The organism is Dyadobacter diqingensis (assembly GCF_024220585.1).
Lineage (GTDB): Bacteria > Bacteroidota > Bacteroidia > Cytophagales > Spirosomataceae > Dyadobacter > Dyadobacter diqingensis.
Map to the genome: position 1 here is coordinate 115,343 of NZ_JAMXKF010000009.1, position 55,087 is coordinate 170,429.

Annotated in this window: 65 protein-coding genes and 1 tRNA gene (2 of these 66 cut by a window edge); 14 read left to right on the forward strand and 52 right to left on the reverse strand. The window is 43.1% G+C overall.

Translation table 11 applies throughout. The annotated features are described in order from the left end of the window. From M1L62_RS21985 to M1L62_RS22060, 16 genes are all read right to left on the reverse strand, one after another. Positions 1-844, reverse strand: partial view of a terminase large subunit domain-containing protein gene (locus M1L62_RS21985; RefSeq protein WP_254561779.1) — the 5' portion only. Its footprint begins 650 nt before the window's first position; the window shows 844 of its 1,494 coding nt (coding positions 1-844); the start codon lies at positions 842-844; the stop codon falls past the left edge of the window. Continuing rightward, positions 828-1,406: a hypothetical protein gene (locus M1L62_RS21990; protein WP_254561780.1), complete on the reverse strand. Its 579-nt coding sequence runs from the start codon at positions 1,404-1,406 to the stop codon at positions 828-830. The genes M1L62_RS21985 and M1L62_RS21990 overlap by 17 nt, the downstream gene beginning before the upstream one ends. Next, the gene (locus M1L62_RS21995; RefSeq protein WP_254561781.1) at positions 1,393-1,782 is read right to left on the reverse strand and encodes a hypothetical protein; all 390 of its coding nucleotides are present in this window, start codon (positions 1,780-1,782) and stop codon (positions 1,393-1,395) included. The genes M1L62_RS21990 and M1L62_RS21995 overlap by 14 nt, the downstream gene beginning before the upstream one ends. A gap of 59 nt (positions 1,783-1,841) precedes the next feature. Next, positions 1,842-2,261, reverse strand: a complete 420-nt coding sequence (locus M1L62_RS22000) for a hypothetical protein (protein WP_254561782.1) — start codon at positions 2,259-2,261, stop codon at positions 1,842-1,844. Between the two features lie 26 nt (positions 2,262-2,287). After that, the gene (locus tag M1L62_RS22005; protein WP_254561783.1) at positions 2,288-2,521 is read right to left on the reverse strand and encodes a hypothetical protein; all 234 of its coding nucleotides are present in this window, start codon (positions 2,519-2,521) and stop codon (positions 2,288-2,290) included. 58 nt (positions 2,522-2,579) lie between these two features. Beyond that, positions 2,580-3,287, reverse strand: coding sequence for a hypothetical protein (locus tag M1L62_RS22010; protein ID WP_254561784.1), 708 nt, complete (start codon positions 3,285-3,287; stop codon positions 2,580-2,582). A 70-nt stretch (positions 3,288-3,357) separates the two neighbouring features. After that, positions 3,358-4,323, reverse strand: a complete 966-nt coding sequence (locus tag M1L62_RS22015; RefSeq protein WP_254561785.1) for a hypothetical protein — start codon at positions 4,321-4,323, stop codon at positions 3,358-3,360. A 33-nt stretch (positions 4,324-4,356) separates the two neighbouring features. Next, positions 4,357-4,770, reverse strand: a complete 414-nt coding sequence (locus M1L62_RS22020) for a hypothetical protein (protein ID WP_254561786.1) — start codon at positions 4,768-4,770, stop codon at positions 4,357-4,359. Positions 4,771-4,805: 35 nt separating this feature from the next. Next, positions 4,806-5,597, reverse strand: coding sequence for a S49 family peptidase (locus tag M1L62_RS22025; RefSeq protein WP_254561787.1), 792 nt, complete (start codon positions 5,595-5,597; stop codon positions 4,806-4,808). 163 nt (positions 5,598-5,760) lie between these two features. Continuing rightward, on the reverse strand, positions 5,761-6,153 hold the full coding sequence (locus tag M1L62_RS22030) for a DUF1353 domain-containing protein (protein ID WP_254561788.1): 393 nt from the start codon (positions 6,151-6,153) through the stop codon (positions 5,761-5,763). 3 nt (positions 6,154-6,156) lie between these two features. Further along, entirely contained in the window at positions 6,157-6,543 is a 387-nt protein-coding gene (locus M1L62_RS22035) for a hypothetical protein (RefSeq protein WP_254561789.1), read from the reverse strand. A 6-nt stretch (positions 6,544-6,549) separates the two neighbouring features. Beyond that, entirely contained in the window at positions 6,550-7,512 is a 963-nt protein-coding gene (locus M1L62_RS22040; RefSeq protein WP_254561790.1) for a hypothetical protein, read from the reverse strand. A gap of 11 nt (positions 7,513-7,523) precedes the next feature. Next, entirely contained in the window at positions 7,524-8,072 is a 549-nt protein-coding gene (locus M1L62_RS22045; protein WP_254561791.1) for a hypothetical protein, read from the reverse strand. 190 nt (positions 8,073-8,262) lie between these two features. Further along, the gene (locus tag M1L62_RS22050) at positions 8,263-8,754 is read right to left on the reverse strand and encodes a hypothetical protein (RefSeq protein WP_254561792.1); all 492 of its coding nucleotides are present in this window, start codon (positions 8,752-8,754) and stop codon (positions 8,263-8,265) included. Between the two features lie 72 nt (positions 8,755-8,826). Further along, complete coding sequence (locus tag M1L62_RS22055) at positions 8,827-12,975, reverse strand: tape measure protein (protein WP_254561793.1); 4,149 nt, start codon at positions 12,973-12,975, stop codon at positions 8,827-8,829. After that, entirely contained in the window at positions 12,972-13,607 is a 636-nt protein-coding gene (locus M1L62_RS22060) for a hypothetical protein (protein ID WP_254561794.1), read from the reverse strand. Before M1L62_RS22060 ends, M1L62_RS22055 begins: the two co-directional genes overlap by 4 nt. 408 nt (positions 13,608-14,015) lie before the next feature. Between M1L62_RS22060 and M1L62_RS22065 the strand changes: the two genes are divergently transcribed. Further along, positions 14,016-15,857 (forward strand): ATP-binding protein, encoded by a 1,842-nt coding sequence (locus tag M1L62_RS22065; protein ID WP_254561795.1) that lies wholly within the window; start codon positions 14,016-14,018, stop codon positions 15,855-15,857. A gap of 1 nt (position 15,858) precedes the next feature. On the opposite strand, the gene M1L62_RS22070 is transcribed toward M1L62_RS22065, so the two are convergent. The 13 genes from M1L62_RS22070 to M1L62_RS22125 form a co-directional block, all read right to left on the reverse strand. After that, positions 15,859-17,256 (reverse strand): hypothetical protein, encoded by a 1,398-nt coding sequence (locus M1L62_RS22070; protein ID WP_254561796.1) that lies wholly within the window; start codon positions 17,254-17,256, stop codon positions 15,859-15,861. Beyond that, a complete protein-coding gene (locus tag M1L62_RS22075; protein ID WP_254561797.1) occupies positions 17,253-19,280 on the reverse strand; it encodes a DUF5977 domain-containing protein in 2,028 nt (675 codons plus the stop codon). Before M1L62_RS22075 ends, M1L62_RS22070 begins: the two co-directional genes overlap by 4 nt. A gap of 36 nt (positions 19,281-19,316) precedes the next feature. Next, entirely contained in the window at positions 19,317-20,426 is a 1,110-nt protein-coding gene (locus M1L62_RS22080) for a hypothetical protein (RefSeq protein WP_254561798.1), read from the reverse strand. A 358-nt stretch (positions 20,427-20,784) separates the two neighbouring features. Then, positions 20,785-21,255 (reverse strand): hypothetical protein, encoded by a 471-nt coding sequence (locus M1L62_RS22085; RefSeq protein ID WP_254561799.1) that lies wholly within the window; start codon positions 21,253-21,255, stop codon positions 20,785-20,787. A 2-nt stretch (positions 21,256-21,257) separates the two neighbouring features. Further along, positions 21,258-22,118 (reverse strand): hypothetical protein, encoded by an 861-nt coding sequence (locus tag M1L62_RS22090; protein ID WP_254561800.1) that lies wholly within the window; start codon positions 22,116-22,118, stop codon positions 21,258-21,260. Positions 22,119-22,137: 19 nt separating this feature from the next. After that, on the reverse strand, positions 22,138-22,593 hold the full coding sequence (locus M1L62_RS22095; protein WP_254561801.1) for a DUF5675 family protein: 456 nt from the start codon (positions 22,591-22,593) through the stop codon (positions 22,138-22,140). Then, complete coding sequence (locus M1L62_RS22100; protein ID WP_254561802.1) at positions 22,583-23,116, reverse strand: phage holin family protein; 534 nt, start codon at positions 23,114-23,116, stop codon at positions 22,583-22,585. Before M1L62_RS22100 ends, M1L62_RS22095 begins: the two co-directional genes overlap by 11 nt. A 1-nt stretch (position 23,117) precedes the next feature. Further along, entirely contained in the window at positions 23,118-23,252 is a 135-nt protein-coding gene (locus tag M1L62_RS29445; RefSeq protein WP_256527754.1) for a hypothetical protein, read from the reverse strand. Positions 23,253-23,298: 46 nt separating this feature from the next. Further along, positions 23,299-23,685, reverse strand: coding sequence for a hypothetical protein (locus M1L62_RS22105; RefSeq protein ID WP_254561803.1), 387 nt, complete (start codon positions 23,683-23,685; stop codon positions 23,299-23,301). 105 nt (positions 23,686-23,790) lie between these two features. Further along, positions 23,791-26,364: a hypothetical protein gene (locus M1L62_RS22110; RefSeq protein ID WP_254561804.1), complete on the reverse strand. Its 2,574-nt coding sequence runs from the start codon at positions 26,362-26,364 to the stop codon at positions 23,791-23,793. Positions 26,365-26,379: 15 nt separating this feature from the next. Further along, positions 26,380-27,363 carry a DUF6712 family protein gene (locus M1L62_RS22115; protein ID WP_254561805.1) on the reverse strand — a complete coding sequence of 328 codons (984 nt, stop codon included), beginning with the start codon at positions 27,361-27,363 and terminating at the stop codon, positions 26,380-26,382. Further along, complete coding sequence (locus tag M1L62_RS22120; protein ID WP_254561806.1) at positions 27,363-28,634, reverse strand: hypothetical protein; 1,272 nt, start codon at positions 28,632-28,634, stop codon at positions 27,363-27,365. The genes M1L62_RS22115 and M1L62_RS22120 overlap by 1 nt, the downstream gene beginning before the upstream one ends. Further along, a complete protein-coding gene (locus tag M1L62_RS22125) occupies positions 28,634-28,954 on the reverse strand; it encodes a hypothetical protein (protein WP_254561807.1) in 321 nt (106 codons plus the stop codon). The genes M1L62_RS22120 and M1L62_RS22125 overlap by 1 nt, the downstream gene beginning before the upstream one ends. A gap of 212 nt (positions 28,955-29,166) precedes the next feature. Here M1L62_RS22125 and M1L62_RS22130 point away from each other — a divergent pair, with 212 nt between their 5' ends. Beyond that, a complete protein-coding gene (locus M1L62_RS22130; RefSeq protein WP_254561808.1) occupies positions 29,167-30,033 on the forward strand; it encodes a hypothetical protein in 867 nt (288 codons plus the stop codon). Between the two features lie 92 nt (positions 30,034-30,125). Here the strand turns inward: M1L62_RS22130 and M1L62_RS22135 are convergent, their stop codons facing one another. The 14 genes from M1L62_RS22135 to M1L62_RS22200 form a co-directional block, all read right to left on the reverse strand. Next, the gene (locus tag M1L62_RS22135) at positions 30,126-30,383 is read right to left on the reverse strand and encodes a hypothetical protein (protein ID WP_254561809.1); all 258 of its coding nucleotides are present in this window, start codon (positions 30,381-30,383) and stop codon (positions 30,126-30,128) included. Between the two features lie 21 nt (positions 30,384-30,404). Next, positions 30,405-30,770: a hypothetical protein gene (locus tag M1L62_RS22140; protein WP_254561810.1), complete on the reverse strand. Its 366-nt coding sequence runs from the start codon at positions 30,768-30,770 to the stop codon at positions 30,405-30,407. 116 nt (positions 30,771-30,886) lie between these two features. Further along, on the reverse strand, positions 30,887-31,147 hold the full coding sequence (locus tag M1L62_RS22145) for a hypothetical protein (RefSeq protein ID WP_254561811.1): 261 nt from the start codon (positions 31,145-31,147) through the stop codon (positions 30,887-30,889). Between the two features lie 49 nt (positions 31,148-31,196). Continuing rightward, the gene (locus M1L62_RS22150) at positions 31,197-31,781 is read right to left on the reverse strand and encodes a hypothetical protein (protein WP_254561812.1); all 585 of its coding nucleotides are present in this window, start codon (positions 31,779-31,781) and stop codon (positions 31,197-31,199) included. 52 nt (positions 31,782-31,833) lie between these two features. Further along, entirely contained in the window at positions 31,834-33,231 is a 1,398-nt protein-coding gene (locus M1L62_RS22155; protein WP_254561813.1) for a hypothetical protein, read from the reverse strand. A 300-nt stretch (positions 33,232-33,531) separates the two neighbouring features. Continuing rightward, positions 33,532-34,485: a DNA adenine methylase gene (locus M1L62_RS22160; RefSeq protein WP_254561814.1), complete on the reverse strand. Its 954-nt coding sequence runs from the start codon at positions 34,483-34,485 to the stop codon at positions 33,532-33,534. 220 nt (positions 34,486-34,705) lie between these two features. Further along, positions 34,706-35,050 carry a hypothetical protein gene (locus M1L62_RS22165; protein ID WP_254561815.1) on the reverse strand — a complete coding sequence of 115 codons (345 nt, stop codon included), beginning with the start codon at positions 35,048-35,050 and terminating at the stop codon, positions 34,706-34,708. 26 nt (positions 35,051-35,076) lie between these two features. Continuing rightward, positions 35,077-35,415, reverse strand: coding sequence for a hypothetical protein (locus M1L62_RS22170; RefSeq protein WP_254561816.1), 339 nt, complete (start codon positions 35,413-35,415; stop codon positions 35,077-35,079). 4 nt (positions 35,416-35,419) lie between these two features. After that, positions 35,420-36,412, reverse strand: a complete 993-nt coding sequence (locus M1L62_RS22175; protein WP_374760317.1) for a DNA cytosine methyltransferase — start codon at positions 36,410-36,412, stop codon at positions 35,420-35,422. Continuing rightward, entirely contained in the window at positions 36,384-37,913 is a 1,530-nt protein-coding gene (locus M1L62_RS22180; protein WP_254561818.1) for a hypothetical protein, read from the reverse strand. The genes M1L62_RS22175 and M1L62_RS22180 overlap by 29 nt, the downstream gene beginning before the upstream one ends. A gap of 119 nt (positions 37,914-38,032) precedes the next feature. Next, positions 38,033-38,103 (reverse strand) — tRNA-Trp (locus M1L62_RS22185). A 52-nt stretch (positions 38,104-38,155) separates the two neighbouring features. After that, positions 38,156-38,488: a hypothetical protein gene (locus M1L62_RS22190; RefSeq protein WP_254561819.1), complete on the reverse strand. Its 333-nt coding sequence runs from the start codon at positions 38,486-38,488 to the stop codon at positions 38,156-38,158. 185 nt (positions 38,489-38,673) lie between these two features. Next, positions 38,674-38,991, reverse strand: a complete 318-nt coding sequence (locus tag M1L62_RS22195; RefSeq protein WP_254561820.1) for a helix-turn-helix domain-containing protein — start codon at positions 38,989-38,991, stop codon at positions 38,674-38,676. Beyond that, positions 38,988-39,263 (reverse strand): hypothetical protein, encoded by a 276-nt coding sequence (locus M1L62_RS22200; protein ID WP_254561821.1) that lies wholly within the window; start codon positions 39,261-39,263, stop codon positions 38,988-38,990. Before M1L62_RS22200 ends, M1L62_RS22195 begins: the two co-directional genes overlap by 4 nt. Before the next feature lie 94 nt (positions 39,264-39,357). On the opposite strand from M1L62_RS22200, the gene M1L62_RS22205 reads away from it, so the two are divergent. Beyond that, a complete protein-coding gene (locus M1L62_RS22205) occupies positions 39,358-39,699 on the forward strand; it encodes a helix-turn-helix domain-containing protein (protein ID WP_254561822.1) in 342 nt (113 codons plus the stop codon). 169 nt (positions 39,700-39,868) lie between these two features. Beyond that, a complete protein-coding gene (locus M1L62_RS22210; RefSeq protein ID WP_254561823.1) occupies positions 39,869-40,480 on the forward strand; it encodes a hypothetical protein in 612 nt (203 codons plus the stop codon). 744 nt (positions 40,481-41,224) lie between these two features. Here M1L62_RS22210 and M1L62_RS22215 read toward each other — a convergent pair. Next, the gene (locus tag M1L62_RS22215; protein ID WP_254561824.1) at positions 41,225-41,860 is read right to left on the reverse strand and encodes a hypothetical protein; all 636 of its coding nucleotides are present in this window, start codon (positions 41,858-41,860) and stop codon (positions 41,225-41,227) included. 173 nt (positions 41,861-42,033) lie between these two features. Here M1L62_RS22215 and M1L62_RS22220 point away from each other — a divergent pair, with 173 nt between their 5' ends. From M1L62_RS22220 to M1L62_RS22235, 4 genes are all read left to right on the forward strand, one after another. After that, positions 42,034-42,468 carry a MarR family winged helix-turn-helix transcriptional regulator gene (locus tag M1L62_RS22220; RefSeq protein WP_254561825.1) on the forward strand — a complete coding sequence of 145 codons (435 nt, stop codon included), beginning with the start codon at positions 42,034-42,036 and terminating at the stop codon, positions 42,466-42,468. 43 nt (positions 42,469-42,511) lie between these two features. Then, the gene (locus M1L62_RS22225; RefSeq protein ID WP_254561826.1) at positions 42,512-42,997 is read left to right on the forward strand and encodes a GNAT family N-acetyltransferase; all 486 of its coding nucleotides are present in this window, start codon (positions 42,512-42,514) and stop codon (positions 42,995-42,997) included. A gap of 457 nt (positions 42,998-43,454) precedes the next feature. Continuing rightward, positions 43,455-43,892: a VOC family protein gene (locus M1L62_RS22230; RefSeq protein ID WP_254561827.1), complete on the forward strand. Its 438-nt coding sequence runs from the start codon at positions 43,455-43,457 to the stop codon at positions 43,890-43,892. Between the two features lie 117 nt (positions 43,893-44,009). After that, a complete protein-coding gene (locus M1L62_RS22235; RefSeq protein ID WP_254562016.1) occupies positions 44,010-44,426 on the forward strand; it encodes a glycosyl-4,4'-diaponeurosporenoate acyltransferase CrtO family protein in 417 nt (138 codons plus the stop codon). Positions 44,427-44,629: 203 nt separating this feature from the next. Here the strand turns inward: M1L62_RS22235 and M1L62_RS22240 are convergent, their stop codons facing one another. The 5 genes from M1L62_RS22240 to M1L62_RS22260 form a co-directional block, all read right to left on the reverse strand. Continuing rightward, positions 44,630-45,019 carry a RidA family protein gene (locus tag M1L62_RS22240; RefSeq protein ID WP_254561828.1) on the reverse strand — a complete coding sequence of 130 codons (390 nt, stop codon included), beginning with the start codon at positions 45,017-45,019 and terminating at the stop codon, positions 44,630-44,632. Between the two features lie 129 nt (positions 45,020-45,148). Next, on the reverse strand, positions 45,149-45,712 hold the full coding sequence (locus M1L62_RS22245; RefSeq protein ID WP_254561829.1) for a Crp/Fnr family transcriptional regulator: 564 nt from the start codon (positions 45,710-45,712) through the stop codon (positions 45,149-45,151). Positions 45,713-45,746: 34 nt separating this feature from the next. Continuing rightward, the gene (locus M1L62_RS22250; RefSeq protein WP_254561830.1) at positions 45,747-46,163 is read right to left on the reverse strand and encodes a hypothetical protein; all 417 of its coding nucleotides are present in this window, start codon (positions 46,161-46,163) and stop codon (positions 45,747-45,749) included. A 189-nt stretch (positions 46,164-46,352) separates the two neighbouring features. Beyond that, complete coding sequence (locus M1L62_RS22255) at positions 46,353-46,685, reverse strand: YegP family protein (protein WP_254561831.1); 333 nt, start codon at positions 46,683-46,685, stop codon at positions 46,353-46,355. Positions 46,686-46,952: 267 nt separating this feature from the next. Continuing rightward, positions 46,953-47,300, reverse strand: coding sequence for a hypothetical protein (locus tag M1L62_RS22260; RefSeq protein ID WP_254561832.1), 348 nt, complete (start codon positions 47,298-47,300; stop codon positions 46,953-46,955). A gap of 303 nt (positions 47,301-47,603) precedes the next feature. On the opposite strand from M1L62_RS22260, the gene M1L62_RS22265 reads away from it, so the two are divergent. Then, on the forward strand, positions 47,604-48,344 hold the full coding sequence (locus M1L62_RS22265) for an SDR family oxidoreductase (RefSeq protein ID WP_254561833.1): 741 nt from the start codon (positions 47,604-47,606) through the stop codon (positions 48,342-48,344). Between the two features lie 76 nt (positions 48,345-48,420). Further along, complete coding sequence (locus tag M1L62_RS22270) at positions 48,421-49,173, forward strand: SDR family NAD(P)-dependent oxidoreductase (protein ID WP_254561834.1); 753 nt, start codon at positions 48,421-48,423, stop codon at positions 49,171-49,173. Between the two features lie 133 nt (positions 49,174-49,306). Here M1L62_RS22270 and M1L62_RS22275 read toward each other — a convergent pair whose 3' ends face one another. Beyond that, positions 49,307-49,777, reverse strand: coding sequence for a GNAT family N-acetyltransferase (locus tag M1L62_RS22275; RefSeq protein ID WP_254561835.1), 471 nt, complete (start codon positions 49,775-49,777; stop codon positions 49,307-49,309). 125 nt (positions 49,778-49,902) lie between these two features. Further along, on the reverse strand, positions 49,903-50,838 hold the full coding sequence (locus M1L62_RS22280) for an EamA family transporter (protein WP_254561836.1): 936 nt from the start codon (positions 50,836-50,838) through the stop codon (positions 49,903-49,905). Between the two features lie 310 nt (positions 50,839-51,148). On the opposite strand from M1L62_RS22280, the gene M1L62_RS22285 reads away from it, so the two are divergent. Next, positions 51,149-52,324, forward strand: coding sequence for a L,D-transpeptidase family protein (locus M1L62_RS22285; RefSeq protein WP_254561837.1), 1,176 nt, complete (start codon positions 51,149-51,151; stop codon positions 52,322-52,324). Here M1L62_RS22285 and M1L62_RS22290 read toward each other — a convergent pair. Beyond that, on the reverse strand, positions 52,282-53,070 hold the full coding sequence (locus M1L62_RS22290; RefSeq protein ID WP_254561838.1) for a murein L,D-transpeptidase catalytic domain family protein: 789 nt from the start codon (positions 53,068-53,070) through the stop codon (positions 52,282-52,284). The genes M1L62_RS22285 and M1L62_RS22290 overlap by 43 nt on opposite strands. A gap of 407 nt (positions 53,071-53,477) precedes the next feature. On the opposite strand from M1L62_RS22290, the gene M1L62_RS22295 reads away from it, so the two are divergent. The 3 genes from M1L62_RS22295 to M1L62_RS22305 all read left to right on the forward strand — a co-directional run. Then, positions 53,478-54,155, forward strand: a complete 678-nt coding sequence (locus M1L62_RS22295) for a LuxR C-terminal-related transcriptional regulator (protein WP_254561839.1) — start codon at positions 53,478-53,480, stop codon at positions 54,153-54,155. 109 nt (positions 54,156-54,264) lie between these two features. After that, positions 54,265-54,780, forward strand: coding sequence for a hypothetical protein (locus tag M1L62_RS22300; protein WP_254561840.1), 516 nt, complete (start codon positions 54,265-54,267; stop codon positions 54,778-54,780). A gap of 129 nt (positions 54,781-54,909) precedes the next feature. Further along, positions 54,910-55,087: the beginning of a 5'-nucleotidase C-terminal domain-containing protein gene (locus M1L62_RS22305; protein ID WP_254561841.1), read on the forward strand. The gene runs 587 nt beyond the window's last position; the window shows 178 of its 765 coding nt (coding positions 1-178); the start codon lies at positions 54,910-54,912; the stop codon falls past the right edge of the window.

Here is a 55,087-nt window from a genome sequence, read left to right on the forward strand (position 1 = left end):
CATCAACCTCCGTGTGCCGATCATCCAGACTTGAATAGAATGATTTGGGCATCTTGCTCAGCCGCTTACCATCCACTTCCACACCGTACTCCAATTTGCTGAGCTTCTTTTTTAAGTTAGCTACATAATTGCCCGGTAAAAACATAAGGTTGTCTTTGGTGGTAATCTGCATAAATAGATAGCGATCGGGTTCCTCGCGCATTAGCTCTTCCGTATCGAACATCCAATCCCCTCCGGAGCCGTAGGGTGGTGAAGAGAAAATGGAAACAAGCCAGTGCATAGGTGAATCGAATTTACCTTTGTTGGCACGGATACGACCTTCCAGAATTTTCAGCCATTCGCGTTTGAAGATCAAAGCTTCGTCCATAAAAGCAAAGTCATCATTCCGTCCGCGATGTAGATCAGACAGCATTTTATATCCGCAGACTTCAATAACCCAGCCGTTGGGAAAAGCGATGCAATTTTCCCAGTTGTCAGGTTCCTGCCATGGTTTTTCCCAATCGTCAGGAGGTTTTCGCCAAAGCGCATAATCACCTTGACCGGTTTTAAAATTGTATTGTTTGATCCCGAAGTTTTCAGACCAAACTGATTTGATCCCCGGGAAAATCGCTCTTTGAAATTGGGTTTTCGTCGCGCAGGCAAATTGGCCTTTTCCTCTTGGAAGCTCTTCTTTCGAAACCAGCATCAAAAGAGCCATTGCAAAAGACTTTCCAGATCCAATACCGCCAATCATGGTGGCGGTTTTGGTTCCTTCGGCTGTCAGGCCGTAGAAAATACCCTCTATAAAATCGGCCTGTTTATCGTTGACCTCAATTTCCTGAATTAAATCAATTGCTGATCTCATAGTTCGCTTCCTCGGTTAATTCGTCTTTTTCTACTTTTCCGTTATTGATGACCGTTTTGCGCTTGATGACAATTTTGGTCGGTTTTTTCTTTTGCTCATCCGGGATTTTGCTCGTATCGAAGGCTCCGTCGATGACAGCAGCTTCTTTTATCATACTTCTATATTCCCGAAGCAAAGCCGCTGCGGCTTTTGGATCCGCTCCTGAATCCCTGAGCCTTTCATAGTCGATAAGAACTTTATCGGCCACGCTCCGGAACAATTCCGAGTACATGTACTTAATCCCTTCCCGGTTGCGTAGCTGGCGGAGTTCAGCAAAGATTTCGTAGGTCATTGCAAGCAGCTCCCTGGCTCTTCGGTCTTGAAGTCGGATACGCTCATCGGTTTTGGCCAGTTTAATGGTGTCCACGTCAGAAAGACCAGCCAGAAGCCATCCGCGCATGATTTCCAATTTTTGAAGTGTATCTTCCTGTTTTAAGGTCAGCTCTTTTCCGTCAAAGATGTGCTGACGGTAGACGTCCATTTCTTCATAGACCTTTTCGAGGTATTTGTTATTTTGACGCATAATTAAGGTTTATGATGTCTTTTCTAAGTTCATTTTTCATGGCTTCCATTTTAGCCAGGTCCTCCCGCCATTGCTCGGCTTTCTTGTGCTCCGGAGTTGTTTCGAGTTTTTTGGTGTATTTGGAAATATTCACGCTGAGCCGGTTGATTTCCAATTGAAGTTCTGCGACACCTTCCTTTTTCTCGATCGATGCCATGATGGACTGATCAGGCTGTTGTTTGGGAAGTGTTCCGGTTTTATCGAAATAGTCGATTGTTTTTAATACCTGGCTCCACTCCCGGCGTTTGGCATCAATCTGTGCGATCACGGGGCGAACGCCTTCGATGTCATCGTCGCGGAATTCATGCAGGGTGTTAGATAAAAGAGCAGCTTCCATGTGCAGCCGATTGGCACGCGCAAGAAGCTGCTCTTTTATATGTTTGTCCGATTCTTCGCTTACGGGATCACTTCCGTTTTTTTTTCTTCAACTGCAGGCTCGCCGGAATTGGTGGTGTCTTCCGGAATATCCTGCTGTTCTCCGGACGCATCGCCATTTGTTTCGGTGCCGGCCAGCTCGTCAGAATTTTCGTTTTCCCCAGAAAGCGGTTCAATTTTTGGACTCGCCGTTTTAGGAGAAATCCGAACGTTAGCCGACCCGATTGATTTAATAGCCTCCAACTGCTTTTTGGTTTGCTTTTGAATTTCGTCGACCGCATTGGCAGCATCAGATTTTACCGGTTCCGCTTTAACCGGTTTCAAAGCCGCCTCGTATTCTTTTTTGGCTTGCTTTAATATCGCCGTGTTCGCCTCAGACTTGTCAGAGTTGTAGCGCAACTCGGCAAGCTGATAATTCGCTTTTAATTGTTTTATTTCCATTGCTGTGAAATTAAAGGATGGGTGGATCAGGCTGGTAAAGTTGCGGGTGCGGGTCTGGAAGGCTTTTTTTCTTCCGGGATCGCAACGGTGCTGGATTCTTCCTTTTCAATAATTCGCGGATCGCCGTTATCGAAAAGTACTTTCAAATCTTTCTGATTCATTTCAGCCAGGTGTTTGGTATTTCCGTTCACGAATTCAAAGCCTTTGGCATTTTCGGCAACGGAATATATTTTCGGGGTTGTTTGAGTCTCTTGTTTCATGGGAGTTATTTGAGAAAAAGATAAAAACAATGGGGGCTCCGGATGAAGCCCCCGTTTATTATACTACCGGAGCAACAAGTGGCTCAACGGCGAAAGTAGTGGCTGATGCAAGTGGGAATACCGGCACCTGCATACCGTCTTGTTTGGCTGTGAAGGTTGCTTCCTTACGGCCAGTTCCTTTTTCTGGCATTGTGCCTTTCATTTCCAACATCATCGGGATGTATTTTTGACCGATGTAGTAGAGCTTGTCATCATTCCCCTGAACGATCAGGTTAACCGGTGTATCGCAAAGCAGTGAAGCAAACCTTACGATATCTTTGCCGTAGCCCAGGATTTTAAACTCAATGCTCTGAGTGAAACCAGCACCCAGTTTCATTTCAGTGTCGAACTTGGTTGTATCATACCATGCTTCCACTTCGATGAACTTTTTAGTTGCCACCAAAGGAATTGCGCCTGTATATTCACCGGCAGTTTTTGCGAGGTCATACGTCAGAAATTCCGATGCCAGATCTTCTGCCAAAACAATGTAGAGACGTTTGGCACCACCAATGGTCAAAGTCTGGCACTGTCTTTTAAGACCGATCAACGCGTTACAGCTGGCAACGCCGGATTCGTCGTTAAAAGAAAAGCCGCCAAGCTGCTGGCCTGCAAAGCCAACAAGACCAGCGGAAGCCATACCCATTAGTGGGTTTCCGGTAATCAGGGTTACGACAGCTGCGGAGCCGATCGAGGTGGCAGCCGTAGCAAGTCTAAATTGATTTTTCATGTATAGAAAAGAGGTTTGCGATTAGAAGATAGCCCTCCCTGTCAAGGGAGGGTAGTTTTTAGAGGGAGGGTTAAATATTGTCGTTCAAGAACAACTCGTCTGGCGTTGCAAAGTCAAAGCCAAGGGAACAGCGGATACTTACCTTGTAGGATTTCACATCTTTCACGATCGAAAGGCGGTATTCGCCCGGATTCGAGTTACATACAAACAAGAGGTTTTTAGGTGGCGTGATCACGATTGTGTCTTTGCCAGCCAGACCAGGATCAACCTTAAATTTCATGTTCGAGTAATCGTCCAGATTTTCAGGACGGTCAGCCGGTCCAACATGCTCTTTAAATCTGAGACGTCGGTCTTTACGGTATTTGTCGTACGCCTGTTGGCTACATTTAACGTCCAGCTCTTTCAAGAGCATTTTAGGACGTACATTGTTAACCATATCGGCAACTGCATTAAACTGGTCATACGCATTGGATGTAGTCAAAACCGCGCCATCGTAAACGTGACTGGCTTCAATATCGCCACCTACGGCACGGCCAGCCGTGAAAATCGTGAGAAAACCATCTACCAATGAACCTGCTCCGGAGCCAGCTGCATTGTAAACACCATTCCATGCCGTGTTCAAACGAAGCATTTCGAAATGCGAGCTTAGGATGTGTTGCAGGAAGAAAATTTCGAATGGATTATCCTGGATCTCGATCATTGTACGACCCGCAGTCTTAATCCACCCAAGATAAGATTTGTAAATTTCGTTGATCTGGGAAAGTGTGATTTCAAGATCAATATCAGCTTCCTTGAATGTCGCGAAACGGCTTCTAACAGAAAGCGCTTGTTTTCCGTCGAAGTTATCGGATGCGGGTTTCCATGCATCTTTTACATCTAACTGAACAAGAGGAGCCTTATCACGAGTAACAAGCACAGTGAAATCGTTAGCCAGGGACTGGGCACCGTAGACAACGGAGTCCAGGATGATCTGACCATCGCCATCGATAGTGCTCATTAGCGCGGTGTCGAATTTGTCAAAATTGATTGGTTTCATACTGAAAAGAAAAAATGAGGTTAAGGGTTTAGATTAAGAGCGGTTGGCTTTTTTCCAGACATCCATGGCATTCTGGTTGTACCCGGCCATCGAAGTTGCCTGTCTGCTGTTTGCGTCTTCGTCCGGGTTTTGATCGCCGGTGGACGAAGCCTTTGTATGGTGCGCTTTGTATTTATCACGCTCGGCCGTTACCGCCAAAAGTGACGCGTTAGCCGTGGCAAGTTTGGCCTCCAAAGTGGTGATGGATGCCGTAGCCGTTGCCAGCTCGCTTGTTCTTGTTACCAAGTCAGCGGAAAGCGTTGCATTAGCCAGCGTGGTGGCTTCCAGTTGCTCGTTCAAAGTGTTTACTTCTGCGGCAAAAGTAGCATGATCAGCTACGCTCAGGCTTTGGGAAATGGCCTGCTCGGAGCCAGGGAAAAATTTTGCAAAAATTGTGGATAGATTCATGGGTTTGCTCATTGGATTTATATTGAAAGCGTTGATTACATTTTACGTGCGATGGATATCGCATCGGCAAGAGTACCGGTAAGGTCCACCAGACCGTATTTGATAGCATCCTTATAATTGTACATCTTACCGGAGAAGACATCTTCGGAGTTAAGTTTTCCGATGCGGCCACGTTTTACATAGCCTTTGAAAAGTGTCATCGCGTCATCCAGATCCTGCTGTATTTCTGCTTCCAGTTCGGGAGTAAGCGGCTCGATGCCGTTGATTGTAGCTTTGTCGATCGATTCGCCAGCCCGGAAGATCCTTACGTTAAGCCCTGCTTTTTCAAGAGCCTGGCTTTGATCCACGTGCACCATCAGTACACCAATGCTTCCATATTCGGCGGCACTGGATTTTTCCATTACGATGTAATCAGTTTGGGACATGCTAAAAACACCTGCACTGGCGACGCTTCCGCTGACATAGCCTACGATCGGTTTTGGAAACCACTTGATAGCGTCTGCAAGAATTTCGATGGAATCAACTGTGCCACCAGGTGTGTTTCCGTCAACCACGACAGCTTTGACTTCCTTTTCGGCAGCGGCTTCGGCCAGAACGTCGATCAAGAATTCATTGCCCATACCGCAGAATCCGTTTCTTGACATTGTTCCTTTCATCGGGATCACCGCAACATCACCACCGCCTTTTTTGACGTATTCGCGTAAATAGACACGGGTCATGCTGACTTCGCCATCTTTGTCGCGTGGAGAAATCAGGGCACTTGATTTGAAGTGGGAGGGGATCGGGTCAAACCCTGCCGCCAACCGTGGAAGGATAATTCCTTCCATTCGGTGGGCGAAGAATTTGTTCATGTACCATAATCCAGAGAAGGTTTCTGCGTTCACAAAATCGTATCGAGTTAAATGGAGGGTAATAAGACGATACGAAGTAGAAGTCTTTTTTATAGGATATAAAGGACGAAAAGAGCCGCCGCAGGGCAGAAAGAAGTGGTTAGTTTGTCCACCAGCTTTTTCCGAACAATCGGATAAAGGTTAACATGATCAAGACCTGAATTTTGGGCACGCCACTTTCGCGGCAGTTTAAGCCAAATTCTATATCGGCGATCATCCTGGCTCCGTCCATGCCATACTTCTGCTGTCCGATTTTATTGTCATAGCAAAAGTCATGAACAACAGCGGCGTTGGCCATGCGTCCATGAGGTGGGAAAATTGGCCAGAGCCATCGGGGCACGCTGGCGAAATCAGTAATGTATCCCTTGGGGATCACTAGTTTTTCGTCAGAAAGACAGGTTTCAAACTGGCAGTCTGTTGCGACTTCAAACCAATCAACTTTTGCCGACCGCTGCTCGTATTTTCTGAATTGGATGTCCGGGTATTGCGTCATGGCTCAGGTGAAACGTAGGTATGAATCCGCCTCTAAAACTGCACCCTGTGCAATTGAGAAAGGATTTACACCGCTCTCTACTGCTGCATGCAGCCATGTATATTGTCCCGTTGCACCGATCGGATAGTTTCCGTTTTCGTCAGGAAAGACTAGCGCGCCGGTTAGGGGATCAACCTTACTGGTATCATCTGCAACGAGCAGGAACGGATCACGTTCAATGGCCGCAAAGGCATTGAGCCTGTTGTTATGCTGGTCGTAATGCTCGATACGGCAAATGAGGGTAACCGTCTTAGCGAGGTAATCCTCGTTCCGACCGGCAATAATAATTTTTCTTACCACGTCCGGGTATCCCGGGGAAGGTGAAATTTCCACGCGTTGAATATTTTCCATGTTACCTTAAAAATTGACCCACGCTATTTTTTTGATTACACCGCCATTTTTTCGGAACAACCAGCTGTTGTCTGAGACGGTCTCACCTTCCAGCACATTGGCATCGGTCGAGTTTACCGGCGTGTAGTTTCGGATGTATAGCTTGTTTCCGTTAAAACCGTTATCATACGCAGCTCCGGCAGCAGGAACGTCAGAATACATCTGATCGTAAAAAATGCAAGAAGTGCGGTTATAGGCCACAGGATTGATGCCATCTTCATATGCTGCAAAAACAGTCGTGTTCGCGCCAGCAACAAGTTTCATGACATTCAGGCCGACCATCTGCATTTTGAAGCTGGTACGCCATTCCTTCCATTGCATTTTTAGCAGACGGATACCGCCTTGCAATAAGTTGTAATCGAAGGCGGGTAAGGATGTGACATTACCCCCATGTCCTTCCGTTTCAACAATTCCCAATCCACCGCCGAATGTCATAAACTGAACATTCAAGGCACCAATCCAAAGACAATAATTTCCGTTATTGGCTGGCAGCTTGCGAATGTAAATCTTCCCGTCAGGGTAGAAGCCAAACCAGATATTAGTCGCGATAAGCGCCATGTTTGCCGGAATTTCCACAGTGCCCGAGATATATACGGTGAGGTTTACCGCCTTATCGCTGTAAAGCTGGATTGCTTTGGCCATGGTCTTTACAGCCAGGGCCAAAGTAGACCCATTTTTGGTATCATCGCCACTCGTAGCGTTGATATAGCAAACTGCATTCAACGTCAGGCTACGTGTAATGAAATTGTTTTGGATCGCATCCATGCTGGTAACAGCCGTCTGAACTTGCGTGCGAATGACAGTCCACATGCCTTTCAGTGCATTGCGTACCACTGCAGCAGTGTTGATCATGGCTGGATTTGGCGGCGAGTCTTTAATGGATGAATCAATTTGTCCATTCACCGCGTCGTTATCTGGATTCCAGGGCATAAGTGTTTGAGTTAAGAAAAGGATAAGTCGAAGCTGTAATCGAATTCTTTGAAAGGAAATAATTTTTCGGGGTCAACGGTGCTGATCCAAAGCACACCGTGCCAGTGCTGTGAGGTCAGCTGCATTTGCTGCGCCAACGTGTTTTGTATTGAGCGGGTCCAGCCAAGTTGCATGCCATTGTTTTTGGTGCCTGCCAGATAACAGTTGCCGTCCGTATCCCGAAAGATGGCAACAAAACGCTTTCGCGCATTCCGGTGCACCCAGGCGATTATATTTTTGGCATGGGTTGGCAGTGGAACCGTAATCTGTGAAGAATAGCTTTCGCCGTTCTGACTTTGCTGAAGGCTTTCAGAAAAGGTTGCGGTTTTCGCGCGGAGCTTGATTTCGGTAACGACCTTTTTTCTGTCGACTGCAAGCCATAGGGCATTCTCGGCACTGAGCAGGGTATCAGGATAAACATCAAAGGCGACGTCCTTACAATCTATCAAATATAGATGCGTAAGCCATCCAATTGCGGGTCCACCGCAGGTGACACCAATACTTTCCAAAGTTCCGAACATGCCGGAAAATTACATTGAAAAAGAGGCGGTTAAAAGGACGGGAAAACGCGGTTTTTTACACTGGAAATAATTAAAAAACCGTCTATACGGATAGTATAGGCGGTTTTTGTCGTAAAAACGGGTGGACTTTTTACGCATTTGCGTTACGGTTTACGCGTTTTCGTTACTTTTTGCGCATTTTCGTTACTTTTTACGCGTAACTTTTTTCAAATAATTTACTGGTTCGCCTGTTAATTTTCGAGATGTGATCGCGGTAAACTTTCCGGCATGTCTGATAATCGACATCGACATCACGCTCGATTCCGCGACGTTTCAGGGATGAAGTTACCAGCGGGCCATAATCGCAGCCGACCAGCTCGTGACCGCCCCGGACTTCGGCCACCATTGTCCTGCGGAAAATCTCTTCCATAAAAAGAGCCAGATCGGGTAGCTTGTCGACTGGCACTTCCATACTTTGGACATGGGAGTAATAACGGATGGTCAATGCTCCTGAGCCTTTTGCAATAACAGTTTTTTGCGTGTAAGGAATTGGCCTGGAAATAAGATGAATTAGTTTGCCAAGTTCTGAATGTTTATCAACGTGGATTTCGTCCATTCCGCTTTTCCTTTGATAACCATCATACTCGACCTGAAAGAATTTTTTAACGTGAGGTGGAAGTGTGACCACAATTTTTTTTACCATGCGTTTACGTGGAATAAATTTGATAAATATACCGAAAAAAGACAATTTTAATAAAATGATCAAAAACGCTATTTATGCACTCATACTGCTGATGGCACCGATCAGCTGGTCAAATTTGCCCTGTGTGTTGGTATTGTAGACGGCATCGCGTACACCGTTAACCGCACCTTCAACACCATTGACTGAGCCTTTCAGATCGCCGACGATCGATACTACACGTGCCAAGGCTTCACCATTGGCGATTGTTTCTTCCAAGATTCCCTTGATCGCTTCAAGCTGCTCCTTGCCTTGCTTTTGTGCGTCCGCGTGTGCCTGCTGTGCGCTGGCCGTGTCACCGGTGGCTGACGGGTCGTTTCCATCTACGCCACCATAAGCACCCGCATCGAACGAAGGCATATCACCCATGGCCGCATCGGCTTCGGCCTGCGCCGCAGCTGCTTCCGCTTCCGCATCTTTTGCAGCCTGTTCGGCTTTCCGCTTTTTCGACCCGAAAAGGTACATGCCGCGCTCGAAATATGGGCTTTCAAACTTACCGCCATCCCTGAACGCCATCGGCGTTGAAGGGTGGGGGATGACCGGTGCATCTGTCTTGCCAGGAGTTCTGGCGTTCTTGAACATCTGCTGGATTAGCGGCCAGTTCGCCTCGGTTTGTTTCGTTGAGATGATTGCTTCACCGCCCTCCATTTCACCGACATCTCTGCCGGTAGCACGGTCAAAGAGGCCTATACCACCCGTTCCGTAGGTGCTGCCATGTTTGCCACCTTGCGGTACGTGTCCCAAAGTGCCCCCTTGCGAGAAACTTGGTTCCGGCTGGTTTTTGATCTTGGCAATCTGAACGCCGGTCACGACCGCAGCCGTAGCCGCCAGAATGATGTTAAGCGGGAAAAAGTTTGCCAGGGCTTTCAGTACGGCGAGTGCCCCCGTTATTAATGCCGTTGCGATATCAGCTTTTTTCTGGGCTGCAAAAGCTTTCTTTTTCTCGGCCATTTCCGTCGCCCTGGCTTTGCGGTTTTCTGCGGCGATGGTGTCTTCCAGCTCTGCTTTGAAATCAGCTTTTTGTTCGGCTTCTTCTGAGGCAAGTTTGACTTGCTTCTCAGAAGATGCCGTCGCATCTTTCAATAGCGTATCGGTACTTTCGACGGTGAATTGTTCCAGCTCGTCGAGCGTGGCCATTTTGTTTTTGGCTTCTTCATCGGCCAGACGGATTTTCTCTTCGGACTCCTTTTTTGCCAAGGCAATTTTAGCCTCGATCGCCTGTTTTTCGTCTTCGGTCTTCGCCTGATTGGCCAGCCTTTGCAAATCCTGAATCTTTTGCTCTTCGGCGGCTTTCATTTGTTGAAGCTGCTCACTGTAATATTTTTTCAGTGCGTCGCGCTTCTGCTCTTCCGTTGAAGTTTCGCTGGTTAAAATCCTTTGCAGTTCTGCCAAACGATCGGTTTCTGCCGATTTTAATGCTGTTACATAATTCGAGCTTAACGTGATCAGCGATTCGGTTACCGACAGTTCATTGGTCAGAATTGCCACTTTTTCATCACGTTCGCGGTTCGCTTCGGCAATGGCTTTTTCTGCTTTCTTTTGAGCCAGGTTATTCAGGAAAGCAACGGCCTGCATAGCCATATCACCACCCTGCTGATAGGAAGCCATGTCGGCAGACAATCTTTGTTGCCAGGCGTCCTGATGGCCTTTGACCATCGTCTGGGCTGACTGCAAGAAACCGGAAACATCGCCGGCCAACAGTGAACCAAACATATCAGAATAAGCCTTCAGATTTGCCGCTTTCTTTTCGTGCAGATCTTTATCGATCGCCAGCTTTTCATCACTTGCTTTTTTATCTGCCGCAAGGCTTGCGTTGTGATGCCGCTCTTCGATCTGGTTTAAAGTTGCTGCGAGCTGTTCATCATTCTGAATCAGGGCAATCGCCTTTTGTCCTTCGGCCATCATTTCGGCTTCCAGCTTCTGCTGGGTAAAGCGCAGCTCTGCATCCACCCGGTCCTTTTTAATCTGCGCAATTTTGTCTGCGTTGCCGCGTGCTTGCGTAATCTGCCAGTCAAAAAGGGTCATTTCCGCCTTTTGCTCCTGATCCCGGATGAAATTGCCCTGTTCAAGTAATTTGCGATCGGCTTCCTCCTGTTCTTTGATCCGTTTCTGGCGGTATTCGCCTCTGACCTTATCCAGCGAGGCTTCGGCGTTACGGTTAATTGCTTCAATGAGCTGTGTTTTGACGGTTTCGTCAGCTTTTGAAACTTCAATTTCAGCAATGCGTTTCCGTTGGATTTCTGCGATTTTAGCTTCTTCGGCTTCCAGAGCCGTTTTGGCGGTTTTGACAACATGCTCTGATTCCAGCTGGCTGAGCAGCTCCAAAGCCTTTTTATTGTCCTTTTCACGAAGGGCAATGATTTCTGCGTCAGCATTGCGGTTTACAGCAATTCTGGCCGCTTCTTTGGTTTTTTCGTCAGCAACGGTGTCGTTGATCTCTTTTAAACGCTTACGGCGTTTTTCTTCGATCTTGTACTCCTCTGTTTTAATGGCGTTGTCAGCTGTGAGCTGATTGTGCTCCGAGTCAAGCTGTGCGACCATCTCATTGAGCTTGCTGACTGCTTTTTGCTTTTGCTCAGCCTGTTTTTCAGCCGCTTTCTTTTGAGAATCAGAGATTGCAGATTGTCTTCCGTCTTCAGTCGTTTTTGCTGCGAAAACGGCCTCAATGGTATCCTTTTTCGGTTGGGTAACAAAAGCCTCTGTCCAACCCTTTTTTATCTTGTCGAAGCTGTCAGCGGCATGACTGCCAACATTGGAAAAGTTTTTTTTCGAATTTTCGAAACTTTGGGCGGCTCCTGAAAAATCACCGGCCAACACTTGAACGACTGCCTTTCCTCCCTGTACCAGTCCGGCTATTGCTTCGAATGCATCGCCCAGGATTCCGATGAATAATTGGGTGGGAGCGAGCACAGCACGGAAGGCAAGTCCAATGGCCTGCATGACCAAATTTAGAGAAAGGCCAGCTGCGTTGAATTTTGGAAAAACATTCGAAAAAACATTTATGAACGCGCTGGCCATACCGCCCACAACAGAAAACAAGTCTTCAAAAACAGCTAGTACCGGATCGGTCGCGTTGACGATTTTTACGAGCCATTCAATACCGCCTGCGAGCAGGTCCAGAAAAAATTTAAAAATGGGAGATAACCGGTCGCCGATCGCGGTTTTAAGCGAATCCAGTACGTCGCCGAAATTGCTGGCTTTACCACCCAAGGTTTCCATCATCTGGGCATTTTGTCCGGCAACACCCGTCATGGCGCCCATCGCAATGATCGACTGATAAATGGCTTCCTCGTTGTTTTTAACAACGGTAGTTTGCCCTTTGAAGCTCAATGAGACATTATCGCCTTCTTTTTTAGCCTTAACCCCGAATTCTTTTAATCGCTCAAATTCTCCGGTTTGAGCGTCAAGAACAGCTTCCACAAGTTGGTCGAAGGTTTTTCCTTGCGATGCGGCGAGATCGGCCAAGGCCACCATCTCTTTTTGGGATGGACGTAGACCGCGATTGACCATTTTGACATATCCGTCCGTAAGTTCGTCCACACCGAAAGCAGTTTCTTTTGCCATTTTCTTGATGGCTTCCATGGCTTGCTTTGCTTCTTTTTGACCGCCCAGCGCAGTGGTCAGTACCTTTTCATACTTTTCAAAACTGGCCGTCGTGGTAAAGATCTCTTTGCCGATATTTACAATCCACTGAATAACTTGCAAGGCAATAATGGCCTGAAAAACGGTGCCGATCGATTTGACCCCGGATGTTATTTTACCCCACAAGCCAGGTTGTCCAAGATCGCCGGCTTCCTCTTTTATTTTCTTGGCCTGGTCTGTAACCTTCTTGAACTGGGCTTCTGCTTCGCCGATTTTTTTTAATTGTGCCGTGGCCGCAGCGGAATCGGGAACCATGTTTTTTAGCTCCTTATTCAGGTTTTTGATGTAGGTTTGAAGCTGGGAAAATGTCATTTTCGTGACATCCATATTTTTGAGCTCTTTGGTCAGCTTCGCGGCTTGCTCCTGTGCATCTTTTAGTTCGTTTTTGTATTTTTTCCATTCTTCCGAACCTTTCCCGCCCGTTTTCTCAATCTCAGTAATTGTCTTTTTTAGGTCTTTGGCTTGTTTATTGGTATCGTCGATCGTTTTTTGAAGTTGTGCGGCCTCGCCACGCAATTCGAGGGTAAGTACGTCTCCTATCATTTTGCAGCGTTTTTACGGGCTATTTTGGTATCCACAGCATTCCACGCAGCCTGAATACGGCTGGCGTTGATGTTTTCTGTCGGCAGGCTGATTGAACTTTCAAATCCGAAGGCTTCACGGAACTGCTGAGCCGCCCAGACGTGAACAGCCGCGGTCATGTCCTGATAAAACTGAGGGATTACAATGAGCTTTAACGGATCGTTGTAAATTCCACGGTAGCCGCGTTTGATGTTTGGCGTTGCTTTGAGGTGGTATTGTATTGCCTGGGCAATCCTGTAAATTTTCTGGGTGTCAGATGCTGGCTGAACTTTGGCGTCCCGATAGCCAGGAACATACGGGAAGTTGTCCACGCCGACAGTTTCGACCCACTCGGCCAATGGCTTAATAGGGGGGACGGTCATGCCGTAATTGAGGACTTTCAAATCCTTTATCCTAAGCAGTTCGCTGTAATAAATATGGCCGCTGATCCAGCCTTTTCCTTTGGTTACGCCACCCGCACGAATTGAATTCAGCGTTTCCCGGGTAAGGACAACACCTTCACGCTCAACGGCACTTTTCAGTACGTTTTCAGCGCGTTTTATGAAGTCTTGGAGAAGCTGGGAAAGTATTGGACTATCCTCGAAATCTGTCATTTTAGCAATCGCATTAATTTACGATAACTAAGTTGTTGGTCTATTTCAAGAGGTGAAAGGACGAGAAAAGTAAATCTATTTATATATTTAGCACAACTAAATTTTAAAAATATGGCCAAGTTTATACAAGTGACGCCGTCGGACAGTAGATACAAAATTAGAGTGAATGTTGATCACATTACTTGGTATGGAACCGTTAATGAAAATGATAGGCAGCAATACAAAATTCACTTTATTTCTGATACTTGGATTTACGTTGACGAAGACACGAAAATGATCGACTCTCTTATTGCAGGTTTACTAAGCAGCTAGTTATCATTAGTGCCAATTTTGCCTGCAGTTAGTGGATGCAATAAAATCTTTTTTCCTTGCTCAAGAGATCTTTGAGACGCTTAAAATATTTTTGTAATGAAATTGATAATCGATACCGAAGTTTTAATACTTAAACAATGCTCAATAAATGATCTACCTAATTTTGTCGTCTTAACAGGAGAGAATGGTTCTGGTAAAACCCAGCTATTAAAACTTATATCTATATGGCGAGGGCAAGGTGCTAGGCTTTTAAATGAACAAGGTGAGGAATTTAGAACAATAGTTTTTGCTGATGCCGGGCTTGCGACTCCAAGTGATGACATCCACCCAAGTGCCTATTTTGAAGACTTAAGACTTCAATGGAAAAAAATAGAAATATTGGCTAGATTCTCGACTTTTTTTCGCGATCTAGATATGGGAAATGATGAAACAGTAGCAAAAGCAAATCAGGATTTTAGTGATTTGGCAACGAGTGTAATGTCTGGGAATAGTAACAAATCCCCATCTCAGCAAGATAGACAATTTACAAAGCAAGAATTTCTTACAATAATTGAATTATGTAACAAAACAGGTAAAACGGGTGAGCAGTTGAACTTTATAGACTATTTTGCTTTCCATCAATTACCTTCATCTCTCTTTTCTTCTACCCTTTCTTTAATATTTCATCAGTTTGCTATCAAAAAAAAGTATTATCCAGAATCAGTTGCCGATAAGCAAGCTCCTTGGGATCTGTTTAATGCACTATTACTCGAGGCAGGGTTTGGATATTCTGTATCGACCTCAATTGATCAGTATAATCAAGGGTTAAATGAAATAGTACTTAAGCCTGACGATATAGGGCAACTAATACATGTTAGTGCTTTATCGGTTGGAGAGCAAACTTTGATGTCTTTGACCGTTTTACTTTATAATTCTCGAGAAGGGAATAACTTTCCTGATGTTCTGGTGTTAGATGAACCAGATGCGTTTTTACATCCCAAATTCGCGAATATCTTCCTTAAAGTGATCCAACGGGTTTTAGTCGACGAAAAAGGTATTCGTTTGATTATCACTACTCATTCGCCATCGACCGTTGCTTTATCTCCACCTGATTCTATTTATTTAATGAAAAGGACGCTAGGATATCCTGTAAAGGCAGATTTGAACGAGGCAGTTAGATATTTGACCAATGGACTGAGTACACTGAATATCTCTATTGATAATAGGAAGCAAATTTATACTGAAGCCAAAAACGATCAACTCTTTTATCAGCAGCTTTTTGAAAGAATGCAAACTAAAAACATGCTAAGCAAAGATCAATTTTTGACATTTATTCAAGTATCAAGGAACAAAAATACTGAGGGTGGTGGATTTGAAAAAGTAGTAGATTTGACAGACTCCTTATATTCAAACGGTAACGGAAATTCATCCATTTATGGTTTGATTGACTGGGATTGTGAAGATAGACAATTGAGTGATAGGATATCGATTTTTGCTGAGAAAACGCGATACAATATAGAGAATTTTATTTATGACCCCTTATTTATTGCATGCCTTTGTTTGCAAAAAGAACTCCCGAATAAGAAACTATTTGGTTTGGATGATACGGATCATAGAATGGACTATTTGGAATTTAATTCACAGAAATTACAAGGAATTATCGACAAAATTTCGTCTCAAGTTCAGCGAAACGTTGATTGGGACAAAGCGAAAACGACAAGTACGGCTCCTATTAAAGTTCAACTACTTAATAACATGACTATTAAAGTCCCAGAATGGTACTTAAAAGTGAATGGGCACATAATTGAAAAAGCATGTCGTGATACTTTTGAAACTCTAAAATCACATGAGACGCCTAAAATGATCTCTGAAATTTTACTTTCCTATTTTATGTGGCTACCCGTCGAAGTAAAGACTACATTTGAAACGTTACAAGCTCGTAGAATTCGAGAAGATTAAATTAAACTCCTCCAAGTAACAAGGCCGTTGCAACTCCCCTAACTGGTACGCCAACATTGAGTTGAGCGATTATATAATCAACGCCATCGATATGATACTTTTTTGAGAAATCAAGCTGAGCAATATCGGTTTCGTTGATTGTAAAATCTTTGCTCAGGTAAAACTGACGCTGACGCAGTGCAATGGTTTCTTTCCAGGTTGTTTGCGCAAGGTCGGCGGGAAACAATGATATCCCACCCATCGAAGGAAGTGCCAGCGGACGTGCCCCGCTAAGGCCATGCCAAAAAAGTAAACGCGGGGCCCATGCTTTGGCATCCTGCGCAAACTGACTCGACTGCCCTTCCTGCTTACAAATCGGTAGCCCTGAAACCACATCTGCCAAAAGCGTTGAAAATTTAAAATCCATTGGTGCGATACCATTGGAGGTACCGGCCACTTCCGGCGAAATATAATCCGCGAATGCTGCCGGTTTGTCTTTTGCCAGGGCGTCATTACTGTCGACGGACATACTTAGCCGAATCCGCGTATTGTTTTCCGGTGTCTTGTTTTCGCCCATAGTGCCCTTTGCAGACCAGTCCCGGACGGTGGGAGCGCTCAAAGCATCCTCCCAAAAATCTATTTTAAGAGACTTTTCTACGGAGTTGAAAGTAAATTTCAGGTTAGAAATTTTTCTTAGTTCAAGAATAAACTGGACAATTGAAAAATTGGGAAGGTGGTTTTTGACGGTTACTGAATGGGCTTCAACCTCCCTTAAATTAACCAGGATCAATTTGCTCCAAATCGGGTGATCCAGAAAACTGCCTGTAATTTTCGTTCCCGTTATTTGTCCGATTTTTTTCAAAACCCAGCAAACAAAGAACTGCGGCACTACCGGACTGAAAACATAGTCCCCATTCTGATAATCATTGACCTTTCCGGCGTAAAAAATCGACGCGCCATTTGCTCCGTAGAAATTCTCATTGACGATCGTAGGAAAACAGCACGTCGGCGCATTTTCATGATCATTCACCACCGGTGTCAACGATACAGGTAGCGGTATGGTACCGAAGTCGATTTGTTGTAAGGAAAGATTTTGATAGTCCCCGAAAAACAAACCAAGACGGTCGGTAAATGCGCCTTTGTACCCCGTTTGTAGCGATGCTTCAGTGAGAATAAAATACCCTTCACGGATCAGTTCACCATTAAAAAAATGCTCATAATGCATCTCGGGAAGGTAGGCACCGGCCTGAGGCTCCTCCCAGTAATCGAAAATTGCCCGGTTGGTTCGGACTGCCGGAAAGACAGGAATAGTGGCCTGACTGCTGGGTATGGTATCATACAGCAAATGCGGGTTTACAAGTTGGTAAGCAACACTTTCTTTTGACGGAACGTAGACTTCAAAACCGTTTAATCTGATCATACTGGCGTTATTTCGAAAATGAGAGGAGCGTCCGAACTGTTTACAATGACATTATCAAAAACAAAGTATCCGGGTTCCGTTACGGTTATTTCCCTGTTTTTTGCTGCCAGTTTGATCTTGCACTGACGTTGCGGGCTTGCCTGATACAGGACTTGCAGAATGAAATTATATTTTCCCGGAGGGAATTCGGCATCGGACAATCTGGTTGTGATCGGATTTGAGCCGGTGCAGTTTGGAATGATTTCTGTACCCGATATCCGAAGATTAACAACAGGTCCATAGTCTGCTGATCCGACAATCTGATTATTAAGGTTCATCGGAAAATAATGCCGGATTCCAAACCTGAGCGGTACATTGTTAAGTGTGCAGGTGCCTGACGCATCGGCGAAAGCCTGGGTGTTCATGCTGTTATATTTTGCTTCGGCCAGTGCATCGGCGTCACCGCTTTTTTCGCCGCCATAGGTATTGGCCGCAATCAGTATGGTAGCAGCTCCTCCCAGATATCCATCCCCACAGGTGGTGCGGTTAAATGTGCCCAGTCTTGAAATTTGGGTATTCGGGAAAGGGGTACTGCCAGGAGCGATCGAGCTGTCGGTTACCGGTTCTACGTAATCAGGATCGCCCTGTGAATTTGCTTTGACCGTGTAGGGTTTCACCGGCGTATTATTGTCAAGGTAAACCTTTTCCAGACGTTCAAAAGCAAGCTTTCCGGTTCTTTTTCCATAACCATCCAGTACCTGTTTTAAAGAAACTCCGCGCCATGTTGTAGCGCGTGGTTCGGTGGGCTGGGCAGCCGGAAGGCTGCTGAAGTTTTCAACGGTATCGAGTATCCGAAAACCGAATGTTCTGGCAACAAGCCCTTGGTTATCCTCCTGATCCGTTAAAGATTGCGTGGTTAATTGCAGCGGACGATGCCCTTTGCTGCTGACCAGAAACACTTCTTCAGACAGTAATAGCTCGTCAAGATAATTGAGGTAGGCAATGGCATCCCGTTTGAAAAAACCGGTGCTTACCTGTAAATCGTACTCACCCTCGATGCTGATAATTTTCAGCTCGGAAAAATCAACACCGGCGTTTGCAGGTCTTTCCGTCTGGGCGGTGTTCTGTGAGACTTTGAGGTTTCGTTGCGCCTGTCCGGTCAGTCGCAGCGTATCCCAACCACCAAGGCTGTTTACAAAAAGGACGCTGCGCTCGAACTCTTGATCTGTTCGGTCAATCAGATAAGTTCGGACTTCACTTACGCGCTGGTTGTTTTCATTGGAAAGCCAGACGTCATATTTGGCGATGGTCGACGGCAATTTAAGGATTGAAGCACCAACAGGGCAGCAGATCACCGAATACAAAACCGGATTTTGTAAAGACATCGCTGTTACGGTTTCTGATATCGCACCGTCAGCTCCGTAGGCCTGCACCCGTAGTTTTAATGTTTGGGGCTTTGGCGTGAAATTCAAAACAAAGCTTAGGTACTCTTCCTGAGTAGGTGCGATACTTTTAAAGTTGGGTTGCCACGTCAAAAATTGCTTGGCATTACTTTGCCAGCTCTTGAAAAATGAATCGCCGTATGCATAAAAATCCTCATTGGCCAGACCGGCTTTGATCGCGTACATTTTACCAAGCTGGTTGGAAATGTTGACGGCGGGCATGCCGCCCCTGATTTCTTCACGTAAGGTAAATGCAAGTGTCTGGCTCAGGGATATTGTCATTTGAGCCTGTTTGTGTCTTGGCTTTGCGTAGGTGAGGAGCCCGTCTATTTTGCCATTCCGGCCAGAATTGAACCTGAATTCTGCACCGGCGAAAATCTGCACACCGGACTGGTTGTCCACCGGAGCTTCGCGGCCTTCGGAGGTATGAAGTTCTTCAAAATTCTCACTGAACGGAAACTCCGGAACCTGAATGGCCAGGTAATATTTTAAGCCTACACGGCTGATCAGGCCGGGATCAGCCGCCTCGATGGTATGGGTAAGCTTGTTTCGGCTGAATTTTAACGGTAAGTAAGACTGGTCGGTAGCAATCGCGTCAATCATCTTCAATTATTTTTTTTCAAAAATTGAAGATCTTACTTAGGGTAACAAGGACACAATTCTATGATATATATTACATATAAATTCGCCCACAGGCAGTTGAAGGATCATAGCTGTGATGAAGGAAAAGGCAAGCATCACTACTACTATAACCCAAAGAGCTCCACCTGTCAATTTTTTCTGGTTGTCATTTGGTGCAACGAGAGCAGAAACAAGTGCTAGTAAAAATATCCAAGTAAAAAGAGAAAAAAGAATTCCAAACAGCGTACGAATAAAAGAAAGGTTTAGCCACCAAGGATATATTGCAATTATTAGAACTCCTATAAGAGACATTAAGCCAATAATAATATTAAAGAGCTCTTTACGTCTGGTTGGATTAGTTTCTTTGATATGATAATGCAGATTCATATCAATAACTTTGCTGTAAGGGATTATCATACAATCTCCTGGTACATCCGTCATACCCTTCTTTTTCGGAGGTAAATCGGGATCATTTTCATCGGGTTGAAGCGTATGCGAAAAGCGTTTAGCTTCGGTTAAATAGATTAAATCTAGTTCGCCTGTTTTTGCTGAGATGGTATATTCGGCCAAAATACCTGACACTATCTTCTTTTCACCTTGATGCTCGACATCCATTACAATGTCCACATACGTTGTTAAGACTTTGCCCTTTTTACTTGGCTTAAAATCCCATGAGTATAGTATGTCACCTCTGAAATAATAATTCCATTGATTATTGAATCGAAGTACATGGAAAATTATATCAAGTCTGAGGATTCTAACTATTTTATGGGCTATGGTTCCGAGAAGGATGGAAAGGGCAAGATTGAAAAAAATATATACAAGAATATATTTAATTTGTTCAGAGCTAATAACTACAACTTTCTTTTTTTCCAGGTTTTCGAAAAATGCTGAAACAGGTGTAGTCAGCATGTCAAATGAAAATTTGGGATGCTGACTTAGAATAAGCAACGATAGCATTTGTACTATCAGTCCTAAGAAAATACTTGATATAAGGCGATCTGCGAAAATGCCGCCTCCGAATTGCTTGGTAAACTCGCCTTGGAAATAGAATCGTTTGAGGATGACCCCCGGAATTACTAGTAGAACAACAAAAATAATGCCATTGATCGTTACTGGTAACTCCATTAAAATTAAATTATGATAGAGTTATTTTACCAGTCGACAATTCAATTGATTCCTCTTTACTCTCTCCTCGCTGGATTTTTTCAATAGCGTCAATATATTTTTTCTTATCCTCTGGATTAGAAAAAATTCTCTTGGTCTCGCTACTCATGACCTGCATGTCAGACGAGAAGTAGGACTCTACGACATTCATAACTGCATTTTTAACTTCTCGTAGAGTATTTATAATGGAAGTGTTTAAAGTGTTTGAGGTCAACATTTACGAAATATTTAAAATGGAACGAAAATGTAAATTCACTTGCAATGTAACAACAATAACGATGATGCAATATGAAAAGTGCATATTTTATTTATAGTGAACTTAACAAAGAATATGGTTGGCGACCAGACCAAGTTTCATTTTTACCTCATATCCGTAAGCACTGTCGACGGAGACATAAAGCACCGGTTCGACTTGAATAGAATCGAAGTCAAGGAAATTTTTGCATACTCTCTCATCATGTTGAAGCTTGTTGATGATGGTTGCTACAATGTTTTCAGCATGGGTGTATGCTGAGTCCTGGCTTTCGCGATCGTTTTTATCGGGATAACACCATACATAAAATACAGTATTGAAATTGACCATTAAAATATGGCTTTCAACGTATTTGGTGGTGTATTTGGGACGCAGCACAAATATTCCGGGATAAACGTCTTCGGATACTGAATCTTCAAGCAACCGGTCCATACCGTTCCCGTCAGACATTTTTACGTATTTAACCCCTTTTTCTGCTTTTTGAGTTTCCAGAATGGGCGCGATGTAATCCCAAAATAAGTTATCGGTAGGTGTCATAATTAATCCTGATTTGCTTTGTGCCTTGCGATTTCGGCTTTTACGTCTTTGTTGTGTTCTTCCAGAAATTGAAAAACTTCATGGACATTGGCTGATTTGGTTGCGTCCATGCTTCCAAATACTTGTTTTTGAGAAAGCAGGTGTTGGTTTTTGATCATGGACTGGCCGGGAAATTCTTCGGGCACCGATGGAGAAGATCCGTCATCGTCAAAAAGGTCGAAATAGGAAAAGAAGTTTTTGACGGTTCCAAGGAAATAGACCATCACGAGCACTTTCTCTTCCATGTATTTATCCTTCAATAAGTCCGCACGGCGGCGTGAAAGATGTTCATTGTAATTTTCGCGGGTATCTCCGTTCCAGCTAGGGTCTGAATCGTAGTCGCCCGCGCGCTCAGGACGGCAGATGGTTGCGACCAGCAGGTTTAATCGCTCTTCCCCTTCTACAAGCTGCTTGATGAATGCCTGTGCATGGATATAAGCGTCGCACATTTCACCAAAGGTCATGCTCCGGAAACCTTCCTCGAAAAGGTGCCAATATTGGCCGTCAACTCTAAACTTTCTAAAAGGCTCGGTTGTCAGCTCACTTGTCCAAAGCCAGGAGACAAGATTCAAAAGCTGACATAAGGCTTCGGTCGACTGATCTTTTTGCTCCTCTGACCGTTTTGCACCAAAGAATTGCTGCATCAGCTTCTTCCATTGTTTCGGTGTAAAACCGAGTACAATGCGTAGAATGTTGTGATATGTGCTACCGGACTCCGGCAGCACATATAGGTTTTTAAGTAGCTCGGGAAGTCTTTTAGATTCTACCTCTTGCCAATTTTCAGGAATTTGAAAAACCTGACCGCTGATTGATATTTCCTGCATAAATGCGGTAATGACTTGATTATTGATACTTTGATTCAATCGTTATCCAGACTTCCTCTCCCTTGGCCAGCACCGCCGCAATATGCGATTGTAAGCGAAGGGTAGCTGTACGGCTTGATCCGACCATGTAATCTCCATTTTCCAACCCAAACATTAAACCAAGGAGCAGACAGCCATCGGTATTTTGGTGGGTGTTACCGGAATGAATCCTGATTCCTGCAAAGCCAGGCACACCGATCAAAATCGGCATCAGCCGCTTGAAGCGGTTCGAATAGGTAATATCCACTTTATACCGACCGACAGGAATGGCGGTGCGTCCGGGCTCCTTAATTTTCCTGATTTGCTCCAAGGGCATATCAACAGTGAGCCTGCGGTCTTTGTCTTCCAGAACATACTGCTCTATGAAACCGAAAGCATCCAGGGTACTCAGGGTCGTGTTTTCACCTTCCCACAAGCGCGTCATCTTAATTTCCATCGGCTGGTTTTTTAGTGGTGACGTAGCTTTTTATTGCGTCGTAGGCCAAAAGCAGGAGAGTTTTCTTTCCCATTTCAGCATAGTTTTCCTGAACAGACCAGAATTCGGTAGCGATGATGGTAATCAGAGCGGCATACTCGAAGGCATTAAAAATGGTCACTTCGACCCCTTTGATTTGAAGATGAGCCAGGCCATGCAGCGAGGCCAAAACACAGATGTAATACATCAGCTTGGAAAAGGTCTTGTCTTTGAAAACCTTGGCGCTGGCAGGCGCATATTTGACCGGGTCCAGATTGTGCAGGTATTTTACCTTTTGGATACCGGCAAACGCGTCATAGGCGAGCATCAGCAGCAAGAAAATGAGATACCTGAAATCAGAGAAAACATACATTTCGATGAATTCCAGCGTCCATGCTGCTAGACCGGCAACAAGTGCCCAAAGTGTTACTGAAAAGAAGTTTTCTGAAATAAAGTTTAAGTGGTGGGTCATAGCCGAAAAATAGCTTTCTAGGTAAGTTTTCATATTAATAGGGAGGGGTAAGTTTTCCAGATATGTAACCCAGAAGGAAGGCTTTGGCACTGCCTTTTCTGCGTTTTTTTCTTTCCACAGCGAGCAGCTGTTCGTACTGCTCTTTTTGCATTTGGAGCTGCAAGGACATAAGCCCGTTTTCAGCTCGAAGGGCGATAATTTGTTGGTTAAGGTGTTCATGGGATTTTTGCAGGTTTAAGACCACCGGTTTGAGTAGCTCGTAGCGAATCGCTGTATCCAGCAGAGCCTGCTCGTATTTTTGCTCTAAGGTTGCTTCGGTAATTTGCCCGAAGAGCTGCCCGATCGGCAGTATCAGAAGACATAACAGCAACAAATTTCGCAAACGACTCAGAAGCCGCTTCGTCGTAGAAAGCAGCTGAATCACGGTGCATCTTTGCCATCTCTGACTGCTGTAAGATTGAGTCTTTAAGGTTTTCACGTTCTGGAACCGCTGGGTTTAGGGTGTCAATTGTTTTAAACAGTAGGGTAAATGCGTAATAAGAAATGATCCCTGAAACAAAGAAGATTACAATTCCTATTAGGATGTTTTTTAACGACTTCATAAATTTTCGAGTTTGGTGTGAATTCCGTTTCCGGCCACAAGATTGGTCACTATTTTACCGTTTGGAAGGACGACATCTGGCGCGTGATTGGATTATCCAACCACCTTACAAGCTTTCTATTTTGGCATGGATTCCGTTTCCGGCCACCCTGTTTTTAACTGTACGGCCATTTGGAAACCGTACTTCCAGGTTGTGCCATAAATTGTCCGCATACGGGTTGATGTAGTACCAGGCGATCTTGCCGCCTTTGTGGATGGAATGAACGAAACCTCCTTTTCTTACATAGGCATCGATGATGTCATCTGCGTAAGTATTGGCCACTTTTATCCAGTCACCATCGTCGATCCGGAAAGTAAGGAAGTTTACGGAACCATCTTCCGGTATTTGTCCCCAGGTATCCAGATACACTTGCAGGCCGAACCGGCAAAGATCAGCGCCGGCATTGTATCCATAGTATCCAGCTCCACGGCGAGCGTAAGGAAAATCAGGGCTTGCAATCCATTGCATGTATCTTTCTGCGTTCGGATCAGGATTGCGGTAACTTGATTTCATCTCACCCGATCCGTTTTGAAGCCAGTAGGTAGGCTCCGGAGTTAAGGGATTGAATATTCTGCCCTCATTTATTTTTGCACCGCCGCCCCACTGGACAAATACTTTACCGAAAACCTGCGAAAAGAAAACAGATGTTATGATCGTATTCGGATCAAGCGGTATTTTGGCCTGATTAAAATACTTGCCTTCGGGGTAAGAATTTTCAAAAAAATTGTTTGGCCGCCATTCATGCTCCGGAGCCAGGAAAACACCGCCGTCATAACCCATATGCTCAAAGAGCATCAGTTTAAAAGCAAGGTCAAGTGGCTGTTTTTGCTGAATGTCCGGGGCATCCAGATAGACAGCTTCAACAATCAGGTTCGTGGTAGAAAGCGGTGCCCCCGGGCTGAAATTGGAGTAAGGCATTTCGTCGGGCAACAAACGAAACAACCTTTTGGAGGTTTCCGCTGACACCTGACCCAAATGGTAACTAGGCGGCCAGAACTGGAAATAATTGAAACAGTTGAGCGATTTAATTCCCTTACTGTCAAATAACTTTCTTTGGTTACTTACAAAGCCCTCATTAAAGTCTTTTAGCCAGGTCTTACTTGGATCAATTGCGTGAGACTGCTCCATGGTTTCGCCAATGTGAAGCGCGTCCGGGTATTGGTGCAGATCAATCATCCGCTGGACTTCTTCCGGCGTTGGATGGTCGGAAGGTTTGCCGCCGAATATTGTTGTCGAAAGCGGCACGTCGCTGTAAGTTTTTCCTTGCAGCCTTAACTGAAACGCCAGTGTTTCGTCACCGTTCGGACGCGGGATTTCGTGATGCCGAACGTGCGTAATCCCCTTTTTGGTAACCTGATCGATTGACCAGTCACCACGGGAAAGAATAAAAAAGCGATCCTTAGGCAATCTTGCTTCCGGCGAAATATCTGCCCATTGAGGCATCTGTAAACCCGGATTGAAATTTGCTGGAATATGATTGACAAAACCCGATTGCGAGCCGCCAAAGAAACCTGATTCAACACCGGCCGAAGCATTGTAAACAAAACTCTGACCTGCATCGTTTTTATAATAGCCACCCGGAACGCTACCGTCCTGCCCTTGACCCGGCCACTCATTGATTGAGCTGATCCCTACTTTTGATAAGAACTTGACAACCCGGAAACCGTTGTTCCGAGCCACAGCATAGTCTTTTAAAGGATTGGGTTGCAAGACAATATCGGCACCAACAATATACCTGTACTGATAATTTTCGTGCAAGTCATTTGCCGTGTTATCAGTAATGAAGTCGATGTCGCCAACCGTTCTGCGGGTGATGGATATGTGATCCCGCATGCCCTTTGTGATCAGCTTGTAATCAGCTGCGCCGGGATCAGTTTCGATAGGGGGATCGACTTCACCCGTATCTTGATTTTTAATCGAGAATTCTTGGTTTCTTGGTTCAGCAGTACAGGATACCGGCGTAAGCTTGATTTTATAATTACCAGCCGGAATAACTTTACCGAAGGGAAAAAATAGCGTGTTAACGTCGGGATTGTAAGATATCGTTTTGATCGTCTCAGTTCCCTGAACAAGTGACAGTGTAAGCGTTTTTAAACCATCCGCGTCGAACTGGATAGTCGCAGCTTCATTTGTGAAGCCATTGATCTTGAATGTCGGCTGCTTTTTGCAATCTGCTGTGCTGGGCGGATCAACTCCACCGGCGATCGTGAAAATACGGGAGTTTGAACCCGAGCAGTTGATTCCTTCGATACTGAAAGTGTACGTGCCGTTTGGAAACTGGGTCGGGAAAATTACGGCAAAAGTATTTTTCGTAGGCTTTATGCTGTCGATGTAAACCTTTGCCCCTGTAACCATGTATTTCATGTTGAATACACTGTCCGCGTCGAATTGAACGTCGAAGCCTTTACTGGTCACATTTTTAATTTCAACGATAGTCGGGCCTTTTGCGCATTTTTTTAACGCGACAGGTGGTTTGACACCGTTTAAAATGGCGATTAAGCTATCGATCGTCTTTTGCTGCCGGTCGACTTTGGTGGTCAGCTTATCAAAGTCGGACTTTTTTGCGTAGTCTGACAGGTTGATTGTCTGAGCCTGGACTCCTGAATAAAGCATCAGGAGCAGTAAGAGCAACTTTTTCATTTGAGGATTGGGGGGTTAAATTAAAACGTGGGATTTGTAGGTAAAATCTTCGTCCTCCTGGTCCGGCTCGCTAAGATTGGCGAGGTAGTACTCAGGGAACTGGTCGGCAGTAGCATAGCTATCCATAAAGGTTTTCAGACGGCCTATATACAGCTGGGCATCCTGCCAAAGCTGTTGGCGCTGCGCATTTTTGTATTTTGGGTCAGCCGGGTTTTCGTTGGATGTTCCGTCCCATTTACGGGTTTCACGAACACCGTTTTCGTCGATCTTGATCGGCAGATAAGGGTATGCTTCGTGTAGGGTAAGGTATGCCAGGGCCTCGCGGATTTTCTCGACCAACATCAGTTCCACCGGTGTCAGCTCTGCATCTTTGTCCATCCAGCGAACTTTGAGCCGGTCGAAGACTCCGGAGGTGATGGCGTCAGAGATATAAAGCTGCTCACCACGACGGATAAAGCGTTCGAGCTGGGCAAACAATCTGCGGTTTCTTCCAACCAGGGCAATGTAGCTGGTCAGCTCGTCTGCCGATCTCAGAAAATACTGGTTTCTTCGCTTGTAGGATTCGGACGCCGTCCAGACATCTGGTTTCAGCTCTTCCAGCGTTTCCCAGAAAAATTCCCACATGATATCCTGCATCGTCAGGTTCGCCTCACGTGTGTCGACGTACTCCCATTTAGTGATGGCCGTTGTCTGGGACGGTATATTTTTAGCGGCTCCCAGATCACCAACGCGAATTTTAAGCTGTGGTAAAGCCAGATCATAAGCCGCCCAACTGATACAGCCCTGTGAGATTTCGAGTAGTTCCCGAAGATTTACCAGATCAAGATCAGGGTTTGGGTTGTTCAGATCGATCTCGTTAAGGAAGTCGTAAAGCTCCTTACCGACGATGTTTCTGAACTCGCGTTCAGCTGCTTTGATGAATGGCTCAACGGTATGGAAATTCATTTTGCTCTGGATACCCCCGAGCTGGGCTTTAAAAATTTCTGAATTGACAATCATTACAGGGAGTGGTTTACAACAGCTTCGGAGCCGTTTGGATTTTTATCAAGGGTGGTTAATTGCACTTCCTTAAAGCCTGCAAAAACATCCTTGTAGCCCATCATGCGGATGGCGGTGTTGATGTCTTTCAGTACCGCGTGGCGGTGGATCGGGGTACGGAAATGCTGCTGATATTCGGCCATGACCCTGATCTGTGATCCTGAGTCATTGCCCGAGCCTGGGTTCACACCGGCAAGTGTTGGCAAGATACCGACCGAGTTGGCGATGTTCTGATCTGATTTTTTCCACACCTTGTCGTAGGCATCGTCAGACATTTCGTTTTTCAGCGGTTGCACGTCGACGTTATCCATCATCTTTCCGTCAGAGCCGCGCAGGTACTTGATCAGCATGGTTTTGTTGACATTCTTCTGACCGGCGAGCCAGCCGGAAAGATTGTCTGAAAACTTGCTCCACCGCGCTTTTGATTCCTTGCTGTCAACCGCGCGCATACCATCTTTATCAAAGTGATCCTGCGGCATACGGATCAGGTACTTGATGTTATACCCGTTCAGGATACCGTTTTTGTGAAAGGCGGTGATCAGGTTGGCCAGTTCGATCGCTTCTTCCGCACACCACCAGGAGGCAAATGAATAATAAGGCTGTCCGGGTTGGTTGGTTTTGGAATGTGAAACCGTGACGGTTTGCTTAACATTGAATTCGCGATCGAGGCGGTTGAAACCTTTGATTTTTTCGGTTTTGGTGAGCACCTGATGGTTGGCATAACCGAAATACGGGTTCACATGAAAATCACCGGCCTTGCCGATCCGTGTCTTGAAGGAGTCAAGAACCGAAAGATCAAACCAGTCTTCCATTGGATTGTATTTCCACTTTGTGAAAATGTTGGCATTGTCGACGCGCTGGTTGATGGCCGAGATGGTGTAATCTTGCAGGTCCGTTGACCAGCTCCAATCTTCGAGCCGGCTGTCAGTATATTCGACAAGCTGGCTTTTGCCTTCGATCATTTCCTTTTTGAAAAAACCGACACCGGAAGCGTAGATCATATCCCGGAGCGATTCGAGCAGGGATTGAACGGTGGTGTTTTTCTCGATCGCTTTGCGCATGACATTGGGCTGGTTGTCACCAGCGCCCCAACGGATATGCTCGAAAGCGTCATATTGTGACCAGGTGCTACCGCCAAAACTGGCGTCACGAGATCCGGTAAGTTGGAGGATAGCACCATTGTTGCCACCCTCGTTAAGCATAAAAAGGTTAGGGGAGAGTTGGGTTACCATTATTTGAATTCGCCGTTGGTGTGGTCAATAACCATCCCATCTACTTCGATGAGATAGTCGATTTTTATTCTGAAATGATATTTTTTCGAATCAGGAGGTTCGTCCAGATTGATGAACTGGAACTCGTGGCCTAAATTGATATTGCCACGGAATTTGCCTGAGCCAGGGAGAAGGCTGAAACTTTTGCTCACACGTTTTTTACAGCCGATCGAGCCATCCTTTTTCCGGTATTTGATGGAATGGACACTCGGTCTGCCTCTGGCATCGTCCGAGCGGATCAATGCCATCGCTATTTTTCGTTTGATTATTTGTCTGGCCACACTTCGCTGATTGTTTTTACGAAGTTGGATTTAGGTTGGTGGGGGAGAAAGGACGAAAAATGGGCTGTATATTTTTTAGAGAATGTATTCGTATATTCAGTTTCTGATAAACCTATCCATGAAATATGTCGATTATCATGTATTTGTTGTAAAAGCAGACATGGTTAATTTGAAATGGGATCCGGAGATAATATTTAAATTGTATTCAACTGATGAATTTTATAAAGGAATTAAAGCCAATGGATTGGATTTTGATTGGTGGTGCATTAGGTCTTCTGGCGAGCGGCGTGGTCTTATATGCGACATATTTAAATAATAGAAGTTCGTCATCAAAATCTTCAGCGATCTTAGACGGTGTCACGAAAGGTAAAGCCATAGGAGAAAACACCTATTCAGTTGTTACAAGTCTGGTGGAGGAAAATGATAAATTGAAAAAGGACATAGAAATTCAAAATGAAAAAATAAATAGACAGGCTGCTAAGATTGTAGAATTAGGAGAAACTAATGTTGAATTAAGTCTTAGGCTATCTGATAAGGCCGTCGCTATCTATGATAATTTGACAGGAGGGAATAGCATGTGCTACCTTAATTTTTCGGTTAATGCAACAACACGATTGGCAGATGTATTTTTACTCCAATTAGGTAGTATTTCACTCCCAAAAATAAAGGTCAGAATTATTGATCATCAGGCTACCGAGATTTTTGCTTCTAAGGACTATCTTACAATTCGAGAAGGGGAGCATTTTCCTTTAACTAAGATACAATTAAAGGACGAAACTGCGCATTTTAGTATTTCTTTTTCTGCCGAAAATGGCACTTGGAGCCAACAAGTTATTATTAGGAGAGAGGGAACATCAAATTATTCTCAGAAATACTTTAGTACTTATAGCCGGTTATACAAAATAGCCCAACCCTACATAGCCGAGACAAATTATAATTATAAACTCTTTGAAGAAAGGAAGGATGGTTATATCCGATCTCAACCCACAGCCGGCTACAAGCCAGAATTGTGGCCAGATTGGAAGGATTATATTTATCATTGTACTCCAACCGGTTATTTAATAGCTCACATCGAATAGCACCAAGCATATATTTTAGCCTCAAATTGTAAAGCATAAAAAGACCCGATCAGTGCTTCTGGTCGGGTCTTTTGCCATGACAAATCGTTAAGTTAACTTTTTTTTACTGGATTAGTCTTTAAAAAGTAAATGGTTTGTTTTAAATCAGCTGTGGAAGACTTGTTATTTGCATGTTGAAAGATTGCAAGAGGTTGATAGTTATTTTCTCCGATTTTATTCATCGCAGTGTCGACTAAGATCTTTACATCAGTGGTTAAATCGCCGGCCTTGCTTGGTATTGACGAACCTATAGTGTTACCAATAAAAATTTGGGCTTCATCAATAAGCTCATCGGCTTCTAGCTTGTTCATAAACAATTGGGAAAGTAATGATTAACTATTTTGTAATTGTTCATTTGTTTTACGTAACTGTTTTACAGATGTTGCTGTTACATTAAAATAGCAATTAATTCTGTCACGTTTAAAAACGAACCCTTCACCGATCATTGCTACAATAAATTCTCCATTGGTCATGTATTCTCCAATAACCTTTTCCATATCATGTTTCAGTCCATAACTGCTGTTGTCTTTTTGAATGGTCTTCATTTTGACATAAGATTGTGCAATAACCTTTCGAGCAGCATTTATTCGGTTAACTTGAAAATCATTTTTTGGTTCGTAATGCCCACCAGATTCAAAGCCATTGATGTCTAAATCTTCAGGGACTAATACTCCCGCTACTTCTTTCGTCTTTTCCATTAATTCTACTTTGAGGGTTAAAAAAATACTTTAAAACTCTTAAGAGGTATGTTACCGTAATCTACTTTCGAAATAGCAACCTTTAGTAAACGACTTTGTTCGACTAAATATAGGTATCATTTTTTATCCGTTTTGATAAAGCCCGCCGCATAAAGGGCTTGCATGATAACACTGATCAAGAGCACTTTTTTTAATACTTCGTGGAAGAAATCGCCATCAGGCTGCCGGTCATAATACACCATTGCCAGGTATAGCATGATATTTGCTCCAACCCACAGGATTGATATTAACGGGTACTTCGAGAATTTCCAGATTCGGTTCATGAAAGCAAAAATAATGATAAAAACCGCCACGATTTTGTGTGCGGTTTTTATCATTTTAAGCAATACCGAAAAAATTGAAAGAAACACCTTCTGAGATAGGTAGTTAAATCACTCCATGAATATTCGTTCCAAATATCACCTGAAACAAGTCAATATTTTGGTAGTAACCACCTTCTGTTTGTATTGAATCGACCTTGCACTCGGCATATATATTATCAAAAACTTTAAAATCTGGAAAGTGTTGGACAATAATTGCAATTAAATCAGGTGCGCAGTCGGCATGCAATTGGTTCAACGGGAAATAAGACAAATCTTTAACAAAAGTTAATGGTGACGTATTTAACATTGAAGTTTTTCTCGCAGGGCTTATTGGGTTTTGGTTAACCTCAGTTTTCGAACTATCCGCATAATAAAGGCCAATTTGATTCCCTATTAAACTTACATGAAAAATAATTCCTACAAGTTCGCTGTCACCCATCTCCGATTTGATGCGAAGAATCGCTTTGAATCCATCATTTGAGTCGTAGAACATGTCTCTTATCGGTCCAAATTTCCATCGAAAAGTTTCAAGCTCTTTAATCAAGTAATTCCATGTAGGGTGCAGATTTTCTTTTAACTCCCAGGATTTGACAAGTTCGGGCTTCAATTCATTTTTAAATTGTTCCAAACTGAAGTCCTGATCTTTCATGGCTTGATCTTTGAAATATTTGGAAATAATTTCCAAATATTCAAATGGGATATTATTGGCAGTTTGGGGCATAAATTGCTGGAGCGGTTGCTCCGTTTGCTGCGTAACCTTGATAAATTCTCGAACCGGGCATTAAGCTACGAATAATATTTGTGGATTGGGCTTCAAAGGCAGCCCAAGCAGCTGTATTACCCGGTGTTGCCGCATATGGAACTTCTCCTCTGACACCGATTCCGGCTAAGCCTGTCGCGTAAGTTGCTATTGCTCTTGCGGCCTTGGGAGTAAATTGCCAAACTTTGGTTCCGCCTACTATTGCTGAAGAGATGTCGCGAGAAACAAACAGATCAGGAAATACCTCGGCTACATATTGAATTGGTTTTTTGGATTGTCCAAAATAATCAAACGCTGGACTGGTATTCATTGCAGCATCGGTGATCCCATTTGTTAAAGAATATACCATGTTATTTTTAACATTAGCAGTGGCACCGTTTTCAAATGTTAGTCCTGTAACATTTAATAAATAAAAAGATCCGGTCTTGTCACCGGAAAATGGGAAAGTCCCTTTACAAATATTGTCGCCGGGCCTTGGAGATTCATCAGTTGGTTGATAAGTTGAAGAACCGCTATTAGGGCAAACAACGCATTCTCCAAGACCTCCAAGCCAATTCCCGTCCGGACCCTGATAAAATCCGATGCCATGATCTTCATCCTCTTTTTCTATACAACTTACATCACTATTATGGGTAAATGTGCACATCATCCATGAGGTTCCAAAACTAACGCAAGTAAACCACTGAGTCCATGCGCAAACCGTCTCATTTGTTCTAGCCTTGGCATCTCCTTTTAAAATATCCCTGAGCCAACCATTTTTCGCATAATATCCTCTAAGGAAGTTACCCTGAACATCTTCAACGATAACTTGGCCGCTGTACCTCTCTGTTTTACCTTCTAACCAATCTCGATCAGGAATCTTAGTTACTATTTCGTAAACATATTTATCATTTTTTTTACTGACGGTAAACCATGTTGTCTCGCTATATGCGACAACTGAACTGTCAGCCCTCTTGAGATAAATCTCTTGTTCAAGCGTAAATGGTACTATTAATCTTTTTATTCCACCGAGAGTTTGAGTATAACTTTTACTCCAATCTAACTTTCTCTTAGTTGTGCTTTCACTTTTGTCGCCAGCAGTTTTTCTAGCATTTTTCGAGGTTATTAACATTTCGTTTTCATAACCGCTTTTAACCTGGCTTATGTCGAAATCGTTCCTTGATGTGGCATTGTCGATAATTTTTTCGTCCTTATTTTGACATGAAATGCTAAAAAAAAGGAATGCTAATAAGATGAGTATTTTTTTCATTGAATTGTGTGAAGATAAGTGTGATTTTTTGATTAAAGTGGCTGATAATGAATTTCCCGGTGGACTTCTCGCAGACAGATTTTTTTTCATGGTTTGATTATTAATTGAGGATTTAAACAGAAGTAATGATACGCTGTGTACAACTAATATTACAAGAACTAGGCTGTTAAACAGGTAATATTACGTATATATCTAAGTAGCAATACGTTATGGTATGTTTTGTAAGATGAAGGAGATGTTAATTGATTGTTAAATTTCTTCTTTCAATTCTAAATTTCATCACTTCGGGATTTGGGAAGTAAGCTATGTTCGATTCAATTTTTTGAGTTTTCCCAAAATTTTCAAACACCTTTTTCTCGTTAAGAATGCTGGTAGGATCCACTGGCCAATTTATTGCGAATTAATCCCATTGTGTTTCTGTTTCGTCATAAGCTTGGCAATGTTCATCCAAAGGCCACTGCGACGCAGTTCTGCGGAAAGACGGTTGTATCGTAGGCCATAATGCTCGGCTATTTGTGTCAGGTTCATTCCACTTTCGAACATTGCTACGGCTCCAGATACATCCACTCTGGTAGATTTCGGTATGGGTTGTTCTACCGTTTTGGTTATGGGTACGTGATCAATCTTAACAGGTCCAATTGGGACATTTTTTAATTTGGCAGTCAATCGTACGAGCATCGCTTGTTTTTCCAATGCCGATAGGTCTTCGAATTTAGCCTCCCAGCGTTTGAGTTTTCTGGTGATCCTCTCGCGCTCCCGGTAGTCTTCGCCCAGGTATTGGTAGTCATGCAGTTCTGCTGGCTCCGGATAATTCATCCACAATTGCTCGGTAGCCATTCCAGCTCTTGTTTTGCTTTCGAACTCGATCATGCGCCATGAATGTTCTTCAAGCCAGGCCTTATAAACCTCATTAGGATATGTACTGATGGCGATTTTTGCCATTTTAAACTCTGTACAAATCAATTTTAGAAGATGGCAATGTTCGTAGGCAGTTATCTCAAATTTGTACTTTGTCCCTGATTTGCGAGAATCCAAAGGGTAGGGCGGGTCCAGATAGATAAAAACGTCCTCTCTGTCCAGGTCATTTATAAAGTCGTTTGCAACCTGAAAGAAAGAGCCTTCATACAAATGGGTCGGTGATACTCCCGCATTAATTAATCGATGGATAACAGTGCGGTCGCGATCAATTAAAAGATTTTCCTTCGCTTCTAATTTCTTCCGAAAGACACCGGCCATTCCGGCGAAACCTTCGACATAAAGACGGTGTGGCGGTATCTGGTTGATAATGGTCTGGTATGTTCCGCTTCCGGACTTACCGCCAAAATAGGAGGTACTCTCTTTCATGCGTTTTTTGTTAAATGGTAATAAATTGAACCTTCCAGAGCTTCGACTAAGGCTATCGGCACGGACAGCAGCAGTTCCATGAAGAGCACTGCGATTAAAGCGGAAGCGATAGCCCAGTAGAGAATTGTGTACAGGTACTTGTTCATAATTTGGGGTTTACTGTTTTTTTGGTTTCTGAGTAAATGATGGCCAGCAGTATGATGATTGTTATCATGGCTTGTCAGAATAGCTGGGTTGGAAACTTTGGCTTCATGCTCATATTTACAAGCTCCTGATCAAGGCTGGCCAACACCCACTGAAGCACCGGTGTGATATCTTCCTTTTGAAACCTCAAATGCAGGATCCTGGCAACACTTAGCGGGATAGTATAAACGACCGGTTTATTAGTTGGTTTTTGTCTGTGGCTTCGAAACTTGTTTTGAAGCTTTTCAGAGAATTCTGCCAAGACAATCAGGTCGTTACGGACATCAGGATTTCTTAGAATCCCAATAGACTTGTTTAAAACGTACATAGTCAGCTGCTCCGCCTCATGCTTAGCAAGGCGAATTTTGACAGGAAATAGCATTGTTTTTGGGGCTTAAAGAGTGAATTTTACCAAGGCGCAACCGGCTGAACTATCTTCCATCCTTTATCGTACTGATAAATTTTGTTGTGCTTGCCGGCGTTCTTGTACACTCTGGTATCGAAGATGGCCGCAGACTCAGCACTGTGAAGGAAATACTTATCAAATACCCTGAACATTTCGCTGATTCCGTCTCCTATATTCAGAATCCATGGCTGTTTGAATTCGTTGCTCCACCGGCTCCATGTGCGTCCGTCCTTAAATTTAATGACCATGTAACAGCTCGCCTTGGCTTTTTGTAGTTCTTGATTTTCCGGTGAAAGGCGCTTTCTGTCTCGGGATTGATCGGGGTTTTGGTTGGTTCTCATAGTTTTAGAGTTTACTGTTTATAGAATCAATTAATTGATAGATAGTGTAGGCGAGCTCTGGAATGATAGCATTTCCGAGGGCTTTAAGTCTGTCCACCCGATAGGGTATCCCATTACCCACTCCACAAAGATCGGGTGCAACCTCAGACCATTCAGTTTCCCATTCGTCTGGGAAATACACTCCAGAATATTTTTCTGCGATTGATTCACCCCAGCCTTGTGATCGCTTGCCAGCGGTGTCCTCAATAGGCTCACCTGTGTGGCTATACCATCGCCCGACTTCGCCGACATCCCTTTTCTGTTGTGATTTCCGTGCACGGTCGGCGTTGCCAGACCTTTGATGTCGTTCCGAAGGGAAGATTTCCGGTTCAGGCCGCCAGAGGTTCCCTTGTAATCCGCCGCTTGGGGTGTTGAAAGCCCCCGAATGTCGCTTCTGATCGATTTGCCCTGACTTCCGCCAGTTGTTCCTTTCGAGTCTGAACTGCTCGGAGTACCCAATGAAGAAGACCCGGTTCCTTTCGTGCCACGCACCGACCGATGAAGCAGGGAGTACGACAATCCGAACTTGGTAACCTTCTGCTTCCAGGAGTGCGACCACTTCTGATGATGCTTCATCGGTAAGGATTCCTGCAACATTTTCACCAACAACCCAAGGGGATCTGATTTCTCGGGCGATTCGACAAACCTGTGGGAAGAGATAGCGGACGTCGAATCGTCCTTTTTTGAGGCCGGAATGGCTGAACGGCTGGCAGGGAAAACCTGCGGAAAAGACATCGATTTCGTTCTGATACTGCTGTCCGTTAAGTTTCTTGATGTCACCATGAATTCTAACATTTTGTCCAAATAATTGTCTTAATCTTACTCTTAACCAAGGATCAATCTCGCACTGGAACCGGTTTTCCCATCCTACGCGGTAGGCGGCCAGATCAAAACCGCCGATTCCTGTGCAGACCGAGGCGTGTACTAGCCTAGTCGACGTCATATCCGTATCCATCATAATTCCAGTCTTTTAGGTCTTCGATCAGTTGAACGGTAGCCTCGCTGATGTGGCTGGCTTGTTTTTTTCTGGCCAGTTCCTGCTGGCGTCGTGGTTTAGCGAACTGCGGTCTTGCGAAATCAATGCTTTGCTGGTACAAATACTGGTTGCAGAATTTCTCTTGCCATTCTTGTCCCATTCCTGCAAAAACAGTGTTATAGAACTTGAAAAGAGCGAGTTGGTTCATGTATTGAACCTCGATTCTAAGCTTGGTTCCGGCACGAAGGTTTTCGAAATCACGTCTCGCGGTACGTAAAATGCGTTCGCATCGGTTCTGCTTGGCAAGTTCCCGTTTAGAGGCGTGAGCACTGCGGTTTGCAGCAAGCCGCTCTGAATCTTTCTTGATCCAGCCCTCAATCCCTATGAAACCGTTCGTATTTGCATTGTCAAAATAGCCTTTGCCTGGAACATAGACCGCATAAGGGTCACATTTGTAGGCACCGGGATTATTATCGTAGTATCTGCCCGCTTTATCCAGCTTTGAAAGTTGGTGTACCTGAAAATCAACCCATTGCTGATCGGTTCTTTCGTCCTCAAAGTTGTTGTAAACACCAGCGTAAATCGCGGCGATTGCTTTCGTTTTTTGTTCGACCGAGAATTCGCGGCCAGTGTAAAGAACCCGCAAAGCGTGAATCCAGAATTCCAAAAGGTATTCCATGTGCTTCTGTTTCAAACCTTTTGGCATTTTTGGTCTGCGAGCATCAAGCATCTGCGTGGCCTTTGCGCGTCGCTGTTGGTCGTTTCTGGCTGCTATCTGCTCGCGGCTCAAAATTTCGCCGCCGCCCCCAATCTCTTCTCTAAGTACAGATTCGGTGTCTTCTGCGGGCTGGGCAGGGTTGTCTGCTTGACCCCTCTCTCCGTTTAAATTCTCTCCGTATGAAATAAACCCATGTTGAGAATTCAACATGTCCGCACTCCCTTTTTCCTTTGCTAAAGGCTTTACATAGGTACAGATATGCGGAAAATTTTTCTTCTTTTCGCCTAAAAGGGCGGTTTTTGGGGCGTTTTGAGCTTTTTTCGATTCGGCAATTTCAGCCTCGCCAAACAAAATTTTTGGGCTTATCCACAGCTCAAATGCCTTCAGACTGCCGTGAAATTCTTTCGTCAGGAACTTCAAATCGATCAGGCGATCTATATGATTGCGTACGGTACGGTCGCTGATACGGCACTTAAAACCTAGCCTTACGCAGTTGGTGCGAAGTGCAGGTAAGTGGCCTAAATGATAGGTTCCGTCCGGAGCTATCTTGATCTGGTTGTTGTAAGCGTACACGTATTCGGACAGAATTGTGTGAAACGTGGTTGTGATCGCTTCGGGGATAAGTCCCACACGGCGGGTAACCACAGTTTCAGTCAAATCCTTATTTTTACGGATGTGCTCAGCCGTTGGGCATGCATTGTCATGCGCATTGAAAGCCTCTGAGGCTCTGCGCATAACGTCACTCATTTCAATTCTATTAAGCATTAAAAAACTACGTTGAATCGTATACGTTTGGTAAAATTTCCCCTTACCCCGTGACGGACATCACTCCGTCACGGATCAGAGATTTGTAGTTCAGCCTTATTGGCGTCTGCCCTACCCCGCGAAGACACTGGGATTCGAACCCAGACAGAATGGTGTGGAACCAAACGCGCTACCGTTGCGCCATGCCTTCATAAATTGTATCCGGTTAGAAACCGGTACAATTTGATTGTAAACCCTCTCCTCTATTCTTGGTGTTGGCCAAGCTCTTTTTGAATGATCTCTTCGACCTGAAGAGTTACCTTAAAATATTGTTGTGGATGGGGAATGTCCATTTCTCTGACCTGCTCGTCAACGTGCTTAAAGGCACGCCATTCCCATCCTGAACCCTGGCCTATGTCCTGCACATAAGCCAAGGTTTCGGTAAACGGCTTACTCATGCCGTCCAGCGTATCTTCGTTTCTGTATCTTATATAGGCGTGAAGCCTTAAATTTATTTCTACCCATTTGTAGTGCCAGATCGAAACAGATGGCGCAGTTGCTACAAATTCCATCCAGTTGAAAAGATGATCTTTCACGGTTACTTGCTCGTTTTGACACTGTAAATGAATATTCCTGCGAATATTATCAGACAAAAACCGATGATTTCGGCAGCGTGGTTTGCGAAAAAATTAGCAATTGATTCTCCAAATAAAACAAGCATGGTAACTCCGATTAGAGCGTGTAGTGGTTTCATGATTGGATGAGGGGTTACTGTTATGAATTAAATCGCCTTACGATTAACTTGCTTCATTGTTGGAAGCAATGGAGCTTTTACCAAAGCGCGGGATTCAAAGTCTGAATCGAGGTAATCGACCCTGTACCGGATGTTATCACCTTCGGCGAAATAGCGCAGCCAGCCATCCTTTCGCCATTTCCGTATAGTAGTGAGCGATACTTTCAATCGTTCGCAGGCTTCCGGTTCCGTCAGGTATGTAGAGCTGGTCTGATACGAGATAATTTTTTCGTTTTGGTACCTCACAGTTTCCAGCAATTCGAGCTGTTCGGCTGGAAGGCTAAGGGCGATCGTTGTCTGGTTCATACGACAGGTGTGTTTTGAATACCGGCAATTTTTTCAAGTGCGATGGTGACACGCTCGATACGATCTACATGGCCGCGACCGGCGCTCGAATGTGCCTGGGCAACCGACCGCATATAGTCGACCCCGAGCTTGGTGTTAAAGAATGGGTCGGCCTCAGATAGCTCAGTTCTCCAATTCGTGCCCACTGTATCTTTTGCCCGTGCAAACCTGATAAGTAGCCGCTCTTTTATCGTAAGAACCGTTCCCTCAGTCGCGTTTGTTAAATCTTCCATGCTTTTGTATTTTGCGTAAACCATAAATGGTATATGCAAAAGTATAATTAATAATTATACTTTCAAATTTATAATTATATTTTTTTTATTAAAAATGGATAGTTCAGGGAAGAAGATTAAAAAACTGCGTGAAGACTTAGGTTTAAGTCAAGAGGAGCTTATGAAAAAGTTAGAAAAAACCTCTAAGCAAACAATCTCAAACTGGGAAAATGATAGAAGCGAACCAACTATCCATGATTATCGAAAGCTGGCAGAGATATTTAGTACCACCGTGTCATATTTAATTGGAGAATCAACTGCTCCAAGCAATACAAGCTCAGACACTATCACGATATCCAAAGACGAGTTTATCGAACTCCAACGCAAAGCTTTGAAACAAGAAGAAGCAAAAGTTAAAAAGTTGGAAGAGCAGGTTTCTCAGCTCAAAAATGATTAGTTGGTTCCTGTTTCTACCCAATTCTGTCGGCAGTAGACGTGATATTTTGGGTAAGTAACGCAGGGCTTTTACTGATCTTCGTCAGTTTTTTTATAGAAGTAGTTCTAATTTGTTGTTTGTTAGAATTTTAGTTGAGTTTTATTTTTTATCACACTATTGAAAATATTTTATGGGATTTTTTTCCAATGTATTTAAAATTACTCCGTCTGCTGGGCATCCGTTTCCTGGTTTGTACACACTTGAGTTGAAGATCGATGATGCGATAACGAAGGATCTCAGGGTGCCAGATTCTGCTTCAAGACACCGACGAGACTGGAATGAATCAATGAAAGGCCTTTGCTATATTTTGGCAATTTTGCTTTTTCTGGGATGTAAGAATAAAGATCCCAAAGTAGAACCGCTCAAAACATCTGTCCTGACATTAACAGTAATGGGTTACGAAGATTCTTCCAATAAAGAACTTAAGCCATATGAAGGTTTGAAGGTATATTTCTTTGATTATTATCAGCTTGAAAAAGATGATGCTACTGTTGGGATTCGCAGCTTCGATATTGCAACTGGCGCTATGACGTTGGCGTCTGGGAGAACCTATCCTTACAGCCAAGTTGGCGTAATAGATAAATTTGGAAAATGTTCTATGTCTATACCCTATGGTGAGCATAGGGTATTTCTGACCAACGGCATTAAAGCTGATTCATCGGGAACTCCATTTTACTCAAATTTCCGTATCTCGGCCACAGGCCCAAATACGGATAAGAGTGTTGAGTTAAAAATTCACTAAGTGTAGCTTTGACGCTCTCTAGTACGGTTAAAAAACAGTGATAATGCTTTTGAATCATTATACCAATATGTGATTAATGTTCCTCCTTTCTGCAAGGTCAATGAACATGATTATGATAGAATAATGGAGCTTGCTGTCAGGGAGAAAATGTATCTTCATGGCGTAACGAAATTTTGAATCAAAAGACCAAAATGTAGAAATCAATGCAATGAAGACACAATTGCAAAAACAATCTGATACAATAGAGTCGTTAAAGAGATCCCAACAGCAATTCCAGAAACAAATAATGTTTTTTGATTCATTGAGATTGTCTCGGAAGACTGGGAAGTAATTTCGTCTTTCATTTGAAGTTTGACTAAAATATTGCCAAAATAAGCCAGAATGTTAGTAAAGCTATAAGCATCCAGAGATTGACAATTTTCCTTTTGGAGGAAAAGTATTTGAGTCGCCAATATTCGGCACTAAGGTAATTGTTCAGGTCGTTTTCTTTACTCATGGTATGGACTAATTATTTTTCAAATGTATGCAAATACAAAAAATGTTTCAGGGCTGTTTCAGGAGTATATTTTTATTTGTCCATAATTACTGAAAAATCAGCTTGTTAAATATAAAAGGTCGTATTCCCGTCGCGGTCACAAATATTTAATCTAATAAGTTACTTACAACACATAAGGCCAGATAATTACATAAATTATCTGGCCTTATTTCTTTTCAATCTGGAAAGGTATTAACAAGCTTTTTATCTCAGATAAGCTTTTTAGTTAATTCGTAAGTCAAAAGCGATTTGCCGTTAGGAAGAAAATTTTCTTCTAAACCATTGCACTCAAAGCCAAAGGACAATGCCGTTTTTTGCAAATTTTTTTTGTCAACTGTTTTGAAAATACTCGCTACCGATTTAATGGATTCGACCCCTGTTTGACTAACAGATTGTACGCCATTGTTAGACTGAATCGTGACGATCAGCTTTGCATTCGTGGCAGTATTGTGCTTAATAAATTCAAAACATTTTTCAATCTCAACATATTCAAAAATTAACGCCGCCCAAACAAAATCGGCCTTAATACAGGATACATCCGAAGAGCCAATGTCTGTGCTCACAAGGGTTAGCTGCTTGATTTTTTCACCAAATCTTTTCCAGGTTTCTTCTAAATAGGTTTCATTTATATCAATCGCGCAAACACTCTTTGCCGTATCGGTATCGATGTGCTCGAAACCGTTGCCACCGCTTATCCCTAAAAACAAAATGTTTTCCGGATTGTATTTCGTCAGGTATTTGCCGGTCAGATGATTTAGTAATTTGGCTTGCCCGACATCCTGGTGCTCCATATGACGCTCATAATCAGCTAACGGAATGTTATTCCAGGGGTTGATATTATCCATATTATGTAAATTAAAAGCTTAAATCGGGTTTATTTCGGTAGATCCGGGCATTTACATTTAATAACACCTGACTGGCTCTATCAGCTAACACTTTAAACCAATAATGCAATATAAACAAATAGTAGACTAAGTCTACTATTTGTTTATATTTGTGCTGATTAATTGTGCAGAACATGCAAACAGATACGGTAATACAACAAATAAGGGCTTTTAACAGGTACTATGTCGATCTGATCGGCCTGCTTAATACCGGTGGCTATCATAGCAGCTACACGTTGGCGGAAACCAGGGTACTTTTTGAAATCGATCAGGCAACCCAAATTCAGGCGTCGCAGGTCATGCTTAAAATACAGATCGATAAGAGTTATCTCAGCCGGATTTTAAGGAGGTTAGAAAAAGATGGTTTGATAAACCGGACCCGCTCGCAGCAAGATGCCCGCGCCGTAATGTTGTCCCTAACCCAGCAAGGGAAAATCGAGATTGAAAGGATTAATCATGCCGCATCAGATCTTGTCAAGGTTCAGATTGAGAAGCTGGATGAGGACAGCTGTCAACAGCTGGTCAAGCATATGAACGCGATTAGGGAATTGTTGAATGGTGATAAATAACCGATTAGTTTACAAGCCTCAAATAAAAAATCTAAGAAGATTGATGAACAGCGTAGGTGACATTAAAATTGTAAGAGCTACCTCGAAGCAGCAGTATCATGACGGCAGGTTATTATTTGAGGAGTATGCAAAAGCCATTAATTTCGATGCTGGCTTTATAAATTTCGCTTCGGAATTAACATCCTTGGAAAGTCGCTATACAGCACCTGACGGGTGTTTGCTTATAGCTTATAAGAATGATAACGCAGTTGGTTGTATTGCTGTTCTAAAAATGCAGCAAGCAGTTGCGGAATTAAAGCGGTTTTATGTTAAGCCCGAGTTCCGACAATTCAAGATCGGAGCAAAACTTTTGGAATCAGCTATTTTAATGGCTAAGGATCTGGACTTTGCTCACCTTCGCCTGGAAGTTATTCCAAGCTTGATAAAAGCAAAAAAACTCTATGAGTCGTTTGGGTTTTACTCCATTGAACCTTATCAGAACGTTGCGCTGGAAGGTACCGCTTACATGGAAAAGGAATTGGTGGACTAGTCAGAACACGCGATTGTTTTTTACCAGATGGATCGTAGCATTGATTAAAAGGTATCTCAAAAGTGTAGGATGTAAACTAAATTACCATGAATTTTAACCATGGAAGTTAAGATAAAGGAGTACTATTAGCAGCAATCTTTAATTTGCTGATCCTGAAATCGTTCCAGTGATAATTCCTTATATTTGGAAAGTAACTCTTTCCCGATGCGACCTGTCTAATAATATTTTGTTGAGAATGAGGGGAAAAGTGACTTTGAAATCTATTTTGGAAAGCTTTAAAACCATACTCGACCGGCTTTATTATGGGTTGCCAATCAGAACGACTTAAATCGATTTTGCATTACTCCCCAAAAAACCAAAATGAAGTGAATATTTAGGAAGTAGGCATTATTTTGTAAGACACCCTATGCCCAAACATTTGAAATAAGAGTCAAAAACAACCTAAAAAATATACATTATGGCACTTATCAATCCGCACATTAACTTCAACGGCAATGCCGAAGAAGCATTCAATTTTTACAAATCAGTATTTGGCGGTGAGTTTGCAAAGATTGTTCGCCTGAGGGATTTATCAAGCCCTGAATTTCCTGTAGCAGAAAATGATGCAGATAAGATCATGCACATTGCTTTACCAATTGGCAAAAATGTTTTAATGGCCAATGACGTTCCGGAAAGTATGGGGCCGGTAAATGAAAATGAAAACAGATCTAAGATATCTGTTAGTGCAGAAAGTCGTGAAGAAGCTGACAAATTATTTAATGGACTTTCAGCAGGCGGAAATGTTGAAATGCCTATTGGCGACAGTCCCTGGGGCTCATATTTTGCAATGTTCAGAGACAAATTCGGTATTGAATGGATGATAGACTTTGACCCAAAATATAACGGGGAAGTGTAACTAATGAGAATAAAATTAATTCTAATCACGGCATTTACAATTGGCTCAATTTGTGGTTTGGTTTATTACATTCGAATGGATGGTTTTTCATTCGCGTGGGCTCTGAACTTCCTGTTGATGTTTTGTGTGCTTGCTTTTACTGAAACACTAAAAAGTCAACTTACTTCTTCGTACTACCATCAAAAGGAATGGGAGCGGAGCGGGAAAATATACGAACGTCTTGGAATAAATTTTTTCAGAAAGGTATTGGTTTGGATTGGCTGGGAAAAACTGAATAAAAAAGCTAATCCAATAGAAAAGAACACCAACGTTTTGATGAATTTACATTATCAAACAAAAAAATCTGAACTCGGTCATGTCATTATCTTGCTTATAGTACTGGGGTTTAATGTTTTCGTGGCGTTGAAATTTGGAGCTCTCAAGTCTTTGTGGCTACTGGTATTAAATATCTTACTAAACCTTTATCCAATTTTCCTTCAACGATACAATCGGCCACGAATAACAAGAGCTATAAATCTAAGTAAACGGAGATAGAGATCACTACTAACATTGGTTTGGTAATTTTGTTGTCTCAGCAAACAATGTAACGCTTAAAGTGACAGCGTGTCACTTTAAGCGTTGTCTTAAAAATGACTCGCTATCATCGATACACAAGCACAGCGTCTACTAATATTCATTTCCTGTCGAGTTGGAACTTAAAGCTCCTCTGGAATTTACTTTTGATTCTCCGTTACAGATTATTTTACAACCGTAGCTTCCAGTTCAACTTTTAAAGTTTCAAAAAGGCTATTCACCTCAAATAGAGTACTCGCTTGCTTGATACCGTGTCGGGCTATCCAATCCTGTAAAATATCAAAGCTCTCGAAAAGTTCGGCTGACGAGGTTGTGTAGATATTTAACCTTACGATATTTTTGCAGAGATAATCGGCTTCGCTGATAACCTGTTCCAGGTTTTGTATGGCCTGAATTAATTGGGTTTTCATGTCGCTGGTGCTTGACTGTCCATCGGCGTTTATTGCGGTCTGTCCCGAAACATACAAGGTGCCTTCTGCCTGTTTTACTTCGACAGCCTGCACATAACTGCGCTTATCCTGCCATTGCCAGGGATTAATAACTCGTTTTTCCATCTGCTTTGCTTTTTACTTTGCGCCATTTCAGGCTCAACTGTTAGTAGAAACTGTACGCTGCAAAGCTCCGGGTAACAGGAAGTTTTTTTGTGTGATAAATATCACAAGTACAAACCGCCTGACATCAGATTAGGAAGAAAGCCTGCTCAGAGTTTCTCGTGAAACTCCCAAATAAGAAGCAAGCAGGGTTTTGGAAACTCTTTGAAACAGCGACGGATATCGTTTGAGAAGCTGGTCATAACGTTCCTTCGCATTAGAAGTAAGGAAAGAAAGGATGCGTTGCTGCGATCCGATATGGCCTGAATTCGATTTTTTAAGAAAAAAGTGTTCCATTTTTGGAAGACCGGCACATAACTTTTGATAATTTTCCAGCGAAAGGCAGAATACATCTGTATCTTCAAGGCATTGCAACGACATTGTCGCTTTGGTTTGGGTATGAAAAGCCAAAAAATCGGTTTCCCACCAGTCCTCCATGGCAAAGGAAACAATATGCTGACTTCCAGACTCATCATCATAAACCAACTTTAACAGCCCCGAGACCACAAAGTAGCAGTGCTTGACGCTTTCACCTTTGCGAATAAGAAATTCGCGTTTTTTTGAATTTTTAATTGTGAAGTGAGCGCGTATAAACGAAAACTCTTCATCGGTGAGGGATATTATTTTTTCTATATGTTCCCTTAGTTTTTCTTGCATGTATCAGCATGTATGCGTACGAGCTCAAAGTTACTCAACCTATCCGTCCCGGATCAACACACTCCATCAATTTCACCCCCGAAATATCACCGGAATGAACGTCTACATGTGAAATACCTTTTAAATCTATAACGGATAATTTGTTTTCACCATAACAGATAAATGACACAGTCAGTTTGGGTTGTCCTTCGTTGAAAGATTTTGCACCTTTTTCCGGATAATCCGCTATGAGTTGGTTAAGCCTTTCGGGATTGTTGAATTCAAGACATTTTAGCGTAAAGCGATCATACTCGCCATCCCAGTTCAGATACAGGAGAAATGGGTAATTATCTGTTATTTTGAAATAAAAATTAAATTGCCGATTCTGTGCGTAGATGCTGGAAAGTAACAGCTCACAAGATTCAGAAAAGTAGGATTTTATCTCAATTCTTAAATAATCTATTGGATTCATTATATTTAATAATAGTTTGTTCTGAGATTTTCCTATTATAACAAATATAATTAATGAACCATTAAATTTTTATCAAATTTGTTTTTAGTCGTGGCAATTGTCGTGTGCCTTATGTTTTGGTTGTTGCGTTGTCAATAAAAAAGGCCTGCGTTTTTCGCAGACCCTTATAAAGTTTTACGGCTAAATCAATTAGTTTGACTGATCGTCGGTGGTTCCTGTCGGGCCGTTTTTCTTTACGGATTCAATCCCGTTGTCTCTTCCAGCAGTACTTTCGTACATTTCGCTGCTGCCGATGATCTGGCCATTTCCGGCCTTTAAATTGAAATAGTATTTGCCATTTTTTGAAGTGTTCTTTTCATAACGCGCGTCATCCGGCGAATTTTTCTTAACAGATTCAATGCCGTTCTCACAGGAACTTTTCGCCGCATAACCTTCGCTGGCAAGGATCACCTGGCCATTGTCTGCTTTGAGGTTAAACTGATACTCTCCATTTGCACGTTTGGTAATTACATATTTGCCCATAAAATGTGAATTGAGATGTGACAATTGATTTATTTATGGTAAATAAACGTATCCCGTTGATAAATGCAAATTATTCATTAACAATAAATTGTATAAATAAATTAAGACATTCCAATAGCGTAAAAGGAAGGTAGGAATTTGTATCCACGGGTAATATCAGGAAGTATGTGGTTCGGATAAGATCAACAAAATGTTTGTACGTTCTTAAACCGCAAAGGAGCTGTACCCGGCGTACAGCTCCTTTGTGATTGAGGATTTCCTGATGGTTTACTTCTGGTTCTCCACTGGTTCTGGTTCCAATTCGCCCAGGTCAACATTGTCGACAGCTACGGTTACGCGGGTAACTGCAAAACTGTTAGGGCCTGTTTGGATGATCGCAAACTGGCTGTAAGATGTACCTGACGAAGTATAAGGAGTTGCCTTAACCGGTGTGCCGTTAACATACAAGGTTGCGGATACTTCTGTAATCAGGCAAACGCCACGACCACTGGCAGTCCATTGGCCATGAGCGGCAACGGAATAGTTGTCATTACTGCAAAAAGCGCTGGCATAATGTACGGTGCCGGAAGCGGCATAGCCAGTAGAATTGGTGATGTGAGCAAGAGGATAAGCCATGATTTCTTTTTGTTTACGTTGATTTGTCCGCCTATGAATTAGTTTCTTAGACAAATCAAAATTAGTAGATGACATAGTCCCGGAACAGCCGTAAAACACTTGATTACAAAAACAGGTGTTTACAGGGGTGTTGGATAGTTACAAATAAAAATTAAAATCAGACAGTTTTAGAAGTGAGATTTCTTCCCTTTTACATCCAATCTTAGAAATTCATATGTAGTGCTTTGAAATCAATATTTTTTCGGATGCCCCATGCCCCACCTTTGTCATATCAATTTAAAACAAAGAAAAACAAAGGAAATCATGAGCACATTAAACGGAAAAGTAATTTTAGTAACAGGTTCATCAAGAGGAATCGGCGCGGTGATCGCACAACAACTGGCTGGTGCAGGCGCAAAAGTTATTGTTAACTATGCCGGCGGAAAAGAACCAGCCGAGGCAGTTGTCAGCCAGATCATCCTGAACGGCGGAGATGCGATCGCTTTACAGGCTGATGTAAGCAAATCCGACGAAGTGAAAAATCTTTTCGACGCGGCGATTGCGCATTATGGTAAAATTGATGTGCTGGTGAATAATGCCGGGATCATGATCACCAAACTGATTAAAGATACTACCGACGAAGACTTCACCCGTCAGTTTGATATCAATGTAAGAGGGACGTTCAATACGATGCGTGAGGCCGCGACCCGTTTGGCCGACAAAGGAAGCATCATTAATTTTTCTACTTCGGTTAACCGGATTATGCTTCCGACTTATGGCACTTATGTAGCGACCAAAGCAGCCGTCGAACAGTTGACCCGGGTGTTTTCAAAAGAAGTGGGCGCCAGAGGTATCAATGTCAATTCCGTTTCACCCGGACCAACCAATACCGAACTTTTTACAAAAGGAAAACCGCAGGAGGTTATCGACCGTCTGGCTTCCTTATCAGCCTTCAACCGTATCGGCGAGCCCGAAGATATTGCTCAAATCGTGGTATTCCTTGCCAGTGACGCAGCCAAATGGATTTCAGCACAAAATATCGGCGCCAATGGCGGGATGGCATAAGTGCTTTCAAATACCAATTTTATCTAAAAAAACGATCATCAATCATTCCTTCAGTATTTAAAAAATTATTTCAATCATGAATTCATTACACAACAAAGTCGCAATCATTACAGGATCAGCAAGAGGATTAGGCAAAGCAATCGCCGAACGTTATGCCGCATTGGGCGCTGATATTGTCATCAATTATTCAAGAGATAAGGCTTCGGCAGATGAAGTCGTGAGTAACATCAAGGCCATGGGAGTAAAAGTGATCGCGATTCAGGCCGACGTAAGCAAGGTGGCTGACCTGGAAAGGCTGTTTTCAGAAGCCAAAGCTGCTTTTGGTAAAATCGATATTGTGGTTGCCAATGCAGGTATTGAACTGGTTGAAACGCCTGTTACAGAATTTACCGAGGAACAATTTGACCGGGTATTTTCCATCAATACCAAAGGAACCTACTTCACGATGCAGCAGGCCGCCAAACATATTACGGACAATGGCCGTATTATTTACATTGCGTCCAGCACGACCTCTTATCCGGTTCCGGGTATGGCAGTATATGGCGGAAGCAAAACCACGCCGAGATATCTGGTTGATATTTTATCAAAAGAAATCGGGTGCAGAGGTGTCACTGTAAATTCGATCATTCCTTTTGCCGTGGATCATTCCGGGATTTTTGCAGAAGCGGACAGTTATCCCGAACTGAGAAAACAATTGCTTGACAGCTGCCCGATGGGTCGGTTAGCCGAAGTGGAGGATGTTGCCAACGCCGCAGAATTCTTCGCCAGCGAGCTCTCATCCTTCGTCTCCGGTCAGCATTTGCTGGTGAATGGAGGGGCTACGAATTAATTGTTGGCGATTGACCATGATCGGATGACCGTTGAGGATGATTATAGATGTAGGGGTTGACGATTGAGCGTTGATGATTGATTTGTGGCCTTAAACTACGGTCTGTCGATCATTAACCATTAATCACTAACAATTAACCATTATTCCTCATATCATACCGATCCAGTCCTTTTCCGTAATAATCCTTGGTGATGGCGGTGACTTTGAAACCCATTTTCTCGAAAAAAGCGTAAGAATGCTGGCTTGTATCGAGCAAAATTTCGGCTCCGGGATTTAATGATCTTATCATCTCAATTCTGAATGTCAGCAGTTTTTTGCCAAAACCTTTTCGATGATGCACCTGAGAAACCATTCCCCAAATCATTCCCGCCTGATTTTTTTGTTGATCCAGATAAAAACCGCCGCAGCCGATTACTACACCAGACAGTTCTATTACATAATAGTGAATGATATTGTCGTCAGATTTTTCCCTGGTTATTTCCTTATCCAGCCAGGTTTCAAATTGTGGTAACTCCTCTGCATCAAAAAACAGAGGCATGTTGGTCCTGAAAATTTCAAGGCAACGATCACGGTCTCTTGGTGTGTAATCTCTTATCAGCATCATTTTTGTTTCAGAATGAATGAAGATCCCTGAATTCTTGCTGTTTCATTTGTTGATCTTAAAAATCAGGATTTTGAGATAGAGGGATAAGACCATCAGCTGTTGCCGCATCGGGGAGTTTAAAGAAGTCAAGTTTTCAAAACTTGACTTCTTTTTGCGCTTTCCACCATCGTTTCTCCGCTGCTTGTTTTCAGGAAATGATGTTTGTTGAACAAGATAATGGCAGCAAGAATAACCCCGTAAGCCACCAGCTGCAAAGCAGTGATTTCTTCCTTAAAATAAAACACGGCGATCATAAAGCCAATCAGCGGATTTATATAAAGCAAAATTCCCATTGTAGAAGAATTGACACCTTGCAGTGCGTACAGATTCATGAACAAAGGCATGATCGTAAATATGACCGCTATAACGGTAATAATCATGTAAAATGAATATTCAGCGGGCACAGCAGTACTGTATGCAGGGTAAAATGGCAGCAGGATTGCGGACGAAAACAAAATCTGTAAAGTAAGCAGAATGAACTTGTCAAAACCGAAGTTTTTCCTTTGAATGACCAGATACAATGCGTACGATGAGGCGATGATCAGGCTATACAAAAGGTCGGCAACGTGATTGATGGATAACAGCATACAGCTGAATGCACTCAAAGCAACGGCGATCCATTGCCAGCGGTTAAGTTTTTCCTGTAAGATAAAGTAAGCCAGGACAGTCGTCAGGATTGGGCATACCAGATAGGCGAGTGCGCCGGCTTTTACGCTGATATGGTTGACGGCGTATATAAAAAAGAACCAGTTGGCGGTCAGTAAAAGCCCGCCCGCTAAGGTCTGAAGAATAGCTTGTTTCTTTTGCCTGGACGACAGTGATTTAAAGATTTTGATATTCTTTTTCAAAACTTTTGTCCTGAAAACAAGCCCGATAACCAGCATGAAAACAGCACAGAAAAAAACTCTGTAAAACAGGATGTCCAAAGAAGGATAATGGTGAAGCGCTTTTAAAGCCAGACTGAAAAATCCCCAGATTGCAAAAGACGAAAGAGCTGAGATGTAGTACTTTGACAAATTCATTACCGTTAATTCAGGATGCGTAGCAATGCAAATAAAAGGGACTAGCCCGGAAATAAGTTCCTGTAAATCTTGTTCTTCTGCTTTGCTGCCACAGCTTTTGCGGAAAATTGCGTTAAATCCGTCAAATCGTGTTTACGAATTTCCCCATCTTTCTCCAGGCTTTTGCAAACGGGAATGTGCTGATAAATGCTTAACTTGTTAATATATAATAATTTATAGTTCTATGTTTTCGTTTGAGTGACGTAGCACGGGAATTTTATATTGATCAGCGATACCATCTTACATTTTCAGCATGCAACAACTATCAGGTATGTCCCGATTTAAATACATTTCCTTTGCCATTCTTTTTTCGTGCGTTATTCTGCAATCGTGTAAGAAAGATGCTGAAAAGATGACAAGAGAGGAACTTGCCCAGGAACTCGGCAAGGAAAAATATTACAGCAAATTGCTGTCTTATGCAGAAAACGCCGGGGTGGAAACCGACAAGTTTACGGTAGGGGAAGCATCCCGTGTTTTTGCATTATTGGAGGAAACCGGTTACGGACATCAGCCTTCGATCCGTTATGTCAATAAAAAAATTAAAGCGGATACGGCAATACTGAGAAAAGCTGCCGAAGATCTTGTGAAAGGTGAGGATGTGGATAAAGTCCTGGACAATCTGGAACCGGAATATCCTGTTTACAAAAACCTCAAAAAGCATTACGCAAGGTTAATCAAGGAAAATAAGAAAGATAGTGCGGCTGTCGTGGCTGAATCGCTGAATGCATACCGCTGGATTCGCCGTCAGGCTAATGGAGCACCGCGGGTGGTTATGGTCAACATTCGTGGCGCGTATCTCACGGGTATGGATGCCAGTGGGAAGGATATCATCACCATGCGGACGGTTGCCGGAAAGCGGGAAACTCCCACGCCCACCATTGATACTTATGCGACGAGTATTGTGACCAACCCGTACTGGAATGTTCCCAAAAGTATTGCAATCAAGGAAATTTTTCCAAAGGCTTCGAAAGACGCCTCATATCTTTCGAGAAATAAAATAGAAATAATTAACGGAAAAGGAGAGGCCCTGAATCCTGAGGATATTGACTGGGAGTCGATGGCGGCTGATAAATTTCCGTATCGTTTTCGTCAGGAAACCGGTGAGGATAATTCCTTGGGACTCTTGAAAGTGGAGATCAAAAATCCGCTTGCCATTTATCTGCATGACACCAATGCACGCTATCTGTTCGCGAGCAATCAGCGATGGAGAAGCCACGGTTGTGTTAGGGTTCAGCATCCGACGGAGCTTGCCAACTTCATGGCCGGTGAAAAATTGTTGGAAAACGACTCTCTGGCTGAGCCGGATACCGTTTCACTGCCACCTAAGTGGCACAAATTGAAAAAAAGAATTCCTGTATTTCTTCTGTATCTCGGTGCTGACTGCAACGAAAAAGGTGATCTGCTTTATTTTGCAGATGTGTACAAAAGAGATGCACCAAGATCCTGACCTTTCTCTTTGATCAGATTGAGACCGGCCAATAACGATGATTTTTTGAAGTAAGTCTGGTTTTGCGAATAGATAAAAAGTCCTGCTCCGTTGTATAAAAGCTCGATCAGTTTTTTGTGATCAGCGATAGAAACAGCGGGGCAGCCCTGACTTCTTCCCAACCGGCCGGTGTTTTTGATAAACTTTTCGCTTACATAATCAGCTCCGTGCATCACGATAGCACGTTCGAAAGCGCGGTCGTTGATACCTTTTTCAACTCCTTCAAGTCGTAGTGACAGACCGTGTTTCCCCTGATAGGTACCAAGTGTTTTGTAAAAACCAAGACTGGATTGGTAAGAGGAATTATCGTTGGAAAAGTTTTTGGCAAATTCCTCGCCCGAGTTCCGACCATGTGCCACGAAAGTATTCAGCAATAATTTCTTTTGAATAAAATCGATTACATACAACCGTTTTCTGGTGGACGACTGGCTGAAATCGGCAATCGCCATAATGTGTTTGCCCAGGTTCATTTTATGAAAGCCATACCAGGCATATTGGAAAGCAGCTTCCGATAGTCCCCGCTCTTTCAGATTAAGAGAATCGTAGAGAGTGACCCATTCCGGTGTGGATACAGAGTCGTGAGCGACCGTTAAAGTGTCATTAGATACCTGCTGCTGAGAAACTAAAAGTGGATTTATTTTTTGAAAACCAAAGGAAACGCTAAGCGCAACAACCATTACCAATACTACTACCTGTGCTTTTGTCATCTCGAATACTTAAAGTTTTTTAAAATAAGATTCAGTAAGGAGGACCGTGGGAAACGATTAATAAAACGTCGAAAAAAGGAAAAACTTGTTTTTGTACAATCTTTATACTTCTAGCCACGAGTCTTTTTAACACGGCATGAACTAAAAATGGTTCCGGTAGCTATTTTTAAAGAATTGAAAATCCGCTAATTAAGCGTCTGAGGGCGATTTTTTATTGGCAAAAAAAAGGTAAATTTGGAAGAGCTGAAAGTCGGATAAAAAAATTTTCAGGGGGTTGCAATCTATTTAGCATTTTCAAACGTACATATTCATTAACTACTTTGTTAATGGTTAAAGTTAATGAAGGTATTTAAATTTTGTCAACTTTTTAAAACGGATATTTACTAGCTGTCCGTTCGTAAATCATTATGAATAAGTGGAAAATATTAATTGTTGACAGCAGCACGATTGTTAGAATTGGTTTAAATCAGGTGGTATCCGGGAATTTTGATTGTGAAGTTTTATCCGAAGAAACCACCTCGGGCCGGGTGGTAAAGCATTTAAGAAACGGGATAAAGTTTGATCTGATCATCATTGGAAATATCGCAGAGGACGTTGAAGAATTCATCAATGAAATCCGACGGTTCACCAGCGAAACCAGGATCTTGATTTTTGCTAAAAATCTGCATTATCCCCACGCAATGAGTTTTTTAATTGCCGGAGCCAACGGGTTTCTTACCCAGATCGCCCCAAGTAATGAAATCATTCAGGCCATAGGGAAAGTGCTTAAGCAGGACCGCTATCTGTGCATGGAATTACTCGAAGCGATGGCGCAGGAAACTTTTCTGAACAACGTTCACAGAAGAAAAAACCCATCCGCGAAGAGCAGGGATATTCCCCAGAATTCTTTCAATGACAAGCTCTCCAAGCGTCAGAAAGAGATTGTTGACTATCTGATCAAAGGTGAATCCGTATCCTCTATCGCCAATCACCTGGATATTAAAGTTTCAACCGTAGCAACGCATAAGTCAATTCTTTTTGAGAAACTTGGCGTAAAAAATGTTCTCGAATTAGTTGAAGTTTATTACGGGGAAATGGTTGTTTAGCCCCGCTGACCTGTTCCGCACTTACACACTCTTTTCATTTCTTTTATCGTGGCATGATATTGCTAGCTGTTTCAACTGAGACTTTCAGCTAACTTATAATCAATGCTAAATGGAAAACGCAGTTACGCCTACTAAAAAGAAGTGGTACAAATGGAGATTTATTGGCCTGGCTATTATTGCGCTGGCTCTTTTCGTTAAATTATTCCTCTTAAAAGACCCGGAAGATACTGCACTGGCCCCGGTTGTAGCGTTGGATCTCAGCAAGGTCGCTTTCAAAAGTGAGCAGGAGGTTGAGGCAGTACTTGGAAAAGGAAGTCTTGTCAGTTATTGGCAGGATGCAGATACCGGCTGCGATAAATGCCCGAAAATCACTTACCGGGAAGGCAAAGTTGAGATCATTTACATCAATGAAATTGCCGACCGGATTACCATCAATAACCTTTCTGAATTCCCTTTCAATAATCATGTCATACTTGGCTTGCTGGACCTGAAAAGAGATATCGAACCGGCATTTGAAAGTGACGAATTGAAAAGGTGGGACAATTATGAAAAATACACGCAGATAGCGGCTTTCGCCAAAAAAGGCAAGCTGGAATATATTATGATAAAAAGTAAGTCGAAATAACGGAGAGGTCCGGTACGCGGCAGTGTGCCGGACCTCTCCGTTATTTTATTTTTATGTCAAATTTTGAGACATTCACCGAACCTGGGACAATTGCTGTTACTTTTGTAATTCAATCCGATCGTTTCAGTTATGTTTTCTTCAAAAATTTACAGATACGTTACGCATAGCCTTCTTGCAGGTTCTGCCTTATTGTTATCCTGTAATCGTCATTTCTCTGTTTCGGGGAACCAGTATAAGGAGTATTCGATAGACCAGCAAACCGATGTCGACTCGTCTCTGATCAAATATTACCTGCCTTACAAAAAAC

Excerpts from the sequence above, each read along its gene's own strand:
- M1L62_RS22205 (WP_254561822.1), top strand. The coding sequence starts at position 39,358 with ATGGATAGTTCAGGGAAGAAGATTAAAAAACTGCGTGAAGACTTAGGT.
- M1L62_RS22070 (WP_254561796.1), bottom strand. The coding sequence starts at position 17,256 with ATGATCAGATTAAACGGTTTTGAAGTCTACGTTCCGTCAAAAGAAAGT.
- M1L62_RS22015 (WP_254561785.1), bottom strand. The coding sequence starts at position 4,323 with ATGAAACCAATCAATTTTGACAAATTCGACACCGCGCTAATGAGCACT.
- M1L62_RS22290 (WP_254561838.1), bottom strand. The coding sequence starts at position 53,070 with ATGACAAAAGCACAGGTAGTAGTATTGGTAATGGTTGTTGCGCTTAGC.
- M1L62_RS22100 (WP_254561802.1), bottom strand. The coding sequence starts at position 23,116 with ATGAAAACTTACCTAGAAAGCTATTTTTCGGCTATGACCCACCACTTA.
- M1L62_RS22145 (WP_254561811.1), bottom strand. The coding sequence starts at position 31,147 with ATGATAAAAACCGCACACAAAATCGTGGCGGTTTTTATCATTATTTTT.
- M1L62_RS22135 (WP_254561809.1), bottom strand. The coding sequence starts at position 30,383 with ATGAACAAGCTAGAAGCCGATGAGCTTATTGATGAAGCCCAAATTTTT.
- M1L62_RS22020 (WP_254561786.1), bottom strand. The coding sequence starts at position 4,770 with ATGAATCTATCCACAATTTTTGCAAAATTTTTCCCTGGCTCCGAGCAG.
- M1L62_RS22150 (WP_254561812.1), bottom strand. The coding sequence starts at position 31,781 with ATGAAAGATCAGGACTTCAGTTTGGAACAATTTAAAAATGAATTGAAG.
- M1L62_RS22095 (WP_254561801.1), bottom strand. The coding sequence starts at position 22,593 with ATGGAAATTAAGATGACGCGCTTGTGGGAAGGTGAAAACACGACCCTG.
- M1L62_RS22195 (WP_254561820.1), bottom strand. The coding sequence starts at position 38,991 with ATGAACCAGACAACGATCGCCCTTAGCCTTCCAGCCGAACAGCTCGAA.
- M1L62_RS22085 (WP_254561799.1), bottom strand. The coding sequence starts at position 21,255 with ATGACACCTACCGATAACTTATTTTGGGATTACATCGCGCCCATTCTG.
- M1L62_RS22005 (WP_254561783.1), bottom strand. The coding sequence starts at position 2,521 with ATGAAACAAGAGACTCAAACAACCCCGAAAATATATTCCGTTGCCGAA.
- M1L62_RS22110 (WP_254561804.1), bottom strand. The coding sequence starts at position 26,364 with ATGAAAAAGTTGCTCTTACTGCTCCTGATGCTTTATTCAGGAGTCCAG.
- M1L62_RS22240 (WP_254561828.1), bottom strand. The coding sequence starts at position 45,019 with ATGGAAAAACGAGTTATTAATCCCTGGCAATGGCAGGATAAGCGCAGT.
- M1L62_RS22050 (WP_254561792.1), bottom strand. The coding sequence starts at position 8,754 with ATGGTAAAAAAAATTGTGGTCACACTTCCACCTCACGTTAAAAAATTC.
- M1L62_RS22065 (WP_254561795.1), top strand. The coding sequence starts at position 14,016 with ATGAAATTGATAATCGATACCGAAGTTTTAATACTTAAACAATGCTCA.
- M1L62_RS22025 (WP_254561787.1), bottom strand. The coding sequence starts at position 5,597 with ATGGAAGGAATTATCCTTCCACGGTTGGCGGCAGGGTTTGACCCGATC.
- M1L62_RS22250 (WP_254561830.1), bottom strand. The coding sequence starts at position 46,163 with ATGAATCCAATAGATTATTTAAGAATTGAGATAAAATCCTACTTTTCT.
- M1L62_RS22275 (WP_254561835.1), bottom strand. The coding sequence starts at position 49,777 with ATGATGCTGATAAGAGATTACACACCAAGAGACCGTGATCGTTGCCTT.
- M1L62_RS29445 (WP_256527754.1), bottom strand. The coding sequence starts at position 23,252 with ATGTCCTTGCAGCTCCAAATGCAAAAAGAGCAGTACGAACAGCTGCTC.
- M1L62_RS22160 (WP_254561814.1), bottom strand. The coding sequence starts at position 34,485 with ATGAAAGAGAGTACCTCCTATTTTGGCGGTAAGTCCGGAAGCGGAACA.
- M1L62_RS22075 (WP_254561797.1), bottom strand. The coding sequence starts at position 19,280 with ATGATTGACGCGATTGCTACCGACCAGTCTTACTTACCGTTAAAATTC.
- M1L62_RS22280 (WP_254561836.1), bottom strand. The coding sequence starts at position 50,838 with ATGAATTTGTCAAAGTACTACATCTCAGCTCTTTCGTCTTTTGCAATC.
- M1L62_RS22210 (WP_254561823.1), top strand. The coding sequence starts at position 39,869 with ATGGGATTTTTTTCCAATGTATTTAAAATTACTCCGTCTGCTGGGCAT.
- M1L62_RS22300 (WP_254561840.1), top strand. The coding sequence starts at position 54,265 with ATGGAAAACGCAGTTACGCCTACTAAAAAGAAGTGGTACAAATGGAGA.
- M1L62_RS21990 (WP_254561780.1), bottom strand. The coding sequence starts at position 1,406 with ATGCGTCAAAATAACAAATACCTCGAAAAGGTCTATGAAGAAATGGAC.
- M1L62_RS22295 (WP_254561839.1), top strand. The coding sequence starts at position 53,478 with ATGAATAAGTGGAAAATATTAATTGTTGACAGCAGCACGATTGTTAGA.
- M1L62_RS22080 (WP_254561798.1), bottom strand. The coding sequence starts at position 20,426 with ATGGAGTTACCAGTAACGATCAATGGCATTATTTTTGTTGTTCTACTA.
- M1L62_RS22270 (WP_254561834.1), top strand. The coding sequence starts at position 48,421 with ATGAATTCATTACACAACAAAGTCGCAATCATTACAGGATCAGCAAGA.
- M1L62_RS22265 (WP_254561833.1), top strand. The coding sequence starts at position 47,604 with ATGAGCACATTAAACGGAAAAGTAATTTTAGTAACAGGTTCATCAAGA.
- M1L62_RS22215 (WP_254561824.1), bottom strand. The coding sequence starts at position 41,860 with ATGGATAATATCAACCCCTGGAATAACATTCCGTTAGCTGATTATGAG.
- M1L62_RS22260 (WP_254561832.1), bottom strand. The coding sequence starts at position 47,300 with ATGGCTTATCCTCTTGCTCACATCACCAATTCTACTGGCTATGCCGCT.
- M1L62_RS22140 (WP_254561810.1), bottom strand. The coding sequence starts at position 30,770 with ATGGAAAAGACGAAAGAAGTAGCGGGAGTATTAGTCCCTGAAGATTTA.
- M1L62_RS22030 (WP_254561788.1), bottom strand. The coding sequence starts at position 6,153 with ATGACGCAATACCCGGACATCCAATTCAGAAAATACGAGCAGCGGTCG.
- M1L62_RS22000 (WP_254561782.1), bottom strand. The coding sequence starts at position 2,261 with ATGGAAATAAAACAATTAAAAGCGAATTATCAGCTTGCCGAGTTGCGC.
- M1L62_RS22040 (WP_254561790.1), bottom strand. The coding sequence starts at position 7,512 with ATGCCCTGGAATCCAGATAACGACGCGGTGAATGGACAAATTGATTCA.
- M1L62_RS22230 (WP_254561827.1), top strand. The coding sequence starts at position 43,455 with ATGGCACTTATCAATCCGCACATTAACTTCAACGGCAATGCCGAAGAA.
- M1L62_RS22235 (WP_254562016.1), top strand. The coding sequence starts at position 44,010 with ATGTTTTGTGTGCTTGCTTTTACTGAAACACTAAAAAGTCAACTTACT.
- M1L62_RS22060 (WP_254561794.1), bottom strand. The coding sequence starts at position 13,607 with ATGACAGATTTCGAGGATAGTCCAATACTTTCCCAGCTTCTCCAAGAC.
- M1L62_RS22175 (WP_374760317.1), bottom strand. The coding sequence starts at position 36,412 with ATGATGGATACGGATATGACGTCGACTAGGCTAGTACACGCCTCGGTC.
- M1L62_RS22120 (WP_254561806.1), bottom strand. The coding sequence starts at position 28,634 with ATGGTAACCCAACTCTCCCCTAACCTTTTTATGCTTAACGAGGGTGGC.
- M1L62_RS22170 (WP_254561816.1), bottom strand. The coding sequence starts at position 35,415 with ATGAGAACCAACCAAAACCCCGATCAATCCCGAGACAGAAAGCGCCTT.
- M1L62_RS22045 (WP_254561791.1), bottom strand. The coding sequence starts at position 8,072 with ATGTTCGGAACTTTGGAAAGTATTGGTGTCACCTGCGGTGGACCCGCA.
- M1L62_RS22245 (WP_254561829.1), bottom strand. The coding sequence starts at position 45,712 with ATGCAAGAAAAACTAAGGGAACATATAGAAAAAATAATATCCCTCACC.
- M1L62_RS21995 (WP_254561781.1), bottom strand. The coding sequence starts at position 1,782 with ATGGAAGCTGCTCTTTTATCTAACACCCTGCATGAATTCCGCGACGAT.
- M1L62_RS22155 (WP_254561813.1), bottom strand. The coding sequence starts at position 33,231 with ATGAAAAAAAATCTGTCTGCGAGAAGTCCACCGGGAAATTCATTATCA.
- M1L62_RS22090 (WP_254561800.1), bottom strand. The coding sequence starts at position 22,118 with ATGCAGGAAATATCAATCAGCGGTCAGGTTTTTCAAATTCCTGAAAAT.
- M1L62_RS22055 (WP_254561793.1), bottom strand. The coding sequence starts at position 12,975 with ATGATAGGAGACGTACTTACCCTCGAATTGCGTGGCGAGGCCGCACAA.
- M1L62_RS22285 (WP_254561837.1), top strand. The coding sequence starts at position 51,149 with ATGTCCCGATTTAAATACATTTCCTTTGCCATTCTTTTTTCGTGCGTT.
- M1L62_RS22255 (WP_254561831.1), bottom strand. The coding sequence starts at position 46,685 with ATGGGCAAATATGTAATTACCAAACGTGCAAATGGAGAGTATCAGTTT.
- M1L62_RS22165 (WP_254561815.1), bottom strand. The coding sequence starts at position 35,050 with ATGCTATTTCCTGTCAAAATTCGCCTTGCTAAGCATGAGGCGGAGCAG.
- M1L62_RS22200 (WP_254561821.1), bottom strand. The coding sequence starts at position 39,263 with ATGGAAGATTTAACAAACGCGACTGAGGGAACGGTTCTTACGATAAAA.
- M1L62_RS22225 (WP_254561826.1), top strand. The coding sequence starts at position 42,512 with ATGAACAGCGTAGGTGACATTAAAATTGTAAGAGCTACCTCGAAGCAG.
- M1L62_RS22115 (WP_254561805.1), bottom strand. The coding sequence starts at position 27,363 with ATGATTGTCAATTCAGAAATTTTTAAAGCCCAGCTCGGGGGTATCCAG.
- M1L62_RS22035 (WP_254561789.1), bottom strand. The coding sequence starts at position 6,543 with ATGGAAAATATTCAACGCGTGGAAATTTCACCTTCCCCGGGATACCCG.
- M1L62_RS22220 (WP_254561825.1), top strand. The coding sequence starts at position 42,034 with ATGCAAACAGATACGGTAATACAACAAATAAGGGCTTTTAACAGGTAC.
- M1L62_RS22130 (WP_254561808.1), top strand. The coding sequence starts at position 29,167 with ATGAATTTTATAAAGGAATTAAAGCCAATGGATTGGATTTTGATTGGT.
- M1L62_RS22010 (WP_254561784.1), bottom strand. The coding sequence starts at position 3,287 with ATGAAAAATCAATTTAGACTTGCTACGGCTGCCACCTCGATCGGCTCC.
- M1L62_RS22180 (WP_254561818.1), bottom strand. The coding sequence starts at position 37,913 with ATGCTTAATAGAATTGAAATGAGTGACGTTATGCGCAGAGCCTCAGAG.
- M1L62_RS22105 (WP_254561803.1), bottom strand. The coding sequence starts at position 23,685 with ATGAAGTCGTTAAAAAACATCCTAATAGGAATTGTAATCTTCTTTGTT.